Origin of the sequence: Methanothermobacter sp., from assembly GCF_030055425.1 — an archaeon.
Lineage (GTDB): Archaea > Methanobacteriota > Methanobacteria > Methanobacteriales > Methanothermobacteraceae > Methanothermobacter.
On sequence record NZ_JASFYE010000009.1, the window covers coordinates 1 to 54,185 of the forward strand.

77 protein-coding genes, 2 tRNA genes and 1 rRNA gene (1 of these 80 running past the window's edge) are annotated in these 54,185 nt (G+C 48.3%); 69 read left to right on the forward strand and 11 right to left on the reverse strand.

What is annotated here, in order from left to right:
• Both rrf and QFX39_RS09020 read left to right on the forward strand, forming a co-directional pair.
• Positions 1-111: ribosomal RNA gene (rrf, locus tag QFX39_RS08005) — 5S ribosomal RNA — on the forward strand; the annotation flags it as partial.
• Between the two features lie 201 nt (positions 112-312).
• On the forward strand, positions 313-417 hold the full coding sequence (locus QFX39_RS09020) for a hypothetical protein (RefSeq protein ID WP_367185388.1): 105 nt from the start codon (positions 313-315) through the stop codon (positions 415-417).
• A gap of 298 nt (positions 418-715) precedes the next feature.
• Here the strand turns inward: QFX39_RS09020 and QFX39_RS08010 are convergent, their stop codons facing one another.
• The 3 genes from QFX39_RS08010 to QFX39_RS08020 are packed head-to-tail and all read right to left on the reverse strand — an operon-like array spanning position 716 to position 4,294.
• A complete protein-coding gene (locus tag QFX39_RS08010) occupies positions 716-1,609 on the reverse strand; it encodes a cation diffusion facilitator family transporter (RefSeq protein ID WP_300479260.1) in 894 nt (297 codons plus the stop codon).
• Position 1,610: 1 nt separating this feature from the next.
• Positions 1,611-2,729 carry a guanitoxin biosynthesis PLP-dependent (S)-gamma-hydroxy-L-arginine cyclodehydratase GntC gene (gntC, locus tag QFX39_RS08015; protein WP_300479496.1) on the reverse strand — a complete coding sequence of 373 codons (1,119 nt, stop codon included), beginning with the start codon at positions 2,727-2,729 and terminating at the stop codon, positions 1,611-1,613.
• The gene (locus QFX39_RS08020) at positions 2,726-4,294 is read right to left on the reverse strand and encodes a radical SAM protein (protein WP_300479262.1); all 1,569 of its coding nucleotides are present in this window, start codon (positions 4,292-4,294) and stop codon (positions 2,726-2,728) included. Before QFX39_RS08020 ends, gntC begins: the two co-directional genes overlap by 4 nt.
• Before the next feature lie 114 nt (positions 4,295-4,408).
• Between QFX39_RS08020 and QFX39_RS08025 the strand changes: the two genes are divergently transcribed.
• From QFX39_RS08025 to QFX39_RS08040, 4 genes are read left to right on the forward strand one after another with little or no spacing between them, the layout of a single operon-like run.
• The gene (locus QFX39_RS08025) at positions 4,409-4,909 is read left to right on the forward strand and encodes a phosphopantetheine adenylyltransferase (protein WP_300479264.1); all 501 of its coding nucleotides are present in this window, start codon (positions 4,409-4,411) and stop codon (positions 4,907-4,909) included.
• A 16-nt stretch (positions 4,910-4,925) separates the two neighbouring features.
• Positions 4,926-5,453, forward strand: coding sequence for an inosine/xanthosine triphosphatase (yjjX, locus tag QFX39_RS08030; protein WP_300479266.1), 528 nt, complete (start codon positions 4,926-4,928; stop codon positions 5,451-5,453).
• A gap of 3 nt (positions 5,454-5,456) precedes the next feature.
• Entirely contained in the window at positions 5,457-7,568 is a 2,112-nt protein-coding gene (locus tag QFX39_RS08035; protein ID WP_300479269.1) for an STT3 domain-containing protein, read from the forward strand.
• On the forward strand, positions 7,568-9,589 hold the full coding sequence (locus tag QFX39_RS08040) for an STT3 domain-containing protein (RefSeq protein ID WP_300479272.1): 2,022 nt from the start codon (positions 7,568-7,570) through the stop codon (positions 9,587-9,589). Before QFX39_RS08035 ends, QFX39_RS08040 begins: the two co-directional genes overlap by 1 nt.
• A gap of 220 nt (positions 9,590-9,809) precedes the next feature.
• Here QFX39_RS08040 and QFX39_RS08045 read toward each other — a convergent pair whose 3' ends face one another.
• The 3 genes from QFX39_RS08045 to QFX39_RS08055 form a co-directional block, all read right to left on the reverse strand.
• Positions 9,810-9,995, reverse strand: a complete 186-nt coding sequence (locus QFX39_RS08045) for a class III signal peptide-containing protein (RefSeq protein WP_300479274.1) — start codon at positions 9,993-9,995, stop codon at positions 9,810-9,812.
• A gap of 267 nt (positions 9,996-10,262) precedes the next feature.
• Positions 10,263-10,433: a class III signal peptide-containing protein gene (locus tag QFX39_RS08050; protein ID WP_237780044.1), complete on the reverse strand. Its 171-nt coding sequence runs from the start codon at positions 10,431-10,433 to the stop codon at positions 10,263-10,265.
• A gap of 16 nt (positions 10,434-10,449) precedes the next feature.
• Positions 10,450-10,635: a class III signal peptide-containing protein gene (locus tag QFX39_RS08055; protein WP_300479274.1), complete on the reverse strand. Its 186-nt coding sequence runs from the start codon at positions 10,633-10,635 to the stop codon at positions 10,450-10,452.
• A gap of 160 nt (positions 10,636-10,795) precedes the next feature.
• On the opposite strand from QFX39_RS08055, the gene QFX39_RS08060 reads away from it, so the two are divergent.
• Positions 10,796-11,344: a hypothetical protein gene (locus tag QFX39_RS08060; RefSeq protein WP_300479277.1), complete on the forward strand. Its 549-nt coding sequence runs from the start codon at positions 10,796-10,798 to the stop codon at positions 11,342-11,344.
• Here QFX39_RS08060 and QFX39_RS08065 read toward each other — a convergent pair whose 3' ends face one another.
• On the reverse strand, positions 11,345-11,524 hold the full coding sequence (locus QFX39_RS08065) for a class III signal peptide-containing protein (protein WP_300479279.1): 180 nt from the start codon (positions 11,522-11,524) through the stop codon (positions 11,345-11,347).
• A gap of 145 nt (positions 11,525-11,669) precedes the next feature.
• Here QFX39_RS08065 and QFX39_RS08070 point away from each other — a divergent pair, with 145 nt between their 5' ends.
• The 5 genes from QFX39_RS08070 to QFX39_RS08090 are packed head-to-tail and all read left to right on the forward strand — an operon-like array spanning position 11,670 to position 15,021.
• Positions 11,670-13,040: a hypothetical protein gene (locus QFX39_RS08070; RefSeq protein WP_300479281.1), complete on the forward strand. Its 1,371-nt coding sequence runs from the start codon at positions 11,670-11,672 to the stop codon at positions 13,038-13,040.
• Entirely contained in the window at positions 13,040-13,732 is a 693-nt protein-coding gene (locus QFX39_RS08075) for a metal-dependent hydrolase (protein ID WP_300479284.1), read from the forward strand. The genes QFX39_RS08070 and QFX39_RS08075 overlap by 1 nt, the downstream gene beginning before the upstream one ends.
• Before the next feature lie 19 nt (positions 13,733-13,751).
• Positions 13,752-14,372, forward strand: a complete 621-nt coding sequence (locus QFX39_RS08080; protein ID WP_048176708.1) for an Era-like GTP-binding protein — start codon at positions 13,752-13,754, stop codon at positions 14,370-14,372.
• Positions 14,373-14,381: 9 nt separating this feature from the next.
• Positions 14,382-14,750, forward strand: a complete 369-nt coding sequence (locus tag QFX39_RS08085; RefSeq protein ID WP_160323323.1) for a DUF2073 domain-containing protein — start codon at positions 14,382-14,384, stop codon at positions 14,748-14,750.
• On the forward strand, positions 14,734-15,021 hold the full coding sequence (locus tag QFX39_RS08090) for a Zn-ribbon domain-containing protein (RefSeq protein ID WP_048176442.1): 288 nt from the start codon (positions 14,734-14,736) through the stop codon (positions 15,019-15,021). The genes QFX39_RS08085 and QFX39_RS08090 overlap by 17 nt, the downstream gene beginning before the upstream one ends.
• A gap of 7 nt (positions 15,022-15,028) precedes the next feature.
• Here the strand turns inward: QFX39_RS08090 and rqcH are convergent, their stop codons facing one another.
• A complete protein-coding gene (gene rqcH / locus QFX39_RS08095; protein WP_300479294.1) occupies positions 15,029-16,984 on the reverse strand; it encodes a ribosome rescue protein RqcH in 1,956 nt (651 codons plus the stop codon).
• Positions 16,985-17,116: 132 nt separating this feature from the next.
• Here rqcH and QFX39_RS08100 point away from each other — a divergent pair, with 132 nt between their 5' ends.
• Positions 17,117-17,410, forward strand: coding sequence for a DUF5379 family protein (locus tag QFX39_RS08100; protein WP_048176445.1), 294 nt, complete (start codon positions 17,117-17,119; stop codon positions 17,408-17,410).
• Positions 17,411-17,454: 44 nt separating this feature from the next.
• Here QFX39_RS08100 and QFX39_RS08105 read toward each other — a convergent pair whose 3' ends face one another.
• Positions 17,455-19,272: a DUF2070 family protein gene (locus QFX39_RS08105; RefSeq protein WP_300479299.1), complete on the reverse strand. Its 1,818-nt coding sequence runs from the start codon at positions 19,270-19,272 to the stop codon at positions 17,455-17,457.
• A 167-nt stretch (positions 19,273-19,439) separates the two neighbouring features.
• Here QFX39_RS08105 and QFX39_RS08110 point away from each other — a divergent pair, with 167 nt between their 5' ends.
• The 6 genes from QFX39_RS08110 (at position 19,440) to rtcA (ending at position 24,205) form a co-directional block, all read left to right on the forward strand.
• Positions 19,440-20,036 carry a FumA C-terminus/TtdB family hydratase beta subunit gene (locus QFX39_RS08110; RefSeq protein WP_300479302.1) on the forward strand — a complete coding sequence of 199 codons (597 nt, stop codon included), beginning with the start codon at positions 19,440-19,442 and terminating at the stop codon, positions 20,034-20,036.
• Positions 20,011-20,832 (forward strand): DUF6282 family protein, encoded by an 822-nt coding sequence (locus tag QFX39_RS08115; protein WP_300479304.1) that lies wholly within the window; start codon positions 20,011-20,013, stop codon positions 20,830-20,832. Before QFX39_RS08110 ends, QFX39_RS08115 begins: the two co-directional genes overlap by 26 nt.
• A 170-nt stretch (positions 20,833-21,002) precedes the next feature.
• Complete coding sequence (locus tag QFX39_RS08120; RefSeq protein WP_300479307.1) at positions 21,003-21,269, forward strand: hypothetical protein; 267 nt, start codon at positions 21,003-21,005, stop codon at positions 21,267-21,269.
• 108 nt (positions 21,270-21,377) lie between these two features.
• Complete coding sequence (locus QFX39_RS08125) at positions 21,378-21,896, forward strand: TIGR00288 family NYN domain-containing protein (RefSeq protein WP_300479310.1); 519 nt, start codon at positions 21,378-21,380, stop codon at positions 21,894-21,896.
• A 16-nt stretch (positions 21,897-21,912) separates the two neighbouring features.
• Positions 21,913-23,049, forward strand: a complete 1,137-nt coding sequence (locus tag QFX39_RS08130; RefSeq protein ID WP_300479313.1) for a TIGR03576 family pyridoxal phosphate-dependent enzyme — start codon at positions 21,913-21,915, stop codon at positions 23,047-23,049.
• A gap of 151 nt (positions 23,050-23,200) precedes the next feature.
• Positions 23,201-24,205, forward strand: coding sequence for an RNA 3'-terminal phosphate cyclase (rtcA, locus tag QFX39_RS08135; protein WP_367185389.1), 1,005 nt, complete (start codon positions 23,201-23,203; stop codon positions 24,203-24,205).
• A 51-nt stretch (positions 24,206-24,256) separates the two neighbouring features.
• On the opposite strand, the gene QFX39_RS08140 is transcribed toward rtcA, so the two are convergent.
• Positions 24,257-25,042, reverse strand: a complete 786-nt coding sequence (locus tag QFX39_RS08140; RefSeq protein ID WP_300479316.1) for a biotin--[acetyl-CoA-carboxylase] ligase — start codon at positions 25,040-25,042, stop codon at positions 24,257-24,259.
• A gap of 4 nt (positions 25,043-25,046) precedes the next feature.
• Positions 25,047-26,522: an acetyl-CoA carboxylase biotin carboxylase subunit gene (locus QFX39_RS08145; RefSeq protein WP_300479320.1), complete on the reverse strand. Its 1,476-nt coding sequence runs from the start codon at positions 26,520-26,522 to the stop codon at positions 25,047-25,049.
• An 83-nt stretch (positions 26,523-26,605) separates the two neighbouring features.
• Between QFX39_RS08145 and QFX39_RS08150 the strand changes: the two genes are divergently transcribed.
• The 50 genes from QFX39_RS08150 to fni all read left to right on the forward strand — a co-directional run.
• Entirely contained in the window at positions 26,606-27,238 is a 633-nt protein-coding gene (locus QFX39_RS08150) for an METTL5 family protein (RefSeq protein ID WP_300479322.1), read from the forward strand.
• 320 nt (positions 27,239-27,558) lie between these two features.
• Positions 27,559-28,359, forward strand: coding sequence for a putative RNA uridine N3 methyltransferase (locus QFX39_RS08155; protein ID WP_300479325.1), 801 nt, complete (start codon positions 27,559-27,561; stop codon positions 28,357-28,359).
• Positions 28,360-28,388: 29 nt separating this feature from the next.
• A complete protein-coding gene (gene rpl3p / locus QFX39_RS08160) occupies positions 28,389-29,402 on the forward strand; it encodes a 50S ribosomal protein L3 (protein ID WP_300479327.1) in 1,014 nt (337 codons plus the stop codon).
• A gap of 12 nt (positions 29,403-29,414) precedes the next feature.
• Positions 29,415-30,179, forward strand: coding sequence for a 50S ribosomal protein L4 (gene rpl4p, locus QFX39_RS08165; RefSeq protein WP_300479330.1), 765 nt, complete (start codon positions 29,415-29,417; stop codon positions 30,177-30,179).
• 21 nt (positions 30,180-30,200) lie between these two features.
• Positions 30,201-30,461, forward strand: a complete 261-nt coding sequence (locus QFX39_RS08170; protein WP_300479333.1) for a 50S ribosomal protein L23 — start codon at positions 30,201-30,203, stop codon at positions 30,459-30,461.
• Positions 30,462-30,482: 21 nt separating this feature from the next.
• Positions 30,483-31,208, forward strand: a complete 726-nt coding sequence (locus QFX39_RS08175) for a 50S ribosomal protein L2 (RefSeq protein ID WP_013295316.1) — start codon at positions 30,483-30,485, stop codon at positions 31,206-31,208.
• A gap of 17 nt (positions 31,209-31,225) precedes the next feature.
• Positions 31,226-31,636 carry a 30S ribosomal protein S19 gene (gene rpsS / locus QFX39_RS08180; protein ID WP_074358568.1) on the forward strand — a complete coding sequence of 137 codons (411 nt, stop codon included), beginning with the start codon at positions 31,226-31,228 and terminating at the stop codon, positions 31,634-31,636.
• Positions 31,637-31,648: 12 nt separating this feature from the next.
• Positions 31,649-32,110 (forward strand): 50S ribosomal protein L22, encoded by a 462-nt coding sequence (rplV, locus tag QFX39_RS08185; RefSeq protein ID WP_300479343.1) that lies wholly within the window; start codon positions 31,649-31,651, stop codon positions 32,108-32,110.
• Between the two features lie 3 nt (positions 32,111-32,113).
• A complete protein-coding gene (locus QFX39_RS08190; protein WP_300479345.1) occupies positions 32,114-32,932 on the forward strand; it encodes a 30S ribosomal protein S3 in 819 nt (272 codons plus the stop codon).
• Positions 32,933-32,978: 46 nt separating this feature from the next.
• A complete protein-coding gene (rpmC, locus tag QFX39_RS08195; protein WP_013295320.1) occupies positions 32,979-33,173 on the forward strand; it encodes a 50S ribosomal protein L29 in 195 nt (64 codons plus the stop codon).
• A gap of 12 nt (positions 33,174-33,185) precedes the next feature.
• Positions 33,186-33,491 (forward strand): stress response translation initiation inhibitor YciH, encoded by a 306-nt coding sequence (gene yciH, locus QFX39_RS08200; protein ID WP_010875652.1) that lies wholly within the window; start codon positions 33,186-33,188, stop codon positions 33,489-33,491.
• 9 nt (positions 33,492-33,500) lie between these two features.
• The gene (rnp1, locus tag QFX39_RS08205) at positions 33,501-33,782 is read left to right on the forward strand and encodes a ribonuclease P protein component 1 (RefSeq protein WP_013295321.1); all 282 of its coding nucleotides are present in this window, start codon (positions 33,501-33,503) and stop codon (positions 33,780-33,782) included.
• A gap of 10 nt (positions 33,783-33,792) precedes the next feature.
• Positions 33,793-34,113 carry a 30S ribosomal protein S17 gene (locus tag QFX39_RS08210; RefSeq protein WP_010875654.1) on the forward strand — a complete coding sequence of 107 codons (321 nt, stop codon included), beginning with the start codon at positions 33,793-33,795 and terminating at the stop codon, positions 34,111-34,113.
• Position 34,114: 1 nt separating this feature from the next.
• Entirely contained in the window at positions 34,115-34,513 is a 399-nt protein-coding gene (locus tag QFX39_RS08215; protein WP_013295322.1) for a 50S ribosomal protein L14, read from the forward strand.
• A 9-nt stretch (positions 34,514-34,522) separates the two neighbouring features.
• Positions 34,523-34,876: a 50S ribosomal protein L24 gene (rplX, locus tag QFX39_RS08220; protein ID WP_013295323.1), complete on the forward strand. Its 354-nt coding sequence runs from the start codon at positions 34,523-34,525 to the stop codon at positions 34,874-34,876.
• Positions 34,877-34,878: 2 nt separating this feature from the next.
• The gene (locus tag QFX39_RS08225; RefSeq protein ID WP_300479360.1) at positions 34,879-35,607 is read left to right on the forward strand and encodes a 30S ribosomal protein S4e; all 729 of its coding nucleotides are present in this window, start codon (positions 34,879-34,881) and stop codon (positions 35,605-35,607) included.
• Positions 35,608-36,114 carry a 50S ribosomal protein L5 gene (locus QFX39_RS08230; protein WP_013295325.1) on the forward strand — a complete coding sequence of 169 codons (507 nt, stop codon included), beginning with the start codon at positions 35,608-35,610 and terminating at the stop codon, positions 36,112-36,114. It abuts the gene before it with no gap.
• 2 nt (positions 36,115-36,116) lie between these two features.
• Positions 36,117-36,269, forward strand: coding sequence for a 30S ribosomal protein S14 (locus QFX39_RS08235; protein WP_010875659.1), 153 nt, complete (start codon positions 36,117-36,119; stop codon positions 36,267-36,269).
• A 14-nt stretch (positions 36,270-36,283) separates the two neighbouring features.
• The gene (locus QFX39_RS08240) at positions 36,284-36,676 is read left to right on the forward strand and encodes a 30S ribosomal protein S8 (RefSeq protein ID WP_013295327.1); all 393 of its coding nucleotides are present in this window, start codon (positions 36,284-36,286) and stop codon (positions 36,674-36,676) included.
• Positions 36,677-36,684: 8 nt separating this feature from the next.
• Positions 36,685-37,218, forward strand: coding sequence for a 50S ribosomal protein L6 (locus QFX39_RS08245; RefSeq protein ID WP_300479365.1), 534 nt, complete (start codon positions 36,685-36,687; stop codon positions 37,216-37,218).
• A gap of 13 nt (positions 37,219-37,231) precedes the next feature.
• The gene (locus QFX39_RS08250) at positions 37,232-37,558 is read left to right on the forward strand and encodes a 50S ribosomal protein L32e (protein ID WP_300479367.1); all 327 of its coding nucleotides are present in this window, start codon (positions 37,232-37,234) and stop codon (positions 37,556-37,558) included.
• A gap of 108 nt (positions 37,559-37,666) precedes the next feature.
• Positions 37,667-38,113 carry a 50S ribosomal protein L19e gene (locus tag QFX39_RS08255; protein WP_013295330.1) on the forward strand — a complete coding sequence of 149 codons (447 nt, stop codon included), beginning with the start codon at positions 37,667-37,669 and terminating at the stop codon, positions 38,111-38,113.
• An 11-nt stretch (positions 38,114-38,124) separates the two neighbouring features.
• Positions 38,125-38,703, forward strand: a complete 579-nt coding sequence (locus QFX39_RS08260) for a 50S ribosomal protein L18 (protein ID WP_013295331.1) — start codon at positions 38,125-38,127, stop codon at positions 38,701-38,703.
• Positions 38,704-38,705: 2 nt separating this feature from the next.
• Positions 38,706-39,350: a 30S ribosomal protein S5 gene (gene rpsE / locus QFX39_RS08265; protein WP_191216392.1), complete on the forward strand. Its 645-nt coding sequence runs from the start codon at positions 38,706-38,708 to the stop codon at positions 39,348-39,350.
• Positions 39,351-39,362: 12 nt separating this feature from the next.
• Positions 39,363-39,821 (forward strand): 50S ribosomal protein L30, encoded by a 459-nt coding sequence (gene rpmD, locus QFX39_RS08270; RefSeq protein ID WP_300479374.1) that lies wholly within the window; start codon positions 39,363-39,365, stop codon positions 39,819-39,821.
• Between the two features lie 15 nt (positions 39,822-39,836).
• Positions 39,837-40,277, forward strand: coding sequence for an uL15 family ribosomal protein (locus QFX39_RS08275; RefSeq protein WP_300479376.1), 441 nt, complete (start codon positions 39,837-39,839; stop codon positions 40,275-40,277).
• Positions 40,278-40,294: 17 nt separating this feature from the next.
• The gene (gene secY, locus QFX39_RS08280; RefSeq protein ID WP_300479378.1) at positions 40,295-41,665 is read left to right on the forward strand and encodes a preprotein translocase subunit SecY; all 1,371 of its coding nucleotides are present in this window, start codon (positions 40,295-40,297) and stop codon (positions 41,663-41,665) included.
• Positions 41,666-41,695: 30 nt separating this feature from the next.
• A complete protein-coding gene (locus tag QFX39_RS08285) occupies positions 41,696-42,253 on the forward strand; it encodes an adenylate kinase (protein ID WP_013295336.1) in 558 nt (185 codons plus the stop codon).
• A gap of 18 nt (positions 42,254-42,271) precedes the next feature.
• Positions 42,272-42,838, forward strand: coding sequence for an EMC3/TMCO1 family protein (locus tag QFX39_RS08290; protein WP_048174825.1), 567 nt, complete (start codon positions 42,272-42,274; stop codon positions 42,836-42,838).
• An 18-nt stretch (positions 42,839-42,856) separates the two neighbouring features.
• Entirely contained in the window at positions 42,857-43,123 is a 267-nt protein-coding gene (locus tag QFX39_RS08295) for a 50S ribosomal protein L34e (RefSeq protein ID WP_013295338.1), read from the forward strand.
• Positions 43,123-43,641, forward strand: a complete 519-nt coding sequence (gene cmk / locus QFX39_RS08300) for a (d)CMP kinase (RefSeq protein WP_013295339.1) — start codon at positions 43,123-43,125, stop codon at positions 43,639-43,641. The genes QFX39_RS08295 and cmk overlap by 1 nt, the downstream gene beginning before the upstream one ends.
• Complete coding sequence (locus QFX39_RS08305; RefSeq protein ID WP_048174831.1) at positions 43,641-43,868, forward strand: 50S ribosomal protein L14e; 228 nt, start codon at positions 43,641-43,643, stop codon at positions 43,866-43,868. Before cmk ends, QFX39_RS08305 begins: the two co-directional genes overlap by 1 nt.
• A gap of 30 nt (positions 43,869-43,898) precedes the next feature.
• Positions 43,899-44,867: an RNA-guided pseudouridylation complex pseudouridine synthase subunit Cbf5 gene (locus QFX39_RS08310; protein ID WP_300479387.1), complete on the forward strand. Its 969-nt coding sequence runs from the start codon at positions 43,899-43,901 to the stop codon at positions 44,865-44,867.
• A gap of 115 nt (positions 44,868-44,982) precedes the next feature.
• Positions 44,983-45,067, forward strand: a tRNA-Ser gene (locus QFX39_RS08315).
• Between the two features lie 89 nt (positions 45,068-45,156).
• On the forward strand, positions 45,157-45,606 hold the full coding sequence (locus QFX39_RS08320; protein WP_013295342.1) for a 30S ribosomal protein S13: 450 nt from the start codon (positions 45,157-45,159) through the stop codon (positions 45,604-45,606).
• 16 nt (positions 45,607-45,622) lie between these two features.
• Positions 45,623-46,138, forward strand: a complete 516-nt coding sequence (gene rpsD / locus QFX39_RS08325) for a 30S ribosomal protein S4 (RefSeq protein ID WP_013295343.1) — start codon at positions 45,623-45,625, stop codon at positions 46,136-46,138.
• 17 nt (positions 46,139-46,155) lie between these two features.
• Entirely contained in the window at positions 46,156-46,548 is a 393-nt protein-coding gene (locus QFX39_RS08330) for a 30S ribosomal protein S11 (RefSeq protein WP_013295344.1), read from the forward strand.
• A gap of 1 nt (position 46,549) precedes the next feature.
• Positions 46,550-47,344 carry a DNA-directed RNA polymerase subunit D gene (locus tag QFX39_RS08335; RefSeq protein ID WP_300479394.1) on the forward strand — a complete coding sequence of 265 codons (795 nt, stop codon included), beginning with the start codon at positions 46,550-46,552 and terminating at the stop codon, positions 47,342-47,344.
• A gap of 3 nt (positions 47,345-47,347) precedes the next feature.
• The gene (locus QFX39_RS08340; RefSeq protein ID WP_300479397.1) at positions 47,348-47,713 is read left to right on the forward strand and encodes a 50S ribosomal protein L18e; all 366 of its coding nucleotides are present in this window, start codon (positions 47,348-47,350) and stop codon (positions 47,711-47,713) included.
• An 11-nt stretch (positions 47,714-47,724) separates the two neighbouring features.
• Positions 47,725-48,147 carry a 50S ribosomal protein L13 gene (locus QFX39_RS08345; RefSeq protein ID WP_013295347.1) on the forward strand — a complete coding sequence of 141 codons (423 nt, stop codon included), beginning with the start codon at positions 47,725-47,727 and terminating at the stop codon, positions 48,145-48,147.
• Between the two features lie 16 nt (positions 48,148-48,163).
• Positions 48,164-48,565 carry a 30S ribosomal protein S9 gene (locus QFX39_RS08350; RefSeq protein WP_300479401.1) on the forward strand — a complete coding sequence of 134 codons (402 nt, stop codon included), beginning with the start codon at positions 48,164-48,166 and terminating at the stop codon, positions 48,563-48,565.
• 59 nt (positions 48,566-48,624) lie between these two features.
• Entirely contained in the window at positions 48,625-48,792 is a 168-nt protein-coding gene (locus QFX39_RS08355; protein WP_013295349.1) for a DNA-directed RNA polymerase subunit N, read from the forward strand.
• A tRNA-Pro gene (locus tag QFX39_RS08360) sits at positions 48,793-48,915 on the forward strand. It begins immediately after the preceding gene.
• 50 nt (positions 48,916-48,965) lie between these two features.
• On the forward strand, positions 48,966-49,145 hold the full coding sequence (locus QFX39_RS08365; RefSeq protein ID WP_300479405.1) for a DNA-directed RNA polymerase subunit K: 180 nt from the start codon (positions 48,966-48,968) through the stop codon (positions 49,143-49,145).
• Between the two features lie 51 nt (positions 49,146-49,196).
• Complete coding sequence (eno, locus tag QFX39_RS08370; RefSeq protein ID WP_300479408.1) at positions 49,197-50,447, forward strand: phosphopyruvate hydratase; 1,251 nt, start codon at positions 49,197-49,199, stop codon at positions 50,445-50,447.
• 24 nt (positions 50,448-50,471) lie between these two features.
• Positions 50,472-51,068, forward strand: a complete 597-nt coding sequence (rpsB, locus tag QFX39_RS08375; RefSeq protein WP_013295352.1) for a 30S ribosomal protein S2 — start codon at positions 50,472-50,474, stop codon at positions 51,066-51,068.
• Positions 51,069-51,077: 9 nt separating this feature from the next.
• Positions 51,078-51,920 (forward strand): MEMO1 family protein, encoded by an 843-nt coding sequence (locus QFX39_RS08380; protein ID WP_300479413.1) that lies wholly within the window; start codon positions 51,078-51,080, stop codon positions 51,918-51,920.
• Between the two features lie 10 nt (positions 51,921-51,930).
• On the forward strand, positions 51,931-52,848 hold the full coding sequence (gene mvk / locus QFX39_RS08385; protein WP_300479416.1) for a mevalonate kinase: 918 nt from the start codon (positions 51,931-51,933) through the stop codon (positions 52,846-52,848).
• A gap of 27 nt (positions 52,849-52,875) precedes the next feature.
• On the forward strand, positions 52,876-53,670 hold the full coding sequence (locus QFX39_RS08390) for an isopentenyl phosphate kinase (RefSeq protein WP_300479420.1): 795 nt from the start codon (positions 52,876-52,878) through the stop codon (positions 53,668-53,670).
• A 163-nt stretch (positions 53,671-53,833) separates the two neighbouring features.
• On the forward strand, positions 53,834-54,185 hold the start of the coding sequence (gene fni, locus QFX39_RS08395; protein ID WP_300479423.1) for a type 2 isopentenyl-diphosphate Delta-isomerase. Its footprint extends 695 nt past the window's final position; only the first 352 of its 1,047 coding nucleotides appear in the window; it begins with the start codon at positions 53,834-53,836; the stop codon falls past the right edge of the window.

Here is a 54,185-nt window from a genome sequence, read left to right on the forward strand (position 1 = left end):
TGGCGCAGGGGTGATACCTGATCTCGTTTCGATCTCAGTAGTTAAGTCCTGCTGCGTTGTGGGTGTGTACTGCGGTGTTTTTGCTGTGGGAAGCCCACTTCACTGCCAGACCACACCTCATACTCACTGTTTTTAACAGGAAATTTTATCCATTCAACCTGCATACCTCTCTATTAACTGATGCAGGTGTGGAAAACGAAACTGTATTACATTTTTCGTCCTTGTAACAGGCCATCACTTGATCTGAAATTTGTTGAAGTCTCACTGTACAGGGGACTGGGTTCTATCTGGGCATTCGCTGGACACGTATTCATGCCAGATACTATCACCCGCTACATAGAATGGCCAACTGGAAACCCAATTCAGATGGTGGCATTTACAAAACTATCATTTGATGTCCTTGATCTCTTATCCTAGAAATTTCGCGGCGAATTCTGGACTGCAACCTAGTTTTAGCATATTCTACCTTGGGCTGCTTATGGGCACATCATGGATGCGCTTATGATAGGAAAATACTCTCCAGTAACTGGCGCACCACTTTACATTGATATCATCTACTCTGATACTGCTTCTGCTCCTGATTCACCGGAACTGTTTTAAAGAATTAATAAACTATTATCACTGATTTTTGATTATAGGAAGAACTGTTTAAAGAATTAAGGAATATTATACGGTTTTTTGATTTGCCGGGAAAGAGCTGTAAAGAATTAATATTTCACCAGTCGGTGCACCTTGTTTTCTCACCCACAGGACATACATGGACATTTACAATTTTTATCATATCAACGTCCGCTATGATTTTTCCCTCAACATCGTGTGCTATTCTGTGGGCCTCACGGAGTACCAGGTCCCCATCAACCTCTATGTGGATATCAGCTGCAGCATAGGGTCCAAAGTAATTTATACGGACATCATGTATGCCCTTAACCCCATCAACAGATAGGGCCGATGTTTCAATGTCCCTCATAAGCTCGGGGGATGGGACCGCCCCAAGTATATTGTTGACATTTTCACGCCCAACATCAAAGGCTGTTTTCAGAACAAGCACCGCTATTATCACGGCAACCAGAGGGTCGAGGAACCTGAAACCCAGGTTGGACCCTGCAACCCCCACCATTATGGCCATACATGAAAAGATGTCAACCTTCTGGTGCTGGGCATCCGCCACTATTGCGGGGCTGTTTATTCGCTCGCCAATTCTCCTTATATACAGGGTCATGGAAATGTTTGCAACTATACCCGCAGCAGCCATAAGGGCAGCAGTGTAATCTGGAGGGGCCAATTCAGTGAAAAGTTTACGGTATGCCTCAGAAACTATTTCATATGATATTATGCCAAGGAATAAGACAACCACAAGCCCAACCAGAGCCTCCGCACGCCCATGCCCGTAGGGATGCTCCCTGTCAGGTGGCCGCTGCCCTATTCTGAATCCTATGTATGTGATTATTGATGTCATGACGTCGGATAGCGTATGGGCGGCCTCAGCAACAAGGGCAACACTACCAGAGGACACCCCCACAATGAAATTAAGGGTCGTTAAAAGTATGTTACCACCTATACCCGCAAGGGCCGCACGCCTTCCAAGGCGCATCCTCTCGAGATCATCCACATCAGACACCACACATATTTTTCAGACGTCCCATGGCTTCCTCTATAAGCTCATATGATGTTGCATAGGATATTCTAACATAATCTGAACCCGCCTCTCCAAATGCAGATCCAGGGACAACTGCAACACCGGCATCCAGAGCCCTTTCTGTAAAACCCCTGGAGTCAACTACCTTGGGGAACATGTAGAATGCACCGCCTGGAAGCATGCAATCAAGGCCCATCTCAGTGAGGGACCTGAACATCAGGTCACGTCTTCTTTTGAACTCATCCACCATTTCCTTCACACAGTCCTGGGGACCCCTGAGGGCTGCAAGGGCAGCAACCTGCGACACAGATGGTGCGCAGGCGGTATTGTACTGGTGAACCTTGAGAAGCTCCTCAACTATATCCTCACGGCCAGCAACGTAACCTATCCTGAGCCCTGTCATGGCATAGGTCTTTGAGAAACCATTGATGACCAGGGCGTTATCTGTGAAACGGGCGGGGCTGTAATGTTTTCCATCATAGATGATCTTTTCATAGATTTCATCGGAGATTATAACCAGATCCCGGGCCTCTGCTATTTCAGCGACCCCCTTAATGTCATCCTTACCCATGACGCTACCTGTTGGGTTGGATGGTGAGTTCATTATTATGACCCTTGTATCGTCTGTGATCAGTGATTCAACCCTTTCAGGGGTCATGGAGAATCCGTCCTCCATACTGAGGGGTACAGGGACACTTATGGCCTCTGCAAGCTTCACACATGCGTCGTATGATAGGAAACCAGGGTCAGGTATCAGTGCCTGGTCCCCCCTATCAAGCAGGGCCTGTGTGCACATGAATATCGCTTCACTGGCACCAACGGTTACTATTATAGACTCAGGTTCCACGTGGACCCGATTTTCTCTTCTGAGTTTCTCTGAGATGGCCTCCCTGAGTTCATCCATACCCATGTTTGAGGTGTAGTGTGTCATTCCCTCGTCCACGGCTTCCTTGAGGGCTTCCCGCACATGTTCAGGTACATTGAAATCAGGTTCACCTATCCCGAGGTTTATTGTATCCTCACCTGCAACTTCAAACATTTTCCTTATCTCTGAGAGCCTTATGTTCCTTATTCTTGAAGCAAATTCTGTCATTGTAATCGCCCTTCCTCCTGCCATGAACAGTGATCCATGCATCCATGGCATCCTGACTCCTCACACCATGGTGTTAGTTTCTCCTCTTCCATCCTAATGTATTCTTTCATGAGGAAGTCCTCCCTCAGCCCAATGTTGATATTATGCCAGGGGAGATCATCGCCGGGGTTTCTCCTGCTGCAGTGGAGCTCCCATTCCCTGAGGGGTACCTTTGAGAATGAGGCCCTTTCAATGAGTTTTCCGGTTTCAGGTCCGCCTGTGGAGAGCACATACTGTATGAGTCCACTCCGGGGGCTTCCAAATTTAACAGGAATCCCCCCTGTGAGTTTCCTCAGAAGTTTGATCTTACTCTTCATTTTCCTCACGTCATATTCCATCCACTGGAGGGGTGTGTGTGGCTTGGGAATGAGGGGGTTGATGCTGAAGCTCACCATTCCCCTTCTTATTTCATGGAGTCCCCGCATGAGGCGCGCCAGGTCCTTTAAGTCTTCCTCTGACTCCCCGGGAACTCCTGTAAGGAAGTACATTTTAACACGAAGACCCCTTTTTATAGCCTCCCCTGTTTTTTTAAATACCATGCTGTCGCTTATGGGCTTGTTAAGCTTTCTTCGCAATTTAAGGGTTGATTCTGGTGCCACTGTAACTGTTTTAAGTCCCCCTTCAAGCAGTGTATCCATGAGGTGGGCTGAAAGTGATTCTATTCTGAGTGATGGCATTGAAACCATGAAATCCATATCCACGAGTCTGGAGGAGAGTTCATCTATACGTGAATAATCAGAGGCAGCAGCACCTATAAGTGAGACTTTTCTGTAACCTGTGGCATGACGGCCCCTCTCTGCAACATCAAGGAGCCTGGGGAGTGATGTCTCACGTTTGGGGCGGTATAGGTAGCCGGACATGCAGAAACGGCAGCCCCGTGAACAACCCCTTGAAACGCCCAGAAGGAATGACCTCCCCAGTGAGGGGATCATCGTTTTATCCTCGGTGACTGGAACTATCTGTCTTACAGGATGACATGCCCCGTCCATATCCTCAACAATCATCCTCTCTGCAGGGTTGTCGGGAATGTAAACACCCCTTATGTCCATGAATTCATCAATCTCACGGCGGGGATCATCCAGCTCAAGGTACCGATCGATTAACCTGTTGAGCACAGGTTCAGCCTCACCTATTATGAAGAGGTCAATGAAATCTGAGAGTGGAAGGGGATTGGATGTTATGCAGGGCCCACCTGCGATTACAAGGGGACCATCACGTTCATCCCTCCTCGGCGAAACACCACCATCCCTCAGCATCTGGGGAATCCTGAAATAGTCCTCCTCGTAGTGCACAGTGAAGCTGATTATATCAAAGTCCCTCAGCGGACTTCCAGATTCAAGGCTTCGTTTGTAGGGGTGTATCACCCGCTCACACCATGCATCATTCCTTGAATTTATAAGATGGTAGATTATATGGTAACCTAGTGAGGACATGGCGGTCCTGTAGGGCCCCGGGTAACAGGATGCAACCCTGACATCAACCATCCGGGGGTTCTTTATGATGACATTGTATTCCCGAAGCTGCATGGTCTATAATTTATAAAGTCATGGCACTTAAAGTGGCCATAACAGGGCAGGCTGTCCGCATAATATAAATTTAACTCCAACATAATTAGGGTATTGGCTTATGAAGATGGTAGGATGAAGGTAAAGAAGTACTCACTTGTTGCTGTTGGAGGCACCTTTGACAGATTTCATAAGGGCCACAGAAGGCTCCTTGATGAGGCATTCCGTGTAGGGAATACTGTGATGATTGGTGTAACATCAGATGAATTTGCATCTGCAAAGGGAGACGATATAGAACCCTGCAGTGTCAGAATGAAGAACCTTGAGGATTATCTTTCAGACAAGGATACCGAGTACCATATAATGAGACTGGAGGACCCCTACGGCACCACGGTTACTGATGAACGATTCGATGCCATAGTGGTGAGCAGGGAGACCGAGCCGGTTGCCCATGAGATAAATGAGATAAGAAAAAGAAAGGGGTTCAGGGAACTTGATATCATAACCATTGACATGGTACCTGCAGATGATGGTATCCCCATCTCATCCACAAGGATAAGGAGGGGGGAGATAGACAGGATGGGCCATTTACTTGAGAGGATACGACATGCCATAAAGAGGAAAAGAAATAGGTGAATCCCGGGGTGTTTCAATGAGGGTTAACGTGGGATCAACAAACCCTGTTAAGGTTAAGGCCACAGAGAACGTCCTTGGAAAGATATTCGATGAAATTGAGGTCAGGGGTGTTGAGGTTGACTCAGGAGTATCTGATCAGCCAGTGGGTCTCGAGGAGACTGTTGAGGGGGCCATCAACCGTGCAAGGGGGGCTTTCAGCAACTGTGAGCTGAGTGTTGGCATCGAGTCAGGTCTTCACAGGGTGCCGGGGTCAATCACGGGATTTGTGGATCTCCAGTGGTGCGCCATATATGATGGTGATCATGTAACACTGGGTGTGAGTGCAGGCTTTGAATACCCCCCTGTGGTGGTTGAGGAGGTCCTCTCAGGCAGGGAGGTGGGGGACGTTATGGATGAACTCACAGGTGTGGATGAACTGGGCAGGAAGAGGGGTGCTGTGAGTTTCCTCTCCCATGGGCTGCTTGACCGTGTTGGAAATACCGAGCAGTGCGTCCTCATGGCCATGATACCCCGCATGAACCCGTCACTCTATGGTCTTGAATAGGTGGTGTTTTTCCTGGAAGTCAATGAAAATGTGAAGATCTTCCTTCTGATGGTACTCATATTCTTCACAGGTTTCATCCTTAGAGCTGACACGGTTCATCTTGGAGACGTCAATGGGACTGAGAGGCCATATCTCACAGATGATCGGGGCCTTCCCTACATGTACGAACTGGACTCCTATTACAACTACCGCATCACAGAGAACTACCTGAAAAACGGTCATCCTGGGGATACACTGAGATCAGGGATTCCATGGGACTCTTATTCCTATTACCCTCCTGGAAGACCCGCTGTCTATCCACCAGTGATATCATGGGTTTCTATAATGCTCTACAGGCTTCTTGACCCCTTCACAGATATGAGCCTCTACGAGCTCTGCTTCTGGTTGCCGGCTGTTGTGGCACCCTTTGCAGGTACTGTGATGTTCTTCCTCATCAGAAAGTATGCTGGTGACGCCGCAGGGTTCGCCGGGGGCATACTGATGGTCACAGCACCCCTCTACTTTGCAAGGACAATCCCTGGCTTTTTTGATACAGACATGTTCAACTGTCTGATGCCAGCTTTAATTGTGCTTTTCTACACGGGTGTGGTGGAATCCAGGGATAAATATGGATACATCACTTCCGGGCTACTTTTTGTGGTTTCCATGCTGGTTTTCTCCCTTTCATGGACAGGGTGGCCGTTCATGTTCTATGTTACCCTTGCATCGGCCTTTATTTATTCAATCATATCATGGAGGATGGGGGAGCTTGATTTATCGTGCATCAAGAGGCTCTTCCTTCCAGTTTTACTGGCATTTCTTCTGATAGGATTATTCAATGGCCCCCAGCAGCTTTCAGGGGTTAACCCACTCGGCATCCTTGACTCAACATCATCGAGCGGGTCATGGCCAGATATCTATGAGTCGGTCTCAGAACTTGGCCACCCCTCAGTTGAGGTGTTCCTCTCTGCTGCAGGACCCCTCAACCTGGGGTTTGGTGTTTTCGGGGCTCTTGTGATTATCAGCATCTTCATAAGGGGAGATATGAGGAGGAAACATCTCCCATCATTCAACCCATTCATCCTCACCCTTTCACTGGTATGGATGCTTGCAGGGCTTACCGCATATTATATCAGTGTTCGCTTCGGTATTCTCGCAATAACCCCCCTCACATTCATATCCGGCATATTCCTTGGCGTTGTCTTCTCATATATGCGGGCCATCAGCGGTAGATGGGACTTCAGGGCGGATATTCCTGTGGTTCTCCTACTGGCCCTCATAATCTCAGTGGCCACCGTCGAGGCTGCTGAGATTGGCAGGGTTCCCTTTATAAATGATGATTTCTCGGATGCAGCGAATTTCCTGAAGGATGGAACAAAAGAGGGCACCGTTGTTGTGACTGAATGGAGCTATGGTCACTACATCACAGCCGCCGCAGAACGCCCAGTTCTTTTTGATGGGGGATCACAGAATACCCCGAGGGCCTACTGGATTTTCAGGGCATTCGAGACAGACAATGAGAGTTTATCTGTCGGAATATTAACGATGCTCACATCGTCGGGGGACTCAGCAGTCTCACTTCTAGAGAACAGGACAGAAAACACGTCAATAACGGTCCAGATACTCAACGATATCCTTGGCGTTAACAGAGGATCTGCGGAGGAGATCCTCACCACAAAGTATGGCCTTGACAGGGATTTTGTAAATAAACTCCTTGGATACACCCATCCAGAGAGGAGGAACTATGTTATTCTGACAACAGAGGGTATGCGGTACATAGGGTACTGGTACCTTTACTATGGATCATGGAACTTCACCTCAGTCACCCCCGGACCCCTCTATGAGGTTGCAGATACCGGGAGGTCTGAAATGCTGAAATCGATTGAGGGGGGCTCATGGAGGGGTAAGAGGCCCTACCGTTTCATAATAAAGGACGAAAACTCTGTGAAAAGCGTCGAAGTGAATGAATCCAGCAATTTTTCTGTTATATTCCTCCCAGATGAACGGGAGGCCATAATTATAGATAGAAGATTTGATGATTCCCTCTTCGTAAGACTGGTGCTCCTTGGGGAGGAAAGCGAACACTTCAGAAGGATATACAGAAATGGTCAGGTAACCATCTGGGGGTTGAGGTGATGTGTGGGAGGGATCTGAGGATTTCCATTATCCTCATTGCGGTTATATTCTTTCTGGGATTCTTTCTGAGGATGGAAAATGCTTTCTTTGATGATCCACTCTATACCGATGAAAACGGACTGCAGTATTTTCAGGAGAGTGACTCCTATTACAATTACCGCCTCACAGAGAACATCGTATCCGGGGGACACATGGGTGATGCTGTGATTGATGGGATGCAATGGGATCTCCACTCATATTATCCTCCAGGTGTTCCTCTGGACTACCCCCCACTACTCCCCATCATGGCCTCAACTTTATATGCACTGATCAGCGCAGTTGCACCGGTGAGCCTCCGTGGGACCTGCCTTCTCATGCCGGCCTTTACAGCTCCACTAGCGGGAATAGTATGTTTTCTCATTGTGAGAAAATTTTATGGGAACTTCCCTGGATTCGTGGCAGGTATTCTCATTGTTTCAGCCCCATTCTATCTTATCAAAACCGTTTATGGGTTCTATGATGCTGACATGCTCATTATCACAATCCCCCTAACCGCACTCCTCTTTCTTGTTGAGGCAGATTGCAGTGAAAAAAACAGGATTCTAGTATCATCATGTGCGGGATTATTCCTTTTTCTCTTCTCAATCACATGGAGCGGCTGGCAGATAATGTTTTACATACTTTTTGCATCATTTTTAGTTTGTATGGTAGTGTTTAGAAACAGTGAAAACATGAAGGATATGTTGGAGGTCTTCCTTCCAGCATTCGCTGTTCTTTTTGTTCTTCTGATAGTTCTGAATCGGCTTGAACTCATTAAGCTTTTCGTGGGACCTCTAAGATTACCTGACCTCATGAATCACTCATTATGGTACCCCTGGCCTGATTCCTATGCCACTGTTGCGGAGCTTCAGCCAGCATCTCCTGATAAAATCCTGAGGTACATATCCCCGGCGCTGATTATTATGGGCGGCTTGGGAATTCCACTTTACCTTATCCGTGGACGTGACAGTGCACCGGAAATTCTGATTATCATAATTTCTCTCTGGGTCCTCACAGGGGTGCTGATGCTCATCAAGGGCGTAAGGTTCATCATGTTCCTTATACCACCACTTTCGATATCCGCAGGGATACTAACGGGTATTGTGACAGAATATTCCTCCACTACTTTTAAAAAGATTAAAATGGTTGCCTCTTCTATCATCATAGCGCTGGTTCTGGTTCAGGTTTTCGTATCATGGGGTATGCTTGGAGATCTGAAACCCGGCTATGATGACTACTTTGAGGAATCGGCAAAGTGGATAGCTGAAAATACTTCCACTGATTCAGTTATAGTAACTGAATGGAGCTATGGCCACTTCTACACTTCTCAAGCAGATAGGCCTGTTCTCTATGACGGCAGACTGGCCTACATTGAGACCTTACCCGCCAGGACACTGTGGTATGGACCATCCATTGACCAGAGGATACCATCAACTGCCAGGGACTACTGGATCAGCAGGGCCCTCTCATCTAACGACACCACACTATCTGTAAATGTTCTGAGGATGCTCTCCAGTTCGGGTGATGAGTCATACCTTCTCCTTGAAAATTATACAGGTGACAGTGTTATGGCCCTCGAGATAATGGAGGAGATTCTTTCCCTCAAAAGGTCCCGGGCCAGAGAGGTGCTGGTGAAAAAATACGGTTTTCATGATGAAAATGCACTCAGGGTAATCAGCAGGACCCACCCCCTCAATTCACGCGAAGTAGTCATTGTGATTCCGGATCAGATGATCAACAGCATTGCCATGAGAGTGGATAGAAATTACACTGTTTCAGAGGATATATACTCCAGGATATGGGTTAGAGGAAACCACACTGAGGAGGAGGTCATCGATCCTTCAGGAAAGAGTTCACTGGTGGAGATGGATGGTGGAATGTACCTCATGAACAGAAAATACAGGAACTCACTGCTCTTAAGACTTTTGCTGGGAGTTCCTGATGACCGGTTTTCACTGGTTTATGGAAATCCAGAGATAAAGGTTTATATACTTCAGAATTAGGTTTCTGCGTTTTATGGAAATCCAGAGATAAAGGTTTATATACTTCAGAATTTTTGAACAAGTTAATCAGTTGATCGTGGTTTCACAGGCGGTGTTTATTGAATATCATTTCAGCCGGGGACCTTAGAAGTGTATAGTCACGAAAGTATTGTGGTATTTATTGAATATCATTTCAGCGCTTATCTGAGCCTCTTCCTCGATCAACAATTTAATCCTGCTCTTAGATTCCTGCGTCTGTCTGGACGTTTGTCCTTACGTCGTTTATGTCCTGTGCGGCGTTTAGGTTTGATCTGCTGAAGTATGCTCTGTAGATTAGTAGTGCGACGATTGCTATTACGATTACACCACCGAAGAGCAGTATGTATTCAGCTGCGCCCTGTCCGGCTTCATCTTTCAGGAACTTCATAATTTCACTCCTTTAGATTTTAAACACGTCGATGTATATTAATGCACTCATCTACTAATAATAGTTTTTGAGCCAAACTCTTCTAATTTATGAATTTAAAAGAGCTAATATTTTCTAAAAGTTCATCTAAAGAAGCATTCCAGACAAGAAAACTACTAGATCTGGTTTCTAGGTTTATCATGATAAGGAGCTTATTATCAGAAACCAGATAATTATAACTCGAAAATTAAATCACAATTTAATTTAAAAAAAATCTTAAGAATTTAATCAGAGTTTGTTGATCGTGGTGTCACGGGCGGTGTTGATTACTTCGCTGATGTTTCCGGCTATTGATCCAGAGATGTTGAAAATGTAGGAGCCTACGGCTATGACTATCACCAGCAGTGCTCCTACAATCAGTATCATTTCAGCGCTTATCTGAGCCTCTTCCTCGATCAACAATTTAATCCTGCTCTTAGATTCCTGCGTCTGTCTGGACGTTTGTCCTTACGTCGTTTATGTCCTGTGCGGCGTTTAGGTTTGATCTGCTGAAGTATGCTCTGTAGATTAGTAGTGCGACGATTGCTATTACGATTACACCACCGAAGAGCAGTATGTATTCAGCTGCGCCCTGTCCGGCTTCATCTTTCAGGAACTTCATAATTTCACACCTCCATTAATTCACCAGTTCTGGCTTGTTCTATCTTATGTTGTTAACCACTTATAAATTTAGTGGATAACCTTTCCATTTTAACCATCCATTTCACATCGATATAAATATATTTAAATGGTTTTGTTCATAATATCACAAAGGTGATGCAATGCCGCGGAAGTACAACATTGACAGGGTGATACTTGAAATCCTCCAGGACGGAGATCTTAGCAGGGCAGAGATTGTAGATAGGATAAGATCCAGAATCGAGTTCAGTGTCACCGATAAGACAATAAATGAGGCCATCTTCAAGCTTCTAAAGGCCAGCAGGATAACCGTCACAGGCTATGACCTTGGCATATACAATGGTGTTGATAGGGTGCAGTCCCTTAAACCTGATGGCATAATGTTTGGTCTTGTGCAGAGGGATCCCCTTGAGATGAACCTCTTAATAAGAAAACTTGAATCTGAAAACCTGCATGAATCAGAATCAGCGCTTAACAAACTCAGAAAGATATTCAGGGCTAAAACAGCCAAAATTGGAGTTGATGCCGAGGACATATTTGGAATGATAATAAATGAAATACTGTCCCTGGACCCTGACCAGAAGCGTATCATGACACAGAAACTTGCCTATGCCCTGAGTGACGAGGATGATGCCCATGAGCAGCTCAGGCACCTTATAACATACTTTGAGATCAGGGCAGGGAACATGTGATTATCCGCTGTTTACGCTTTCCCTGACATTGTTGAGGTCCGTGGCCACATTAAGAGGATTAGTTGTTTTTATGTACTCTGTATAGATCAGAAGGGTTGCTATCGCAATAACAATCACACCACCAAAGAGAAGTATATACTCAGCGGCTCCCTGACCGCATTCATCAAAAACTATGATCACTGAAATACACCCCAATTAATTTTATACATCATTTTATAAAAACCGGATCATATAAACTTTCACCCTAAAAAACCTTTTATAAATGAATGCAGATAATAAGATATTAATTTAAACCATAGTAATTCCTGGGAGCGGGAGGCATTCAATGATATATTTACTGGTTACATTTGCTGGAATCTTAATGATATTTGCTGGCCTTTACTTCATGTCCCTTGGCTTTGCGACACCACCGGATATTTTCATGTTCTTTCTGGGTCTCATTCTCTTTGTACCTGGTCTTATAATCACCCTTCTATTTGCAGGAAGAATAGACCTGGAATCTATTAAAGCTGCATCAGAGAAAAAACCCCCTAAAAAGAAGGTTAAACCTGCTAAAAGGGCTCCTGTTAAAAGACAGCCCACCTTTAAGGCTCCTGAGGCTGTTGAGGGGAGTCCTGAGAAGAAGGTTGTTGGTGTTGGGCGTTCAACTTTGAAGGCTCCTGAGGCTGTTGAGGGGGCTCCAAAAAGGAGAATCCCTTCGGTACTTAAAGAAAAACCAGAAAAGGAATATGAAGGTTCGGAAAAGAGTGTTCCTGAAACATCAGCTGGAGCCAAACCGGTCGCAGCCGAAACACCCACGAAGGAATCAGAGGATATAAAATCCTCTACTGAAGGGTCATCGGCATCAGAGTCCATATCTTCAGAGCCGTCAAAGATAGCCCCTATCAGGAAAATCACTCCTGAAAAGGCCATAAAACCCGTTCCCAAAAAGAAATCTCCTGACATGACTTCAGAGGAGGTTTCTAAAACCGAAGCCACTAAATCTCCCCGTAAAAGACTGTTCAGCCTTCCAAAACTGAGAAAGGGTAAGGAGGATGCATCTGAAAAGGGCAAGGGCCTACCACCTAAAAAGGAAGCACAGAAACCAGTAAAACCAGCCCCGGTCAGAAGAACACCCTCAAAGACAGACAACAGCTACGTGACAGAGAGGCTAAAAAAACTCAAGCAGGAATATATTGAAAATGTGGATGATGTTGAGGACCTCCTCGAGGACAGGCTGGATTCATTCAAGGGAGCCATAAACAGGATAAGGGCTGAAACAAGGGAGCCGAGCATAATATGGTCATTTGATGCATCAGATGTGCAGGATGCAATGAGGGAGACCATAACTGCTGCTGAAGAAAGTGTTGTCCTCATGTATCCCTGGATAAGGAACATAGATGTCTCGGTGCTCAAGAAATTCATGGATACAGAGAGCCGCCTGATAATACAGGAGGCCAGTCTTGATGATGAGGCCTCTGTGGAACTCATAAAGGTCTTAATGGACAATAACGTTGAGATAAGGACCATGCCCCATATACATACCGTTGCAGCGGTTGCAGATGATAAGAACGGACTTATAATATCAACTGACCCGATATATGAGAGTTTTGAGGTTGGTGTTATCTACAAGGACAAGAAATCCATATCTGAAATTAAAAAACTCTTTGAGGAGGCATGGAATCTTTCAGATGAAATCAACCTGGAGGGAGTTTAGTGAAAATTCAGTGGTTTGGACACTCGGCATTTGAAATAACATCAGATGACACAAAGATACTCATAGACCCGTTCATAAGCAACAACCCTGTCTGCAGCACTGCGGTGGAGGAACTTGACCCTGATATCATCTGTGTAACCCATGGCCACGCAGATCACCTGGGCGATGCCATGGAAATAGCCGACAGGTCAGGGGCCATCTTGATAGCTAACCACGAGCTTTCGGTTTTCTTTGGAAGGCAGGGGCTTGAAAGTAACGGTATGAACATCGGCGGAACTGTTTCTGTTGATGGAGTCACCATAAGGATGGTGGATGCCAAGCACTCCTCAGATATAGACTTCACAGAGGAGGTCACATCAGGTGGAAGCGCATGCGGTTACATCATTGAAACCCCTGAGGGGAAGGTGTACCATGCAGGTGATACAGGACTGTTCGCGGATATGAGGGATGTTATAGGTGCCATTTACCGGCCCGAAATTGCACTTCTACCCATAGGGGACCGCTACACAATGGGTCCAGAGGACGCATCCATCGCCGTGGAATGGATAAAACCAGAAAGGGTGTTTCCCATGCACTACAACACCTTCCCGGTAATTGAACAGGACCCGGAGATCTTTGTTGAGATGGTAGGGAGAACCTCCCCTGACACAGAGGTCGTTGTCCTTGAGGTTGGGGGAGTCTATGAAGATTAATCATAAAGAAGTGATAAGGATGGCAAATTTTTTCACCAATTTCCTTGATAAACTGCTCGGAAGAAACAAGAAACTGAAGATAGGACTCTACGGCCACCCAAATTCCGGTAAAACAACCCTTGCAAACAGGATGTGTGAGGACTGGCTTGGAAAACCCCTTGGGCTGACATCAGAGATACCACACGAGACAAGAACGGTGTACAAGCAGGAGAGAATCACCATAGAGAGGGATGGGGCGGAGCTTGACTTTGATATCATTGACACGCCGGGAATAGCAACAAAGGTTGACTACAAGAACTTCCTTGAATTTGGCCTGTCAGAGCAGGAGGCCAAGGAACGGGCTAAGGAGGCCACCAAGGGGATAATTGAGGCAATAAAATGGCTTGACGACGTTACCGGTGTACTCCTTGTCATGGATTCATCACAGGACCCTCTGACACAGGCGAATATAACAATAATAGGGAACCTTGAGGCGAGGAAGATACCCTTCCTCATAGTTGCAAACAAGATAGACCTCCCTGAGTCATCTCCGGAGAGGATCATATCTGTTTTCCCCCAGCATACGGTTGTCCCTATCTCGGCACTGCACGGTGAAAACACAGAGGACCTTTACATGCAGATGGTTAAAAAATTCAGGTGAGGGGTTAAAATGGATGGCTTGAAAATGGATTTTCTTTCATCAGAGGCTCTTGAGGATAAAAGCAGCATGGAAAAGATCTCAATGATCATAGACCGTGTAAAGGATGGGGACATACTGGTTCTGGAGGGAAGTCTTTCACCCTCAGAGGAGGCTGAACTCATAGAGACCACCATGAGAGAGATCGACGTTGAGAACTTTGTGGGAATAGACATATATACACTTGAAAAGGATGAGAAGGCATTTCTGGGACTCTCAAAGAGAAGGACAGTTGGACTCACCATAATAGGACCTGCCAATGTCATGCGAACAGTCAAGAGGAAGTCAAACTTCCTCTCAATGATTGCAGAGATCGGTGATTCAGGTGCATCAGTGCATTAAGTGCGGGGAGAAGTTCAGGTCTTCAGAGGAACTAAAGAATGGATGTCCAAAATGTGGAAGCAGGTACTTCAGGTATGTGGCCGACAGGAGGGACCCTGAACCTGTGGGGGACCCCATTGAGACCATAATGGTCAGGAAGAACGGTATATATGAGGTTAACCTGACATCCCTCCTTGAGGATGACTCAATAATCGTCTCTGATGAGGAGGGCAAATACTTCATTGACCTGAACTTCCTGCTCAAGAAGAACCTTAAGAGGAGGGTTAAATAACTTAATCTCATGTAACAATGTCGCCCTTTCCAGGTGGAAGGACCCTTACAAAGTCCTCAAGCTGGAATAGATTCTCAGGATCAATTTTTGATTTTATTGCCTTTGCAAGGGCCTCTTTTTTGGTGTAACCGGGTTTTACCACAACAAAATTATCTGTTCTTTTTTTCACCGCCGACGGGGGACCGCACATAACCCTTTCCCCATCGTGGTCCACCACACCAACAGCCACCTTGAGGGGAACGCCCCTTATGTAATTCCTGGTGCCCCTTATGATGAAGGCCCCCCTTGCGACGAATTCCCCGGACCTGGGAGTCTTTGAAACCTGCTCGGGGTGAACCCAGTAGACATCCAGGGACGTGAAACCCCTCGTCCATGCACTTGAAAATGACGCTGCAAAAACCGCGGCTTCCTGAATGGTTGTTTCTGGTACCTCACGGCCCTCACTTTTTATAACCACCGATGGGGCCCCATGGATATCCGAGTGGAGGTATATGTCCCTTGGCTCCATGTGCCTCTTCACCACCATCTCATTGGTCCCGGCGTCCCTTCCCCCAATTACAAGGAAGTCGTCTGATGAGACGAACCAGCGGAATTTTTCAAACCAGCGGAGTTTCCTTTTAACCCTTTTCTGGGGGACCATGATGTTTCTGAGGGCATCGTCCCTTCTCTTCTCAACCCTCTCAATTTCTTTCTCTGTTTTCTCGATTGCCTGGAGCACACCCTTTATTTTCCTTTTGGCTTTCTTGGCCTTTTCATAGTAAACCTCTGCATTCTCTGGAACCCCCAGTTTCGGGTCAATCCTTATCCTTTCACCGTCAATAAGGAGTGTCATGTTTCCCATCCCATCGATCTCCTGGATCATCTGGGCCTCCACCATTCCCTTACTGCGGGCATCAGCTATTATCTTCCGTATTTCCTTCCAGGAGTATTTTTCACGGGCGTCCCTTATTGTTCTTAGCACATCCTCAATGGCTGAGTAGTGTGCATAGAGGAGGTCACCCTTTCTTGTTGAGGTATCTATTGTGTCCTGGAATTTCTGGAGGGTCTCCCTCTGTATTCTGAGTCGCTTTCTGAATTTCTCAACTTCTTTCTCCCACTCAGCCTCATGGACCTTCCTGAGTTCCTCCCTGAATATTGAACTGAAGAACTCGTCTGCAGCCTCGTTGAAGGTTTCAAAGTACTCCCTCTCCCTATCACGGTACACCATGAGTTCAATGGGGAGCACGTCACCCTCACCATTCTTTATGATGTGGGGGTTGAATTTGAGGTCCCTCAGCGGCTTGAAGAGTTCATTTATTGCAGAGTCGATTTTTTCTATCTCATCTCTGCTCAGGGTGCTGGCTGCCCTTTTCTTGTCGAGACCGGACCTCAGGATGATCTCCTCTGCATAGAGACCCCCAAACCCGTTTCTTGCAAGGGTCCTTATGAGGTCGGTGTCTGAGTTTTTCAGCATCTCCTCAAGTTCACCTATCTCATATCTGAGGGGGTGGAGGCCCCTTGATGGGGGGTACTCATACCTTTCACGGGACGCTATTCGACGGTCACTCCAGGTTTTTCGTTTAAGGGGCAGTATTATCTCACCCTCCTGGTTAAGGAGTATTATGTTCCCCTTTGAGAACAGTTCCACCACGAGGGTGTATTTCTGCTCCTTCTCGATTTCTATCTCCACTATCCTGTCAAAACTGTGCTGCCGGACCTCCCTCACGATTCCACCCCTGAGGTGCTTTCGGAGGAGCATGGGGAATGATGGGGGGATCTTTGGATTTTCAGGGGGATACTCTGTTCTGTGTATCCTGACACCTGCCTGCATAACCACATCCACCCTTCCCTCTCCGGGTACATGGAATCTGATTATCACAGTGTCCCTGAGGGGCTGATAGGCCTTATCCACCCTGGCACCACTTAGAATATCATTGAGTTCCCTGGTAACTGCAAAAACATCAACGTTTGACATTGTCTTCATATTCAACACCTCGCAAGAAACAGAAGTCCGACGGCTTTAAGTATTTAATGATGGTATAATAATATCTTTCCATGGTTCGATGGAAAAGTTTTAAGACCATCAAGATAATAAAAACTCTCTGGAGGTTTTAATATGGATACTGATGCTAAAATGACTGCCCTTCATGTTCCTGCAGGTATAGTGGCTGCAGTGGTGTCATTTTACCTTTCAAATGGTTCAATAGCAGTTCTTGGAAAAAATCAGGCACTCGGCACCTTCGCGGGCCTTGTGATTCTGTTGATTGTTGGAAATATTGCAGAAAGGTTGTTCGGTAAGGAAGAGGTTGGGGGATTCAAGGGGTGGCTCTGGAGCGGTATAGTGCCATTTCTCTTCATCTGGTTCGTTGTATGGGCAATCCTGATAACCTCAACCACAATAACCCCATAAATTCCTCTTTTTCAACCACCATAACTCTATGGATTCCTCTTTTTTCAGGCCCAGTAGAATATCCAGGCAAAGACGAATATAAGTGCAAGTACGAATATGAGGGGGGCTATCACACGGCTCACAGCAACGATTGAACTTATGGTTGATACGAGTTCCGTTGAATTGGTGGGGCCGAGGGTATTCAGACCCCTTATTCTGACGACCCGGCACCCTGCCCTCACCTCCTCAAGGTCATCAACAGCCTCTGAAACCGCCTTTTTGATCTCCTCTATGATATCATCCCTTCTGTGTTTTCCGATGGGGTTGTGGCCTCCTGAAAGGGTGTTCACAAAGTGGGTGTCAGTTGTCATCACCTCGGCTTCATCTATGTCCAGCTTCAGGATTTCCTCCAGTATCTCATCCCTGAAGCCCATGACCATGTTATTGGCGTCAAGGAGCACGTAGGCGGTCCTCTGTTCTCCGGCCTCAACCACCATGACCATAACTCCGCTCTGGCCAATACCATCCTCCTTTGAGAGGCCATCCATTTTCCTCTGGGCACAGCCAACCCTCAACTTATGACGGCGTGGAGGGCACTCAATGGAGTCCACAGCATCAAGTAGGTCGAACATTTCAGGGTTACCTGCAAGTATCCGGCCTGTTTCGCCCTGGAATGAGTTGTGACAGTCCACAACAACCACATTTTTTGATCCGCAGCGGCCCCCTGCAAGGTTCATCATTGAAAGCCCCACACCAAATTCTATGTCATCAAATCCATTGGGAGCCATTGTTGCAAGGATCAGCATGCCATCACCGAGGAACTGGACCCCGATGGTGGCGCTGTTTCTGGTGTATCTCCTGAATTTACTGGCGCCCTCATGGTACTCCATACCATCAAGTGCCTCCCTGACAGCACCCTCAACCTTTTCCAGTTCCCTCACGGATACCGGGTTGAAGTCATGGGTTGAAGGTCCATGGGCCACCATGGTGAATGTATCAAATCTCTCAGAGAGTATGGTGGGCATGTTGGCACCGCCTATGGTACCTATTGGACCCGGGTGTACAGAGGGGCTTATGAAGAGGGCCTTTATATCGGAGCCCCTCTGAAATGCCACCACACCTGCAAGTGTATCCACGGGTTCACCGATCTCACTGAAGATGCTTTCAAGTTCCGGCGAATCCTCGGTTATATGTGAGAGAAAGAGGCTCAGGAACTCCAGTGAGCCGACCCCAAGGTTCTTTCTCATGGGTGACTCAACCACCATGACAAATGAGTAGATGGCAAGTATGAGCATTGCTGAGGCGACAAGTATCTTCAGCAAAAATCCTATCACACTGAAGTATCCAATGTTTGTGGCGAGGCTCAGGAATGCCACAACGATGTTCATGCTAACTATGAGAACTGGTTGTACAGAGGATATCAGAGTTGAATTTGTGAAGCTTATGTTTGAGGTTCCCCAGATCACCAGGAGGCGGAAGGCGAATATAACAGCAGAGGCGAGTATTATGGAGTTTAGTATAAGGTCTGTGTGCAGCAGGGATGATGCCAGGCACCCCCCAAGGTAGATGAGGGAGAAGATCATCATGGAGAAGAATGCCAGGAACATGGACTGCTTCATCTTCATCCTTCTACCACCCAGCGAGTTGACCCATGGCTGGGTGATGGCACCGGCCATTATTGATGAAAATCCAAGGACAAGCACCCCATTGGTGCCCCCATAGAGTATGTCATGGAGTACGCTTGTCCCGGGGACCATATCGATGATAAACCCCACAGCACCCACAACGAAGCTTATAAATATCATTGAGAGGAGTGATATTTCGGTTTTTGGGAGGGTCATGATGTACTTTGAAAGATCAGTCACATTCTTTGTGCTTGACATATTCTACCTCAACAAGTTCTGGGATCCACTGGAGAAAGATATTTAAAAATTTGATCCATATTAAATTTATTCAGCAGCACAACTCTTGGATGCTCTGGAGTTTAAATCTAACTGATAACCAGTGTCATTCTTCAGTACACATTTAACTCTATACAGGAAGGGAGAACATGGAAATAAAACTTAAAACACCACTTTCAGATGAGGTAACCCAACTTAAAGCTGGTGACATCGTTTACATCACAGGAAAAATATTCACGGCCCGTGACAGGGCCCATAAAAGGATAATTGAGAGGGGAGCCCCCTTTGATATTGAGGGCTCTGTGATCTTCCATGCGGGACCCATAATAAGGTTTGAGGGGGAACCTGATATCAGCGCTGAGTCGATAACTGAACCCCCTGCACAGCTTGTGGTTGTGGGGCCCACCACAAGCGGGAGAATGAACCCCTTCCAGCCAGAGGTTATAGAGATGGGTGTGAGGGCGGTTATAGGTAAGGGTGGAATGGATGATAGAACCAGGAATGCCCTGAGAAAAAAAGGCGCTGTTTACCTTGCAGCGGTGGGGGGCTGCGCGGCACTCTATGGCTCGGCAGTTAAGGGTATAGCCGCAGTGCACTGGCTGGACCTGGGTGTGCCTGAGGCGGTATGGGAGCTGGAGGTTGAGGACTTCGGGCCCCTCATAGTTGCCATGGACGCCGATGGCAGAAGCCTCTATGAAACCTCAGATGATGAATACGACCTTGAGGTCCAGAGGATACTCGATTGAGCTGTGTGTGAGCGGAATGTTTGACTTCAGCCTCTCGGAGCACATTAAACTTGAGGGACTTGTGGACACCCATATCCACACAGCCCCGGATGTGAGGGATAGATTCATGAATGACATTGAACTTGCTTCCGCCGCACTCAGGGAGGGTATGGAGGCTGTTGTGATAAAGAGTCACACCGAACCCACCTCAGGGAGGGCTGCACTGACCTCTGAGGTTACAGGGATGAGGGTCATTGGGGGCGTTACACTGAACACGTCGGTGGGGGGCCTCAACCCGGATGCGGTCCATGCCGCCGCCATGATGGGCGGAAGGTTCGTCTGGTTACCCACGGTCTCGGTGGGGAGGGCTGAGGGTGACCTTGATGGTGTTATTGCTGCTGTTGCTGAACATGACATGATCCTGGGAACTGGACACCTGAAGCCCCCTGAGATATTCCATGTGCTTGACCTTGCTGCAGATTATGGTGTCGGTAAAATTATCATCAACCATCCACTGACGGGTGTTGTGGGTGCCACCCTGGAGGAGCAGAGGGAGATGTCAAGGCGGGCTTACCTTGAGCACTGCCTTGTGGCCTGCATGCCCCGCCATGATGGGCTTGACTTTGAACGCATAGTTGAATCTGTGAGGTATGTTGGTGCGGAAAGGTGCATAATGGCTACTGACTTCGGGCAGGGTCACAATCCATCCCCCATTGTAGGCATGAAGCAGTTCATATACCTGATGAAGAAACATGGATTTTCTCACTCAGATATAACGATGATGTGCCGGGATAACCCCCTTGAACTGATATCCTGACGTTTTTAAGAAAATCAGCTTTATTAACGTTATCTTTCTGCTATCAAAAATTATATATGAGAAATTGGATTAAGGGTGAAATCAACCTTTATAACTGCGCGAGTGATATGATGTCCGATAAAAAGATTGAAAAGGAGCTTAAAAAGAGAATAAATCAATTTAAAAAACTTTTGAAGAATGATGATGAACGTGAGAACTTCTATAACAACATATGTGGTTCCGAAATCCTTGTGAGGATTGAGATATTTCTCCCATCAGGCAACCCTGAAAGGTACTATGACGGGCTTTTCCTTTACCTCAATGATGAGGGCAGAATAGTGAACGCAGACTACTACTACAATGAGGGCGGTGAGGGTGCCATCACACAGCTCAACGATAAATCCCTTGAGGTTGTAAGGGAACTCTTTGAGGATGAACTATCCCTTGAGATAGAATAATCCGGGGATTTTCGGGGTGACTCCCCCGCCTTTAAGAAACTTTAACTTTATTTATAATAACATCAATAATTATTATGATTAAATTTTTTTAGTGGAGGATTCAATACCATGCGAAGTTTTGAAAAACTGACTTCCCTTAAGGAATACATTCCCATCAAGAAAAAGGAGGGCGGTGAAAAAAACATTGGCCTTCTTGTGGATGGGCCGAACATGCTCAGAAAGGAATTCAGTCTGAACCTGGACCTTGTAAGAAAGATAATGTCTGAATACGGGAATATGCGTGTTGGAAAGGTTCTTCTGAACCAGTACGCCTCTGATAAACTGATAGAGGCCATTGTGAACCAGGGCTTTACCCCAATTGTCGTGGCTGGAGATACAGATGTCTACATGGCTGTTGAGGCCATGGAACTGATATACAACCCTAATATTGATATAATAGCCCTTATGACACGCGACGCTGATTTTCTACCCATAATAAACAAGGCAAAGGAAAATGGTAAGGATACAATTGTGATAGGTGCCGAGCCAGGTTTCAGTGCTGCACTTCAGAATTCTGCGGACCATGCCATAATCCTTAAACCGGAGAATGGCAGACCAAGGAAGGGACATGTTGCAGGGGAAAACTGATTGAATGGGTGATGTGATGTTCCATGATCACCTGAATGAGGTTAAGCGCAGGGAACACGCCCTCCAGATGATAGGGGAGCGTATTTCCAGCGAGGGCCGTGAGGGAATATATGACCTCACGGGTCTTTCAGGGGGCTTTCCCCTTGAGGTAGAGGATATTGGTCTCCTTGAGACGTACGTGGGGCCGGCGGTCTTCGAGGAGAGACTCCAGATAGCTGGCAGAGAGCACATGGGCGGCGAAATGGTGGCTGCCTTTAACAGGACAAGCAGCGCAATACTTGCATCCATACTGGAACTTGCAGAGCCTGATTCAATGGTTGTGCACTACCTCCCGGAACTCCCATCCCACCCATCCATCCCGGCAAGCACCAAACTGGCAGCAGCCAGGTACCATGAGACAGATGACTTCACCGAGGATATACCCGAAAACACATCTCTCGTGGTCGTAACAGGTTCGACAATGGACCACAGGGTTGTTGATGAGGCGGAGCTCCAGCAGGTAATTGAAAGGGCCCACTTGGAGGGGGTACCGGTACTTGTGGATGACGCATCAGGCGCCAGGCTGAGGACGGTTCTATTTAACCAGAAGAGGGCATGTGACCTGGGAGCAGACCTTGCAGTCACAAGCACAGATAAACTGATGCACGGGCCAAGGGGAGGTCTTCTCGCAGGAAGATCCGACCTTGTTGAGCGGGTTAAATCAAGGGCCTACCGGTTCGGACTTGAGGCCCAGCCACCACTCATCGCTGCAATGGTGAGGGCACTGGAGAGCTTCGACCCATCTGAAATTCTCAACGCCCTTGAAAGGAAGGGATACCTTCTTGAGGCTCTAAGGGACCTCAATGTGGAGGAGACACCCACAGGGATAATGATAAAACCTGATTCACTGGAGAAACTCTATGATTCCACATACAGCGGTGATGAAATCGGTGTGGCCCTTTCAATGCTGCTTCTTTCTGACCATGGAATAATAACCATACCCGCTGTGGGGATGCCCGGGGCATCAAAGACACTGAGGTTTGACCTGTCATCAAGGGACGCAGAGAGGCTTGAGCCTGAACTTCTGAGGGGGGCAATTGAGGACGCAGTGGATAAACTTTCCGGCATCATCAGGGACAGGGAAATGATGAAGAAACTTATCTTCGGTTCATGAGGTTTTTTGCGGGACTTCATGCGCTGAATGGTTTCTGAATGCCAGGAATAATTTTTTATTCAAATGGAATTCTTAAATTTTAGAACAAAAACTGAAAATGGGCACATCTGAACGATTCTGAGTTTATTATGGAGGTGTCAGGCTGATAGTTATTGATGGATCAGAGGGCGAGGGTGGGGGAGCCGTTGTAAGGGTATCCACAGCCCTCGCAGCCCTGGAATCACGCAGGATAAGGATATACAATATCAGGGCCCGCAGGCCAATGAAGGGACTCTCACACCAGCACCTCACTGCCGTGAGGGCAATTGCAGAGATAAGCAATGGCAAACTCAGGGGGGATGAACTCGGTTCAATGGAACTTGAATTTTCACCGGGACGTGTTAGTGGCGGGAAATTTGAATTTGACATAAAAACCGCTGGAAGCACGGGACTTGTCCTCCAGGCCATAATGATAGCCTCCACAGCCTCCACTGGTGAACTGGATGTAACCGTGAGGGGCGGCACAGATGTCCTCTGGGCACCCACAGCAGACTACCTCAGGGAGGTGACGCTCCCCATCCTTGGTATGATGGGTTACACCGCAAAACTTGAGTTAATTGAGAGGGGCTACTATCCCGAGGGTGGGGGTGTGGTCAATGTAACTATTGAGCCATCCGCCCTCAGACCTCTGGTACTTGAAAGTGCTGAAATTCACTGTATAAGGGGTGTTTCCCACTCCAGGAACCTTCCGATTCACGTTGCTGAGAGGCAGGCGGAATCAGCAAGGAGGATCCTTGAGAGAACAGGACTCGATGTGGACATAAGTGTTGAGGACGCCTCCGGTTCACTGGGGAGGGGCTCGGGCATCACACTCTGGGCTGAGGGCAACACAAGGCTCGGTGCCACTGCACTGGGAAAACCAGGAAAGAGGGCAGAACTGGTTGGGGCAGATGCCGCAGAGGAACTCCTGGGCTTCATAGAATCTGGAAGAGCCCTTGACAGGTACATGGGCGATCAGATCATCCCCTACATGGCCATTGCAGGAAATTCAAGAGTGGCCACCTCTGAACTTACACTGCACGCGGAGACCAATATAATGCTTGCAGAAAAGATAACCGGAAGGAAATTCCGGGTGGATGGTGAACACGGGGGGCCAGCCATGATCGAGGCCCTCTGATGGGTATTTCAAAAAATCAGGTTAATGGCGGCAACTGGAGGGCCGCCGCTATCAGAGGTGTATGCACTCGCCGGATATTATTTTGCGGAGCGTTCCATCGTCCAGTTCCAGTATGAGGGCACCCTCACTGTTGATGCCGATGGCCTCACCATGGACGATTTCACCAAGTTGCTTCCTTATTTCAACACGTCTGCCGATGGTCTTTGACATCTTCCTCCATTCTCTTAGAATTTCATCCATTCTACCCTCCTTGAAGGAATCATAGACCTCCTCAAACTTTTTAAGGAACCTTGATATCAGTTCACTGGATTTTATGTCCCTCTGGAGTTCATTCTTAATGGAGGTAGCCCCTTCCCTGAGTTCCTCCGGGAAGTGGCTGATATCCACGTTGGTGTCGATTCCAACACCTACAACCACGTATTCGAGTGTGTTGAACCTTGCATGGGCCTCTGTGAGTATTCCACATACCTTTTTATCTCCGATGAGTATATCATTGGGCCACTTTATTCCCACATCAAGGCCACATTCATCCTTCAGTGTCCTGGCAACTGCAACACCTGTGACCAGTGTTAGGAGGGGTGCCTTTGATGGGTGAACCTCCGGTCTGAGTATGATGGACATCCATATCCCGCCCTGGGGTGATATCCAGGGTTTGCCCCGCCTACCCCTTCCACGGGACTGGGTCCTTGCAATTACAACTGTACCCTCCGGGGCGCCATCCTCTGCCATCCTCTTGGCCACGTTGTTGGTGGAGTCCACCTCATCGAAGCATTTCAATTCATGCCCTATGTACCTGGTTTTTACCTCAACTTCGCATGGATCATAGTAATCTTCCATACCATCACCCCCCTCTTGAGTGCATGTATGCTCCTATGGCTGCAGATATTGCTGCAACCTTCTTTGATGGGAGAAATGTTGAATGGAGGCGTTCAACCATCTCCTGGTCCTCTTTGACGATCTTCTGCATCTCAGCGTCTATACCCCGCCTGTATTCATCCACGAAGTGTGTGTGAAGTTCTCCCCTCTGGAATGCATCATTTTTCATTATTGCCTTGTGGAAGGGGATTGTGGTTCTGACGCCCAGTATGATGTACTCACTGAGGGCACGCCGCATCCTGTTTATTGCCTCCTCACGGTCCATTCCCCACACTATGAGTTTGGATATCATGGAGTCATAGAATGGTGGTATCTCATAGTTCATGTAAACCCCGCTGTCAACCCTGACCCCTATTCCACCGGGGGACCTGTAACCTGTGATCTTACCGGGGTTCGGGGCGAAATCTGATAGGGGGTCCTCTGCATTTATCCTGCACTCAATTGCATGGCCCCTTATTGTTATGTCCTCCTGTCTGCAGGAGAGCTCCTCACCTGAGGCGACCCTTATCTGTTCCTTAACAAGGTCCACGCCGGTGATCACCTCGGTTATTGGGTGCTCAACCTGTATCCTGGTGTTCATCTCAAGGAAGTAGAAGTCCCCGTTTGAATACAGGAACTCAACAGTACCTGCGTTCTCATAACCTATATATTCGGCGGCCTTAACTGCGGCTGAACCCATCCTTTCCCTCAGTTCAGGGGTCATGATGGGTGATGGTGCCTCCTCCACCAGTTTCTGGTGCCGCCTCTGTATTGAGCATTCCCTGTCTGCAAGGTGGATAACGTTTCCATGTTCATCTGCCATCACCTGGAATTCAATGTGACGGGGCTTCTCAAGGTACTTCTCTATATAAACCGTTGGATCCCCGAATGCTGATGCCGCCACAGACTGGGTGGATTCCATGGCCCTTATGAGTTCGTCCTCCTCGTAGACGGTCCTCATGCCTATTCCACCCCCACCTGCTGACGCCTTTATGATGACCGGGTAGCCGATTGAATCAGCTATCTCAGCGGCCTCGTCCGGGTCACTCACACCCTTATCGGTTCCCGGGATGACAGGGACCCCTGCCTTCTTCATGAGTTTCTTTGATGTTATCTTGTCCCCCATGGCCTCGATGACGGAACCTTTGGGACCTATAAGTTTGATTCCGTGTTTCTCACACTCCTCCCCAAGCTTAGGGTTCTCTGCCAGGAAACCGTAACCTGGATGGATGGCCTCGGCACCGCTTTCCTCGGCCACATCGATTATCCTGTCTATTCTCAGGTAGCTCTGGGATGGGGATGGTTTACCTATTTCGTATGCCTCATCGGCGTACCTTGTAAAGAGCGCATTCTTATCGGCTTCGGAGTAAACAGCCACGCTTTTTATCCCGAGCTCCCTGCATGCGCGCATAACTCTTATTGCTATTTCACCACGGTTTGCAACGAGGATTTTGCTGAACATCTGACTGCACCCTGAAATTTATAACACATATATATTATATTGGGGCAACTCTTTTTAAGTCTACCACCTTCAGTTATGGTACCATGAGGAGAAAGAGACACCTTGAGATGCTTCTTGAACGCATCCCTCCCCACCCCAACCCCGACCCGGGTCTTGAACAGTACCTCACCCCGGCACATGTGGCCGCGGAGGTCCTCTGGGCAGCCAGGGCCATGGGGGATATTGAGGGAAGAACCGTCGCGGACCTTGGATGCGGTACTGGCATCCTGGGCATTGGGGCGGCACTTCTTGGCGCAGAGAGGGTTTACTGTGTGGATGTAGATGCAGCTGCACTTGAAGTTGCAGAGGATGTGGCTGAGGATCTGGACCTGGGAAACATCCAGTTCATAGAGGCAGATATCCGTGATCATGGGGATCTGGTTAGGGTCACAGGGAGGGTTGATACCGTAATCCAGAATCCCCCCTTTGGTTCACAGGAAAGGGCTGATAGGGGCGCCGACAGGGTTTTCATGGAGGCGGCATCAGCCATGGGGAGGGTTGTGTACTCATTCCACATGGCAGGCTCTGAGGACTTTGTGAGGCGCTACTATGAGGGTCTGGGGGGGAGGGTGACCCACAGACTCCCTGTTAAATTCCCGATACGCCACACCTACAGTTTCCACAGAATGGAGGTCTCCAATGTGGATGTTGTGGTGGTGAGGGTTGTTTTTGGGTGATCCGTCGGTTTGGGGGTTTTTGCTGGTTGATGGTGTGGGTGTTGTGATGGTGAGGGTTGTTTTCGGGTGATCTGTCGGTTCATGTGGCTGCTGGTTGAGGATCTGCCTCTGGAGTTTAAGCATGGGATTAATTTCAGCGCCATGTGTGGAACCTACAGCGGAAACTTTAAATATGGTTACTGTACAATTTTTAGTACCTATTGCAATCTGCGGTGGATCCGCTCACATTGTATAACGGGATATACGATGTGGTCTGTGGTTTTACTTGCCCAGTCTGCATTGTGGAAATATTTATAAAAGATTAGGACAAAGATTAATAAATGAATAGAGTAGATTTGTCCATATTTATCCCGGATTCGCTGACGGCAGAGACAGGGGATCTCAAAATAAAGACCTACAAGGTGGGTCTTATTGGAAGGGCTGCAGCGATATTCGGGGTTAACCGCATAGTGATCTATCACGATGATGCAGACGGAGAGGCAGGATTTATCAGGGATATCCTGAACTATATGGATACCCCCCAGTACCTTCGCAGGAAGGTTTTCCCGATAATGAAGGAGTTGAAACATGTGGGTATACTCCCACCTCTGAGAACTCCTCATCACCCAACTGGAAAACCCGTGGCTGGAGAATACAGACAGGGATTAACAGTCAAAAGGGTAAAAAAAGGAACTCTTGTGGATATTGGCGCAGATAAACTTGCACTGTGCAGGGAAAAACTCACCGTAAATAGGGTAATGAGTTTCAGGGTTATCCGGCTGGGTAAGGAAATACTGATAGAGCCAGATGAACCAGAGGATATATACTGGGGATATGAGGTTCTGAGCACCGAACAGGGCCTCTCAAAGAGCCTGAAAACATTGGATGCCGATGTTGTGGTGGCAACATCAAGGTATGCTTCGCCCATTACTTCTATTCTGGATGAAGTAAAGTCAAAGGTGGAGGGCGCCCCCAGGGTGGCCATCCTGTTTGGCGGTCCTTACAAGGGATTACCAGAGATCGATGCGGATGTGTGGGTTAACACCATTCCAGGACAGTGTACAGAAACTGTAAGGACTGAAGAGGCTGTTTTAGCTACTCTCTCAGTATTCAATATGCTAACTCAGATTGATGAAAAATGAATATGAATGATGTAAGGAGGTAAACTTAAATGGCTAGACATCATCAACCAAGAAAAGGATCAGTTGCATTCAGTCCAAGAAAAAGGGCGGCAAGGGAAACCCCCAGGGTCAAGTCATGGCCCCAGGTGGATGAACCTGGACTTCTTGCCCTGGCAGGCTACAAGGCAGGGATGACCCACGTAATGATGGTTGATAACCAGAAAAATTCCCCTACAGAGGGGATGGAGGTTTCAACTCCAGTCACAATACTTGAGGTCCCACCCCTAACCGTGATGGCCGTTAGGGCCTATGAAAAGACAAGCAGGGGCCTTAAGACCCTTGGAGAGGTCCTGGCCACCGAGACAAAGGACGACCTCAGAAGGAAGCTCACCCCACCTGCAGAGGACTACGACCAGGAGGCCGCAATCGAAAGGATAAGGTCAAACATGGAATACGTTGCAGACGTCAGGGTTATTGTACACACAAACCCCAGACTTGCAAGCGTGCCCAAAAAGAAACCTGAGGTCTTTGAGTGCGGCCTTGGAGGTAAGACCCCTGAGGAGAAATTCGAATACGCACTGGGGGTCCTCGGCAAGGATGTGAGGGCATCAGAGATATTCTCCGAGGGAGCCTTCGTTGATGCCATAGCCGTGACTAAGGGTAAGGGATTCCAGGGTCCCGTTAAGAGATGGGGTATAAGGATACAGTACGGTAAGGCTGCAAGAAGCAGTAAGGGGAGACACATAGGGTCACTGGGTCCATGGACACCATCAAGGACCATGTGGACAGTTCCACAGGCAGGGCAGATGGGCTACCACAGGAGGACCGAGTACAACAAACAGATACTCAAGATCGGTGACGCCAGCGAGGCAGACCAGGTAAACCCCAGCGGCGGATTCGTAAGGTACGGTCTTGTCAGGAACGATTATGTAATGGTTAAGGGGTCAGTTCCAGGCCCAACAAAGAGGCTTGTGGTGCTCAGGAAGGCCATAAGGGCTGCAGGTAAGCAGGAAGAGGCACCCCAGATAAACTACATCAGCACAGCATCAAAACAAGGAGTATAAGAGTGGTTCAAAATGAAGATCAAGGTTTATTCCCTAGAAGGTGAAGCCATAGATGAAATGGAACTTCCTGAAATTTTCAATGAGGAGTTCAGGCCCGACGTGATAAAGAGGGCTGTTCTATCAGCACAGACCGCGAGGGTACAGCCATGGGGTCCAGACCCAATGGCGGGTAAAAGGACCTCTGCCAAGTCCTATGGTGCCGGGCGCGGTGTTGCAATGGTTCCACGTATAAAGAATGGTTCAAGGGCAGCCTTCGTTCCCCAGGCGGTTGGAGGTAGAAGGGCCCACCCACCGAGGCCACAGAAGAACTACCATGAGAGGATAAACAGAAAGGAAAGGAGACTGGCAATAAGGTCAGCTGTTGCAGCAACAGCCAGGAGGGACCTTGTGGAGGCAAGGGGTCACCGGATAGAGAATGTGCCCCAGGTGCCCCTGGTGGTTGACGATGAACTCTCCACAATCAAAAGGACAGCGGATACAAGGGAAGTCTTCAGGAAACTCGGAATCATGGACGACATCGTGAGGGCAAAGGAAGGTAAAAAGATAAGAGCTGGAAAGGGAAAGATGAGGGGAAGGAAGTACAGGACACCCAGAGGTCCACTCATAGTTGTGAGCGAGGATAAAGGTATTGCGCTGGGCGCAAGAAACCACCCTGGTGTGGACGTTGTTACAGTGGAAAACCTCAACGCAGAACTCCTCGCACCTGGAACCCACCCTGGAAGACTGACCGTCTTTACAAGATCAGCAATAGAAAAACTTGAGGGACTCTTTCAGTAAAAATTAGGTGACGGTGTAATTATGGATCCATATGCTGTTATCATGAAGCCACATGTCACAGAAAAGAGCATGAACCTTATAGACCAGAACAACGAGCTGGCATTTGTGGTTATGAGAAAAAGCACAAAAAAGGATGTTAGAAGGGCATTCGAGGAACTCTTTGCAGTTAAGGTTGAGAGGGTTAACACCCAGATAACCCCAAGGGGCCAGAAGATTGCCTACATAAAACTGGCAAAGGAACACAGTGCAGAGGATATAGCTGTTAAACTGGGAGTATTCTAGAATAATCAGGAGGATATTCAGATGGGAAAAAGGTTAATATCACAGAGGAGAGGAAGGGGAACTCCCACTTACAGAAGTGCATCCCACCGCTTCAAGGGCAAAATAAAATACCGTGCATACGACTCCCTTGAAAGTGACGGATGTCTCAGGGGAAAGGTCGTTGACATAATGCACGACCCTGGAAGGACAGCCCCTGTGGCCCTTGTGAAATTTGAAAACGGTGAGAAGAACCTCATACTCGCACCTGAGGCTTTAATGCTTGATGAAGAGATTGAGTGCGGGGCAAAGGCAAAGGTCAAACCTGGAAACTCACTTCCACTCAGTGAAATTCCAGAGGGGACACCCATATACAATATTGAAAACAGACCAGGAGACGGAGGCAAACTGGTGAGGTCCTCCGGTACCTACGCTTCTCTAATCACCCATGATGCTGACAAGGCGGTTATTGAACTCCCATCAGGTGAACTCAAGGCACTCAACCCACAGTGCCGGGCAACCGTCGGTGTCGTTGCTGGAGGAGGAAGAAGGGAGAAACCATTCCTCAAGGCAGGTAAGAAGTACCATGCCCTCAGGGCCAAGGGTAAGAAGTCAGTTACAGTCAGGGGTGTTGCCATGAACGCAGTGGACCACCCACACGGTGGTGGAAACAGACAGCACCCAGGTAGGCCAACAACTGTCTCAAGGCATGCTCCTCCAGGAAGGAAGGTTGGTTCAATAGCTGCCAGAAGAACAGGGAAAAGGAGATAAAAAAAGGAGGTGACCTATTGGCACGTAAAGAATTTAGGTATCGCGGCTACACCTTGGAAGAACTGCAGGAGATGCCACTTGACGATGTAATCAAGTTGTTCCCATCAAGGCAGAGGAGATCCCTCAAGAGGGGATTCCTACCAAGGCAGAAGAAGGTACTTGAGAAGATAAGGAAGATAAAAAAAGAGGGAAAGACTGAGGGAAGACCACCGGTCATCAGGACACACTGCAGGGACATGATAGTGCTGCCTGAGATGGTTGGGATGACCTTCGGCATCCACAACGGAAACGAATTTGTGGAGGTCACAATCCAGCCAGAAATGATCGGCTGCTACTTCGGTGAATTTGCACCTACAAGGAAGAAGGTTGAGCACGGAGATCCCGGTATGGGAGCTACAAGATCCTCAATGTTCGTGCCTCTTAAATAAGGAGACTAGACAATGGCTAAGGTTAAATACGCTTATAAAGAGGAAGACAGGTCAAAAACAGCCAGGGCTTCAGCGACTCACCTCAAGATTTCACCAAAGCACGCTGTGGAGATATGCAGGGAGATCCGGGGAATGGAACTCGAGAAGGCCAAAAGATACCTTGAAGAGGTTATCAGGATGGAGAGGCCGGTGGCATTCAAGAGATACAACCGGAAGGTCGGCCACAGGAGGGGCCTCAATGGATGGGCCAGCGGCCGTTTCCCTGTTAAGGCAGCAGGTCAGATACTGAAGGTCCTTGAAAATGCCGAGGCCAATGCAGAGTACAAGGGACTCGACACCGAGAAACTCAGGATAGTCCACATATCCAGTCACCGCGGGCCAGTTATAAGGGGCTGGATTCCAAGGGCCTTTGGAAGGGCTACACCATTCAACACACCAACAACACACGTTCAGATAGTTCTGGGGGAGGCATAGATTTTGATAGAGAAAGATTTTGTCGTTGAAGGGCTCAGAAGGACGAGGATAGACGAATACCTTGAAAAGGAACTTGAAAGGGCAGGCTACGGTGGCATGGATGTTCAGGTCACCCCTATGGGTACAATGGTTGTCGTCTACGCTGAAAGGCCAGGTATGGTAATTGGACGTGGCGGTAAGACGGTGAGGGCAATTACCCAGAAACTCAAAACCAAGTTCAACCTTGAAAACCCCCAGGTTGAGGTCAAGGAGGTTGATGTGCCTGAACTCAACCCCCGCATAATGGCCCACAAGATAGCTGCCATGCTCCAGAGGGGCATGCACTTCAGGAGGGTTGCATACACCACAATGAGGAGGATCATGGCTGCAGGTGCCCAGGGTGTTGAGGTTACCATCTCAGGTAAGATAAGGGGTGCCCGTTCAGCCACAGCCAAATTCACAGACGGCTACATAAAGAAGTGCGGCGAACCCTCAACCAAACACGTCAAGGAAGGATTCGCAACAGTGCAGCTCAAACCAGGTGTTCTGGGAGTATACGTCCGCATAATGCCTCCTGAGGTTGTACTTCCAGACAAGGTTGAAATAGAGGCTCCTAAAGTAACTGAAACTCCCTCAGAAGAACCTGCAGAACAGGTTGAAGCCGTTGAGGAGATCGAGGATCTTGAAGAGGTCGAGGATCTCGAGGAGATAGAGGAGATCGAGGATCTCGAGGAGATAGAGGAGATCGAGGATCTTGAAGAGGTCGAGGATCTCGAGGAAGACCTTGAATCAGCTGAAGAAACAGAGAAAGAGGACACAGATGGTGAAGAATCTGAAAAGTAATATATATGGACAGATTCATATCAGTGAATAATAGAAAGGGATTGAAATGGCGATACTTAGGAGCGAAGAGATAAGGGAAATGGATAGGGAGGAACTCCAGAAGAAGCTGGATGAACTCAAGGCAGAATACGCCAGATACATTTCCAAGAGCGCTGCTGCCGGGATCCATGAAAACCCCGGCAAGATGAGGGAAATCCGAAGAACAATAGCCCGTGTTCTCACCATCATGAATGAAAAATAGAAGGAGAAATAAATGAAAATCTGCGATGTTTGCGGTCTTCCGGAGGAACTTTGCGTCTGTGAGGAAATAGCACGCGAAGTTCAGACATTAAAGGTATACACAGTGAGGCGAAGATTCGGTAAAGTGATGACCATCATAGAGGGCATCGATGAACACGATATAGACATAAAGGAGCTCACAAAGATACTGAAGGCAAGATGTGCCTGTGGAGGTACTGCCAAGAAAGGCCAGATAGAACTTCAGGGGGACCATAAGAAGAAGGTCAAGGAAGTTCTAGCGGATATGGGCTTTTCATCAGACACGATAGAGATAAGGTAGGGGTTTACATTGATAACCCCCCGTAACATTTTCAGACATGAGCTTATTGGCCTTTCTGTGAGAATAGCCAGGAGTGTTCACAGGGACATTCAGGGAATATCGGGAAGAGTCGTGGATGAAACCAGGAACACCCTTAAAATTGAACTGGAGGATGGCAGGGAGATAACGGTTCCAAAGGGAATAGCCGTCTTCCATTTCAGAACACCAGAGGGTGAAGTGGTTGAGATTGATGGTGGAGCTCTGGTAGCTCGTCCTGAGGAGAGAATAAAGAAGAAATTTAGAAAACCATAGTGGTGATAGAATGGTCGGCATTGATGTTCCAGAACCTAAATCTAAATGTAGTGATCCTAACTGTCCTTTCCACGGGGACCTCCCATTGAGGGGTCAGATACTGGAAGGAACTGTCGTCAGTGACAAGGCAGAAAGGACAGTAACCGTTGAAAGGAGTTTCTACAAATTTATACGCAAATATGAGAGATACGAAAAGAGAAAATCCAAGATAAAGGCTCACAAACCTGACTGCATAGATGTCAGGGTAGGGGACACAGTGAAAATTGCTGAATGCAGACCCCTCAGCAAGACTAAGAACTTTGTAGTGGTCGAGGTGAAGGGGGAAGAGTAAGATGAAGGCAATAGCATCCAAGGTTACAAGGGCTTTACCTGTAGGGGCCAGACTCCAGTGTGTTGACAACACAGGCGCAAGGGAAGTTGAGATAATCTCTGTCAGAGGATACAAGGGTGTTCGCAGGAGGCTCGCAGCAGCCGGTGTTGGCGACATGGTCGTGGTCTCTGTGAAGAAGGGAACAGTGGACATGAGGAGGGAAGTCCTCAACGCTGTTGTTGTGAGACAGAAAAAGGAATACAGAAGACCTGACGGATTGAGGGTGAAATTCGAGGATAACGCTGCAGTTATAGTGAGCCCGGAGGGAGTCCTCAAGGGTTCAGAGATAAGGGGTCCCGTTGCAAAGGAAGCAGCAGACAGGTGGCCCAGTGTGGGAAGTGCAGCCAGCATAATAGTATAGGGTGATAGAATGTCAAAACAACCCAGAAAGCAGAGGAAATACATTTATGAAGCACCATTACACGCTCGTCGCAAGATGATGAGCGCAGCCCTAAGCAGGGAACTCAGGGAGGAATACGGTAGAAGGTCCCTGCCAGTGAGGAAGGGAGATAAGGTTGAGGTTCTCCGCGGTGACTTCAAGGGACACGAGGGTAAGGTGGAGAAGGTGGACCTCAAAAGGTACAGGGTCTACGTTGAGGGCGCCACAATACAGAAGGTGGACGGAACCTCAGTTTACTTCCCGATACACCCCTCAAACATCAGAATAATTGACCTCAACCTTGACGATGAGAAGAGAATGAAAATATTAGAACGGAAGGGATAAACATGGCGATAATGGCATCAAGAAAGCACCTTAAACGTTTCAGATCACCAAGTCACTGGCCCATTCATCCCAAGGAATACAAGTGGACCGTAAAGCCATCCCCGGGTCCCCATGCAATTGAGGCATCATTACCTCTGATGATCATTGTAAGGGACATCCTTGGGGTTGCAGACAATGCAAGGGAAGCCAGGAAGATCATAAACAGCGGCGAGGTCCTGGTTGACGGAAGGCCAAGGAAGAACTACAAATTCCCTGTTGGTTTCATGGACGTTGTGAGCATACCCCGCACAGGTGAGGTCTACAGGGTTCTCCCTGATGAAAGGGGAAGGCTGGTCTTACACCCCATTGGTGAGGAGAACGCGGGCTTCAAGCTCTGCAAGATAGTTAACAAGACAACCATCAGGGGTGGAAAAACCCAGCTCAACCTCCACGACGGCCGCAACTACCTCTCAGAGGACGAGTTCCGCGTGGGGGATGTTGTGAAGCTGGCGGTGCCTGAACAGGAAATCCTTGAGAGGATACCCTTTGAGAAGGGCAGCCTTGGCCTTGTAACAGGGGGCCGCCACACAGGTGAAATTGGAAGAATCAAGAAGATAAACATAACCAGATCATCAATGCCAAACACAGCGGTCATTGAGACCGAAGCAGGGAAGACATTCCTCACACTCAAGGATTACGTGTTTGTCATTGGAAAGGACGATTCAGTGATCTCACTTCCAGGAGGTAAATAGATGAACCCCATGGAGGAAGTAAGGATATTCAAGGTCACCCTTAACATAGGTGTCGGTGAAGGGGGTGAAAGGCTTGCAAGGGCTGAAAGGCTTCTTGAGGAGATGACAGGCCAGAAGCCTGTGAGGACCCACTCAAAGGTCACAAACCCCGAGTTTGGTATAAGGAAAAAGCAGCCCATAGCATGCAAGGTCACCCTCCGAGGTGAAAGGGCCGAAAAGGTACTCAGAATGTTCCTTGAGGGAATAGGGAACAGATTGAAGGCCAGCCAGTTTGATGAATACGGTAACGTTTCAATGGGTATCGAGGAACACATCGACATACCTGGAATGAAGTACGACCCTGAGATAGGGATATTCGGTATGAACCTTTCTGTAACCTTTGAGAAGCCAGGTCACAGGATAAGCAGACGAAGGATACAGCGCAAAAAGGTTCCTGAAAAGCACAGGGTCAGCCGTGAAGAGGCAATCGACTTCATGAAGGAAAAATTCCAGGTTAAAATAGTCTGAAGGTGATTGTTTTGCCAAGGAAATATGGAAAGGCATCAAGGAAATGCTCAAGATGCGGGGATCACTCTGCCCTGGTCAGAAGATATGGATTAATGCTCTGCAGGCAGTGCTTCAGGGAACTCGCACCTAAAATCGGGTTTAAAAAGTACAACTGAAAGAGGTGTTTACTGTGACTCTTATGGATCCTCTCGCAAACGCCCTGACCAACATAAGGAACAATGAGATACGGGGTAATGTCAAGTGCAGGATAACCCCCGCATCAAAGCTCATAGGGCGTGTGCTGAGAACAATGCAGAAGGAAGGCTACATCGGGGAATTCGAATACGTTGACGACGGCAGGGCCGGAAAATTCATCGTTGAACTTGAGGGAAACATAAACCAGTGTGGGGTTATAAAACCCAGACACGCTGTTAAGAAGGACGAATTCGAGAAATTTGAGAAAAGATATCTGCCAGCTAAAAACTTCGGGATAATAATCGTATCAACCCCTGAGGGAATAATGACCCATAAAGAGGCCAAGGACAGGGGTATCGGCGGTAGACTGCTGGCTTACGTCTACTAGGTGATAACATGGTTCTAGCAGCTATGATCCGGGAAGAAATACCCATCCCTGAGGATGTTAACATCACCATTGATGGTGAAGTTAAGGTTAAGGGCCCAAAGGGTGAACTCTCCCGAAAATTTAACCACTCAGAGATATCAATGGCCGTTGAGGACGATAAGGTGGTCCTTGAGGTTAAATTCCCAAAGAAAAAGGACAAGGCAATGATAGGGACAGTTAAAGCCCATATAAACAACATGATAAGGGGCGTCACCGAGGGCTTCACCTACCGCATGAAGATAGTATATGCCCACTTTCCAATGAGTGTGAAGGTGGCAGGGGATAAGGTTTTAATAGAGAACTTCCTCGGGGAACGCCACCCAAGGACTGCAAGGATAGTGGGAGATACAAAGGTCCAGGTCAAGGGCGACGAGGTTGAAGTAACAGGCATCAACAAGGAACACGTGGGACAGACAATGGCGAACCTTGAACAGGCCACCAAGATTAAGGGAAGGGACCCAAGGGTTTTCCAGGACGGCATATACCTTGTGAGCAAGGAGTAGGGATGGTGATTCGATGAGGAAAAAATTTAAACGACAGGAATACGCCCGATACAAAAAACTGGGGGAAAAATGGAGGAGGCCCAGGGGTAAAACAAGTAAAATGAGAAGATATGAAAAGGGCAAACCTGCAATGCCTGCGATTGGCTACAGGAAGCCAAGGGACCAGAGGGGTCTCCACCCATCAGGATATGAGGACATCCTTGTTTCCAGCATGAGGGAACTTGAGGAACTGGACCCTGAAAAACAGGCTGCAAGGATAGCATCAACTGTGGGTGCCAGAAAGAAGACACTCATGCTTGAAAAGGCAAGGGAACTTGGCATAAAAGTTCTGAATCCATAAAATGGGGCTGGAAGGGGTCTTATTTTCCAGTCCAGGGAAAACACTTTAAGGGGATGCCCGATTTTTCGGGTCTATCAGCAAATTGCTGAACACAAGGAGGTTTCTTGAATGAATCTTACTACTCAGAAAAGATTAGCTGCAGACATACTGAAAGTAGGGGTTAACAGGATATGGATTGACCCTGAGAGGATCGACGAGGTCTCAAGGGCAATAACCAGGGACGGTGTAAAGCAGCTAATAAAGGACGGCGCAATAAAGGCTAAACCAAAAAAGGGCATAAGCAGTTACAGGTCAAAAAAGATAGCCCAGCAGAAAAAGAAGGGAAGAAGAAGAGGACCTGGAAGCATAAAAGGTGCTAAGGGCGCCAGAAAACCAAGGAAAGAGGAATGGATGACCACGATAAGGGCTCTGAGGAAGGACCTCAGGGAGATGAGGGACAACCGCGAAATAAACAAGAGCACCTATCGTAAACTCTACAAGATGGCAAAGGGCGGAGCCTTCAAGAGCAAATCTTACATGAAAACCTATGCCCGGGACCACGACATGCTCAGGTAGGAGGGATCTGATTGGCACATGGACCGAGATACAAGATGGCATTTAGAAGACGAAGGGAAGGTAAAACTGATTACCGGGCCCGCTATAAGATGGTGGAAACAGGCAAATCCAGGCTTGTTGTCAGAATAACCACATATCATGTTATTGCACAGATAATCAACGTGGGAATGGATGGGGACGAAACACTGGTCTCAGCCCACTCAAAGCAGCTCCAGAAAATGGGATGGCTTGGAGGCACAAGCAATACAGCAGCAGCATACCTGACAGGATACCTCTGCGGTAAAAGGGCTCTGAAGGCAGGTATAGAGGAAGCCGTCCTTGACATAGGACTCAGACCTGCCATAAGGGGTTCAAAGGTATTCGCAGCACTTAAAGGGGCTGTTGACGCAGGGCTCAAAGTACCGCACGGTGAATCAGTACTTCCCGACGAATCAAGGATAAGGGGCGAACACATAAAGGAATATGCAGAATCCCTTGACGAGGAAGAACGCAAAAAGAGGTTTTCAAGGTACCTTGAAAGGGGTCTTTCCCCTGAGGACCTGCCTGAACACTTTGAAGAAATAAAAAACAGGATAGATGAAGAGGTATGATTATGAACTTCAACATGGAGGAATGGGAGCCAAGGACCAACCTTGGACGCCTTGTGAAGGAGGGTGTCATAACAAGTATTGACGAGATCTTTGAAGAGGGACACCCAATAATGGAACTTGAGATAATCGATGCACTGCTTCCCGACCTCGAGGAGGAGGTCATCGACGTTAACCTTGTCCAGAGGATGCACAAATCAGGAAGGAAGGTCAACTTCAGGGTCATAGTTGCAGTGGGCAACAAGGACGGATACGTTGGACTCGGACAGGGCAAGGCCAGAGAGGTTGGACCTGCAATCAGGAAGGCAGTTGACGATGCAAAATTCAACATTATAAAGGTCAGGAGAGGCTGCGGTGACTGGGGATGTGTCTGTGGAAGGGAACACACGGTACCCTTCAAGGTCTCAGGTAAGAGTGGAAGTGTCCGCGTCACCCTCATACCAGCACCGGGTGGTGTTGGACTTGCAATAGGTGACGTTGGCAAGACCATAATGAGGCTTGCAGGTATAGATGATGTCTGGTCACATACCCGTGGACAGACACAGACCACAGTCAACTTTGCCAGGGCAACCTTCGATGCCCTAAAACAGCTGAGCAAGGTAAAGGCAAGCGAAAAGGACCTTAAAAACCTGGGTGTTTGCAGTACCTGAAGGTGATTCCAGATGTTCGCAGTAGTAAGGGTAAGGGGATCAGCGGGTGTCCGAAGGGACATAGCTGACACCATGGAGATGTTAAGACTCAACAGGATAAACCACGCAGTACTGGTTGAGGACACACCCAGCTACCTTGGCATGCTCCAGAAGGCCAAGGATTACATAACATGGGGTGAAATTGACCAGGAAACCCTGACAGCCATGATAGCCAAGAGGGCGAGAATCATCGGAGGGGAAAGGTTAACCGATGAATACATAAAGGAAAACACAGAGTATGATTCAGTGGAAGAATTTGCAGGGGCTGTCTTCAGGGGTGAGGTTAAACTTGAGGACGCAGGAATAAAACCTGTGTTCAGGTTACACCCCCCGAGAAAGGGATATGAGGCCATAAAAAAGGCCTTCAATGAGGGCGGAAGCCTCGGATACCGTGGCGATAAGATAAATGACCTCTTGAAGAGGATGATATAAGCGGAGGAATTACTCATGATCCGGAAAAGACGAAAGATCACAAGGATGAGGGGCTCACGCACCGTGGGTGGAGGATGCTCCAAGAAGAGAAGGGGAGCAGGTCACCGCGGAGGCAGAGGACAGGCAGGTGGACACAAACACCACTGGACATGGATCGTCAAGTACGACCCAAAACACTTTGGAAAGTACGGTTTCAAAAGGCCCCAGAAACTCATAAAGAGGCTGGAAACAGTTAACCTTGCCTATATCGATGAAAGGATTCCTGACCTCCTTGAGAAGGGAATTGCATCTGAAGAGGACGGAATGGTGGTGCTGGATGTAAGGGACCTTGGCTTCGAAAAGGTCCTTGGAAGCGGAAGGATCACACGACCCGTCCACATCAAGGCCCTTGAGTTCTCTGAGAGTGCCGTTGAGAAGATCACAGAGGCCGGGGGAAAGGCTGAAGTGATAGAGTAAATCAGCATTGACAAGGAGTGGAGCAGTTGAAGGAAAAATTTGAGCCCATATTCTCATTCCTGCCACAGGTAAAATCACCTGGCTACAGGGTACCCTTCAGGGAGAAACTCAAATGGACAGGTATAATCCTTGTCCTCTATTTCTTCCTGGCCCAGATACCACTCTACGGTTTAAGCCCCAGGGCTGTGGACCAGTTTGCCCAGCTGAGGGCTGTTCTTGCAGGAAACTTCGGTTCAATACTCACACTGGGTATAGGACCCATTGTGTCAGCATCAATCATACTCCAGCTTCTGGTTGGAGGTAAGATACTGAAGCTGGACCTCTCGAAGCATGAGGATAAGGCCTTTTTCCAGGGACTGCAGAAGCTCCTTGCCATCGTATTCACCTTCTTTGAGGCACTGATCTTTGTACTGACAGGGTCACTGGCACCCTCAGCCCCCCAGTTTGTCTGGATACTCATACTGCAGCTCACCATTGGAGGAATACTCATAATATTCCTCGACGAGGTTGTATCCAAATGGGGCTTTGGTAGCGGTGTTGGACTTTTCATTGCAGCAGGCGTATCCCAGGAGATAATTGTGGGTGCCTTCAACCCCCTCTCTGCACCCACACAGCCAGGGGTACCCGCCGGGAGAATAACAGGTTTCCTATACCTCCTGTTCACAGGGCAGAGTCCTGACTTCCAGTACTACGTTCTCCCTGTACTGGCCCTCATAGCGGTTTTCCTCGTCGTCGTCTATGCCGAGAGTATGAGGGTGGAGATACCCATATCCATGGGAGGGGGTAAGAGGCTCTCAAGGGGTGCTGTTGGAAAGTACCCCCTGCGTTTCATATACGCCAGTAACATGCCGGTTATACTGACAAGCGCACTCCTCCTGAATGTTCAGCTAATGGCAAACGTGTTCCAGAAACTTGGATACCCCATACTCGGTACTGTAAGCAATGGGCAGCCGGTTGATGGGCTCGCATACCTTCTCACAGCTCCACGCTCAATCGACGCCCTCATACTGGACCCATTCAAGGTACTGTTCTATGCGGTTGTATTCATAGGGCTCTGTGTCCTCTTTGCCTGGCTCTGGGTTGAGATAAGTAACATAGGTCCCAAGCATGTTGCAAAACAGCTTTACCAGATGGGTATGCAGATCCCTGGTTTCAGGAGCAGCAGGGGGCAGTTCGAGAAGATACTGAAACGCTACATACCCACGATAACGATCCTGGGAGGGGCATTTGTGGGGCTCCTTGCATTCGTGGCTGACCTGACAGGTTCTCTCGGTGGAGGTACAGGTGTCCTTCTAACGGTGGGTATAGTTTACAGGCTCTATGAGGAGATTGCCCAGGAGCAGCTGATGGATATGCACCCAATACTCAGAAGCTTCCTGGGAGATTAGGATAATCTTTTAATCCATGGGAGTGGTACAATGAAGGTTGTTGTAGTTGCAGGTATACCTGGTTCAGGAAGCACGACGGTCCTTGAGAACACCCTCAGGGAGCTTGACTACCTCAATGTGAATTACGGGGATGTCATGCTTGAAATAGCCCGTGAAAAGGGACTTGTTGAAAACAGGGACCAGATGAGAACCCTTGAACCTGGAGTCCAGAAGGAGATACAGAGGGCGGCTGCGAAAAGTATAAGAGAAAGGTCACTGGAAAATAATATAATCGTCGACACACACTGCACCATAAAGACGCCTGCTGGTTTTCTGCCAGGTCTTCCAGTATGGGTTCTTGAGGAACTGGAACCTGACATGTTTGTGCTTGTGGAGGCTGATCCAGAGGAGATCTTCACAAGGAGGATTAGCGATACTTCCAGAAACAGGGATATGGAATCCCTGCAGGAGATCGACCTCCATCAGCAGATGAACAGGGCAGCTGCAATGGCCTACGCCACACTCACAGGCGCAACTGTTAAGATTGTTAAGAACCACAACAACCAGCTTGAGTCTGCAGTCAGTGAGATGAAGAACATTCTGGAGTAAGATAAAGAGGAAACAAAAATGGTGCTTGAAGTCGTATACGGGGCACTGAACGCTGTATTCGGTCCATTCATTGCAATGGACCCGAATCCACAGAACCCCATCCTCACGGTATTCCTGATATCAGCAATAGTGGCCTTTATCATAACACTGGCAAACAAATTGCTTGTGGACCAGGAAAGGCTCGAAGAACTTAAAGCTGAAATGCAGGAGTTCCAGCAGGAGATGATGGAGGCAAGAAAGAAGAATGACATGCAGGCGCTTGAGGAGATCCAGAAAAAACAGATGGAGTTCATGGACAAACAGCGCGAAATGATGACCATGTCATTCAAGCCAATGATAGTCACTTTCGTGCCCATAATCCTTGTCTTCTACTGGATGGGACAGGAACCACACATAGTCAAGACACTGGTGATATTGCCCCAGGTTGCATACTATGTCCTCCTTGTCCCCCTGTGGCACATGTTCTATGGCATGCCACCAAACGCCCCATCCTATGCCATAGGATGGCTTGGCTGGTACATCTTATGCTCCTTTGCAATGTCCCAGATATTCAGAAAGTTCATGGGACTTAAAGGTGGAATGTAACGTTATGGAGAGATTGAAATGCCAGAGTTAAGATACAGATCCAGATCATATAAGAGAATCTTCAAGAGAACTCCTGGAGGAAGGACGGTTATACATTACCGCAGAAAGAAACCATCAAAGCATGTATGTGCTGGCTGCGGAAAGCCACTCCATGGTGTTCCAAGAGGAAGACCATATGAGATAAGAAAACTCTCAAAGTCCAAGAAGAGACCCAACAGACCATACGGTGGTTACTACTGTTCAAGCTGCGCACGCAAAGTCTTTAAGAAAGAGGCAAGGTCATAATGATCATAACCATCGGTGGTCTGGCCGGCACTGGCACAACAACCGTTGCCAGAATTCTGTCTGAGAGGACAGGGATACCCTGTGTTTCCGCAGGTGATGTCTTCAGGCAGATGGCTGCTGAGAGGAAACTTGACATACTGGAGTTCAGCAAACTTGCAGAGGAGAATCCAGAGATAGACATAGAGATCGACAGGAGACAGGCCAGACTTGCAGATGAACATGAGGACCTCATACTTGAGGGAAGACTCTCTGCACACTTTGCAAGGGCGGATCTGAAGGTCCTGCTGATGGCACCCTTTGATGTGAGGGCACAGCGAATAAGTATCCGGGAATCCAAGGACCTGGAGACGGTCAAGAATGAGATCCGGATACGTGAGGCCAGTGAAGCCCAGAGGTACAGGGAGATTCACGGTATAGATGTGGATGACCTTGAGGTATACGACATTGTGATAAACACCAGCCATTTTGACGCTGAAGGCGTGGCTGAAATCATACTAAAAGTTACCGAGGTGATTTAATGGCAGCAATAGAAGTTGGAAGAGTATGTGTGAAAACCGCAGGTAGAGAAGCCGGTGAAAAATGCGTGATACTTGATATCATCGACAAAAACTTCGTTGAAGTTGTGGGTGTCAATGTTAAGAACAGGAGGTGTAACATAGGACACCTTGAACCAACAGAGAAAAAGATAGAGATCAAATCCGATGATATCGAGGAAATAAAGAAGGAACTTGAAGCCCTTGAATAAACCCACCTCTTATTTTTGCAGGTATCCCTCATGGCAGAATTCATAGAGTTAAAGGAGTCACGCACGGACCCTGCATATGGGTGCCCGCCCCACGAGAGGGACATTGAGACCCACATATCACATGGCGTTGTTAACCTTGATAAACCATCTGGTCCCACCTCCCACCAGGTGGATGCATGGGTTCGGGACATGCTCCACGCAGAGAAGGTGGGGCATGGGGGCACACTGGACCCCAAGGTTACAGGTGTCCTGCCCCTGGGCATAAACAGGGCCACAAGGGTCATGCAGCTCCTCCTTGAGGCCCCCAAGGAATACGTATGCCTTATGAGGGTTCACAGGGAGGTGGATGAGGACAGGATAAGGGAGGTACTAGGGGAGTTTCAGGGAAAGATCTTCCAGATACCCCCCCTCAAGTCAGCTGTTAAAAGGGAGCTCCGCGTAAGGACCATCTACGATGTTAATATACTTGAGATTGATGGGCAGGATGTTCTCTTCAGGATAGCCTGTGAGGCAGGGACCTACGTGAGGAAGTACTGCCATGATGTGGGCGAGGCCCTTGGTACAGGGGCCCACATGGCTGAACTCAGACGGACACGTGTGGGTCCCTTCACGGAGGAGGGGCTGGTAACCCTCCATGACCTCAAGGACGCCTACCAGTTCTGGGTTGAGGATGGGGATGAAGGATTCCTGAGGGAATGCATCCTTCCAATGGAGTTTGCAGTATCCCATCTCCCCCGTGCCGTTATCCTTGACTCTGCGGTTGATGCAGTATGCCATGGCGCTGACCTTGCACGTGGGGGCATAGCGGGCCTGGATGATAACATAAAAAAGGGCGACACAGTTGCGGTGATGACCCTCAAGGGGGAACTTGTGGCTGTTGGTGAGGCACTGATGCCGTCCCTTGATATTGTGGCCGCAGACAGTGGCCTTGTGATTGAGACAGATAAGGTCTTCATGAAGCCTGGAACCTACCCCAGGATGTGGCGCCAGTCTATGTAGCGGTACTCTGGATTTGCTGTCATTCCACACATGGCAGTACTTCGGATGTGGTTCCAGTCGCCATAGCAATACTTAAATAGGCTTCAATCCATACACTTAAAATGATACATCATATGCCGGGATAGCCTAGCCAGGTAAGGCGCAAGACTGGAAATCTTGTGGAGCTTTGCTCCTCCTGGGTTCAAATCCCAGTCCCGGCGTCGGTTAAAGCAACAATGTTGCACCTACGACTGTTATCTGGAATTCGCAACCCCCGTCCCGCGAATTCACTCTTACTGGAGGTTAATGAATGGAAGAAGAATTCAAACATATGGTTCGTATTGCCAGAAAGGACATTGATGGTAATAAGACCATGGAAAATGCCCTCACAAGTATAAAGGGCGTTGGAAAGGCTCTTTCAAGGGCAATAATCATGTCAGCAGGATACGATCTTAACCAGAGGATAGGCTACCTTTCAGATGAGGAAATAGAGAGGCTTGAAGAGGCCATAAAGAACCCTGCAAAGTACAACATCCCATCATGGATGATCAACAGGCGTAACGATTACGAGACAGGCGAGGACAAGCACCTCATAGAGTCAGACCTTGACATGTGCCTCAGAGAGGACCTGAACCGCATGAGGAAAACAAGAAGCTACAAGGGAAGAAGACACGAACTTGGACTACCTGTCAGGGGACAGAGGACAAAGTCCACATTCAGGAAGGGCTCCTCAGTTGGTGTGAGAAGGAAGAAAAGGTAGATAAGGAGAGGTTAAAATGGGACACCCACGTAAGGCAAGAAAAAAGTATGACACTCCACCTCACCCATGGAACGCTGAAAGAATAAAGGAAGAAAACAGGCTTGTGGCAAAGTACGGCCTCAAGAACAAGAAGGAAGTCTGGAAAGCAGAAACAATGGTGAGGAGGTACAGGAGGGATGCAAGGTACCTCCTGGGTATATCAGGTGAACACACAAAGAAGGAGAGGGAACAGCTCCTGGGACACCTTGTGAGGGCAGGAATACTCAACGAGGGCGCAAACCTTGAGGACGTCCTTGACCTCACAGTGGAGGACGTGCTCAGGAGGAGACTCCAGACACTGGTTCACAAGAGGGGACTTGCAAGGACAGTGAACGAGGCCAGACAGATGGTGGTTCACGGCCACATAGCCCTCGACGGCAGGAAAATCGACGCCCCGGGATACATAGTTAAAAGGGGAGAAGAGGACAAAATAGGATTCTACCCATCATCCCCAATGAAAAAACAGATTGAAGCAGCCCAGGACGCTGAATAAATTCAGGGAGAGATAAAATGGCTGAAAAGGAAAAATGGGGAATCGCAAATATTTACTCATCATTCAACAACACAATAATCACCATTACAGACATAACCGGTGCAGAGACCATCACACAGTGGTCCGGTGGTAAGGTTGTGAGGGCTGACCGTCAGGAGTCATCACCCTTCGCTGCCATGGAGGCTGCAACAAGGGCTGCTGATGATGCAAAGGAGAAGGGTATCGTCGGCCTGCACATCAAGGTGAGGGCCCCAGGTGGAAACGGCCCAAGAACACCAGGACCAGGTGCACAGGCAGCCATAAGGGCCCTTGCAAGGGCAGGAATGAAGATAGGCAAAATTGAGGATGTAACTCCCATACCTCATGATGGCACAGGAAGACCTGGAGGTAAGAGGGGAAGAAGGGTCTAAAATGGATATTGCTCTTAAGGAAAAAACTGATACCGAAATGGTCTTTGTGGTCACTGGCGTAACCGTTCCATTCATAAACGCCATAAGGAGGATCTGCATGATGGAGGTCCCAAAACTGGCAATCGAGTACGTTAACATGTACAGGAACGACGCCAGGATGTTTGATGAGGTACTTGCCCACAGGCTTGGACTGGTACCCCTCAAAGCTGACCCTGAATTCATTGAGGGCCTGAAAATGCCTGATGAGTGTGACTGTGAGGAATACTGCTCTGAATGCAGTGTATCATTCACACTCAAAAAGAAGGGCCCCGGTGTCGTCTACTCCAGGGATCTTCTATCAGAGACACCTGCAGTCGAACCTGTATATCCAGATATCCCCCTGGTGAAGCTGGGGGATGAGGATGAGGTTGAACTGGAGGCTGTTGCACAGCTCGGCGTGGGAAGGGATCATGCCAAGTGGGAGCCCACAACAGCATGCGCATACAAGTACTACCCCATGATAACATTCACAGAGGAATGCGATGAGTGCCTGGAATGTGTGGATGCATGTCCAAGGGGAGTCCTTGGGGAGGAATCAGGGAAACCTGAGGTACTTGACGTTGAAAACTGTTCAATGTGCAAGAGCTGTGTGAGGGCATGTGATAAAGGGGCCATAATTGTGGGATATGAGGAAGGCAAGTTCATATTCAGGATAGAGACCGACGGATCAGTTGACCCTAAGGATGTCCTTCTTAAGGCATGTGACATCCTCAGAGACAAGGCAGAAAGGGTAATAACATTTTGTGAAGGAGGCTAAGCCATGGCTAGGAAGATTACCAAGACAAATCCCAATCTCATAAAACTCATACGCAACCTCAGAAAGAAATCATCCCAGGAGGGCGCGGCGATCTGGAAGGACGTTGCAAGGAGGCTCGAAAGACCCACAAGGAACAGGGCCGAGGTTAACATTTCCAAGATAAACAGGTACACAGATGAAAATGAAACTGTCGTTGTACCTGGAAAGGTCCTTGGAAGCGGGAGCCTTGACCATAAGGTTCAGGTTGTCGCCCTATCGTTTTCACAGACAGCCAGGGATAAGATAGAGGGTGCTGGTGGAGAGTGCCTGACACTCGGAAAGATCGTTGAAGAGAATCCAGCCATAAAGAACATCAGGATAATAGAATAAAGGTGTTGCTCATGATCATCAATGGAGAAGGACATATCCTTGGAAGACTGGCAAGCGTGGTCAGCCAGAAACTCCTGGAAGGGGAGGAAGTGGTTGTCCTCAATGCTGAGAAAATCATAATCACAGGCTCAAAGCAGTGGGCATACAGCAAGTACAAGCAGAGGATTGACAGGGCCAGCATATCAAACCCCCGCAGAATGGGTCCCAAGTACCCGAGAAGACCCGACGACATATTCAGAAGAACCGTGAGGGGAATGCTCCCCTACAGGAAATCAAGGGGCAGAGAGGCCTTCAAGGGACTGAAGGCATATGTTGGCGTTCCAAGGGAATTCAAGGATGAAGAAATGGTTGAAATACCTGAGGCCAGGGCAGGTAACATAAAGAAGGGAATGGAGCTTGGAGAAATCTCAGAACTTCTGGGCGCTAAATTCTAACTTAGGGAGTGTAATCATGAGGAAGGTTATTCACACAAGCGGCAAAAGGAAAACCGCCATTGCAAGGGGAACCATAAGCGAAGGTAAGGGTAGAGTGAGGATCAATAAGGTGCCTGTGGAACTCTACACCCCTGAACTTGCAAGGCTCAAGATCATGGAACCACTGCAGCTGGCCGGTGACATCGTTAATGATGTGGACATAAACATCAAGGTCGTCGGAGGCGGAATCGTGGGCCAGGCAGAGGCTGCAAGAATGGTCATAGCCAGGGGCCTCGTGGAATGGACAGGGGACATGGACCTCAAGGAGAAGTTTGTCAGGTACGACAGGACAATGCTTGTAGGGGACCCCAGGCGTTCAGAACCCAAGAAGTACGGTGGACGCGGCGCCCGTGCAAGGAGACAGAAGAGTTACAGGTAGATCAAGCGATAACTTTATATATTTTTATTTTATAAAATTAAAGAGTAGAATGATTCAGTATGATTCCAGTAAGATGTTTAAGCTGCGGAAAACCGGTATCAGCCTATTTCAATGAGTATCAGAAAAGAGTGGCTGATGGAGAGGACCCAAAGGATGTCCTTGATGACCTGGGTCTTAAGAGGTACTGCTGCAGACGAATGTTAATTTCACATGTTGAGACATGGTAGGGGACCGTAGGGTAGCTTGGTCCATCCTCCCAGCCATTGAAGAAGTTTCAGTGCTTTTCAACTGGAACGGGGATGGTCAGCACCGGAACGCTGGAGACCCGAGTTCAAATCTCGGCGGTCCCATCAAAACAATCCAAGAACCTCTATTTTAAGTTTTTCTTGGAGGCAATGAAATGGCGTCAAAAAAACTCACACGTTTTGAAAGGGCTAGGTTAATAGGTGCCAGGGCACTCCAGATATCAATGGGTGCAAGGCCCCAGGTTGAGATCGAGGAGTCACTGGACCCTGTTGATATAGCCAGGAAGGAACTTGAAAAGAAGGTAATGCCACTGGATGTTAGAAGAGACAGATAAACTCTAATAAACCACTATTTTTCAATGTAGAGTTTATTGTGAGGTGTTTTTGTGGAAAGTATAATTGAAGATGTTAGAGTAAGAAAAATTCTTGATAGCAGGGGAAACCCAACGGTTGAGGTTGATGTTATAACCTGGAACGGCTTTGGAAGGGCAGCGGCCCCCAGCGGTGCAAGCACAGGTTCCAGGGAGGTTACCGCCTTCCCATCAGGTGGGGTTGATGAGATCATAACAGAGGTTGAGGATATAATCTCATCAGAACTCATAGGAATGGATGCCGTTGACCTGCAGGACATAGACCTCGTTTTAAAGGAGATTGATGGAACCGAGAATCTCTCATCACTTGGAGGGAACACTGTGGTTGCCGTCTCAATGGCAACCGCCAGGGCAGCCGCGTCATCATACAACATGCCCCTCTACAGGTTCCTGGGCGGCAACCTTGCAACCGCCATACCATACCCCCTGGGCAACATGATAAACGGGGGAGCCCATGCTGGAGAGAACGCACCTGACATACAGGAATTCCTTGTGGTGCCTGTGGGTGCAGAGGACATAACAGAAGCGGTATTTGCAAATGCAGCAGTCCACAAGAAGATAAGGGAACTCATACAGAAAAAGGATCCCTCCTTCACGGGAGGTAAGGGTGATGAGGGCGGATGGGTGCCAAGCCTGTCAAACCATGATGCACTGGATATACAGGTAACAGCCTGTGAGGAGGTCACAGACGAACTCGGCGTTGAGGTCAGGCCATCACTGGACCTTGCAGCAAGTGAATTCTGGGACCCTGAACTTGAAAAGTACGTCTACAAACAGGAGAAGGTCCAGAAGGACACCGGTGAACAGATAGAGTTTGTCAGGGAGATCATCGAAACCTATGACATGTACTATGTTGAGGACCCATTCCATGAGGGCGACTTTGAGGGCTTCGCGGAACTCACATCACTTGTGGGGGACCGCTGCATAATCTGCGGTGACGACATCTTCGTGACCAACAGGGAGATACTCAGAGAGGGCATAGAGATGGGTGCCGCCAATGGTATAATCATCAAACCAAACCAGATAGGTACACTCACAGACACCTACCTGACAGTCAAACTTGCCCGTGAGAACCGTTACACCCCTGTGGTCTCCCACAGGTCAGGTGAGACAACAGATGATACAATAGCCCACCTTGCAGTGGCATTCGGCGCACCACTTATCAAGACAGGCGCTATAGGCGGTGAGAGGATAGCCAAACTTAATGAACTCATACGCATACAGGAAGAGATTCCATATTCCACCATGGCTGAACTGCCATTTTAACATCAAACTTACTGAGGTGATATATTGTCAGAACTACTGATACCACTAGACAAATACCTTGCAGCAGGACTGCACATTGGAACACAGCAGAAGACAGCTGATATGGAGAAATACATCTACCGTGTAAGATCAGATGGACTCTATGTCCTTGATATAAGGAAAACAAATGACAGGATAATAGCGGCCTCAAAGTTCCTTGCAAAGTATGAACCAGACGATATACTGGCCGTATCAACAAGGCAGTATGGACAGGAACCTGTCAGGAAATTCGGTGAGGTGACAGGTGCAAGGACAATACCAGGCAGGTTCATCCCGGGGACACTGACAAACCCCAACTATGCAAAGTTCATTGAACCACAGGTGCTGGTTGCCACTGATCCAAGATCAGATTCACAGGCAATAGTCGAGGCCAAACAGATAGGCCTGCCTGTTGTGGCACTCTGCGACACAGAGAACCTCCTTGGAAATGTTGACATTGCAATACCCGTCAACAACAAGGGCCGTAAGGCCATAGCCCTTGTTTACTGGCTCCTGGCAAGGCAGCTTCTCAGGGAGAAGGGTGTGCTAAAGGAGGATGAGGACCTGGATGTGCCTCCCACTGAATTTGAACTGAAAATTTAGAGTGGTTCTATGATAAGAAGACCTGCAGTGGCGGGAGCTTTCTATGAGCGGGACCCTGCAGCGCTCAGAAGGCGAATTGAGTGGTGCTTCAACCATGAACTGGGGCCAGGTGGTCTGCCAGTCAGGGGTTCCGCCAGGAAAATAAAGGGGGTGATCACCCCCCACGCAGGTTACATGTACTCGGGACCTGTGGCAGCCCACGCCTACCATGAGCTGGTATCAGATGGTATACCTGAAACATTCGTGATAATCTGCCCCAACCACACAGGCATGGGGTCAGGCGTCTCACTGATGCAGAGGGGAGCATGGGAAACACCCCTCGGTGTCGTGGATATTGACAGTGAACTCGCAGAGGCCATTGTAAGGGAATCAGGCATCATTGATATTGATGGGACCGCCCACCTCGGAGAGCACAGCTGTGAGGTCCATGTACCATTCATCCAGTACTTCACAGATAGATTCAGAATGGTCCCCATCACAATGTGGATGCAGGACCAGGAGACATCCACAGACGTTGGACATGCAGTGGCGAAAGCGATTGAGAGGACAGAAAGGGACGCGGTTGTCATTGCAAGCACAGACTTCACCCACTACAGCCCCGCAGATGTTGCCGGATCCATTGACAGCAGGATAATTGAGAGGATAACCGAAATGGATGATACAGGTATGTACGGTGTTATCATGGAACTCAATGCAACCATGTGTGGTTACGGGCCAGTGGCCGCCAGCATCACAGCATCCAGGATGCTCGGAGCCAGTGAGTGCAGGCTGTTAAAGTATGCCACGAGTGGTGATATAACAGGGGATCAGAGTTCAGTTGTGGGCTATGCCTCCCTTGTCCTGAGAGGCTGAAGGTGAAACCTTGAAGTCACGGGCATCAGCACCTGCCAAGGCCATTCTTTTTGGTGAACATGCCGTTGTATATGGGAAACCGGCGATTGCAGCTGCAATAGATAGAAGGGTGACCGTAACCCTGGGGGATTTCTCTGAAAACCGGGTTACCATACCATCCCTGGGAGTTGATTTCAGGTCCGAATCCAGCCCCAGGGGGGGTATTCTTGACTATGTTGGGAGAACCCTCCAGCTATACCATGACGGCTCACCACTCAGTATCCAGATCGAAATGGAGATACCGGTGGGGTCGGGCCTTGGCTCATCAGCGGCACTCACAGTTGCACTCATAGGGGCCCTTGATGGATACCATGAAAGGGAATCAGAACCAGGGGATACCGCTGCGAGGGCCCACAGGGTTGAACTGGAAGTCCAGGGAGCCGCAAGTCCCCTTGACACCACAGTGAGCACATATGGCGGTCTGGTGTACCTTGACAGTCAGAGGAATGTGGAAAAGGTTAATGCGCGGCTTCATGATCTTGTAATAGCGCACCTGGACCACTCAGGTGACACTGCAGAGATGGTTGCAGGAGTCGCAGAGCTCCGAAGCAGGTTCCCGGATGTCATGGATGGAATCATGGATGCGGTTGAGATGATAACCATGAGGGCATACAGGGCACTCCTGAGCAACAACCCGGAACCCATAGGGGACCTCATGAACATAAACCAGGGGCTCCTTGACGCCATGGGCGTGTCCACAGGGGAACTTTCAATGATGGTCTATGAGGCCAGGAGTGCAGGTGCAGCCGGCTCCAAGATCACAGGTGCTGGGGGAGGCGGAAGCATAATAGCATATTGCCCTGGATGCGCAGAAGATGTTGCTGAGGCCCTTAACAGGAACTGGAATGCAATGAAGGCCAGGTTTTCAGAGGAGGGCCTGATCCGGTAAAACTCTTATCACTTAAAGGGGCATCTTATGATCATTCTCAAAGTAGGTGGAAGTGTAATTACCAGAAAGGACTCTGAGGAACCTGAAATAGATTCAGAAAACCTTCAGAGGATAGCCTCAGAGATTGCAGAAGCTTCACCATCATCACTCATGATAATACATGGGGCCGGATCATTTGGCCACCCATTCGCAGGAAAATACAGGATAGGATCTGAAATAAAGGATGAGGAGGAATTCAGAAAGCGGAGATTTGGATCCGCACTCACACAGAACTGGGTCAGAAAACTCAACACACACATCTGTGACGCACTCCTTGATGAGGGAATACCGGCGGTCTCCATACCCCCATCAGCGTTCATGAGGGCAGAAAATGGCCGTATCAGGGATGCTGATCTATCAATGATAGAATCCTACCTGCAGGAGGGGATGGTCCCTGTAAGTTACGGTGACGTGGTCCTTGACTTAAACATCAGCGTTAGGTTCTCTGTGATATCAGGGGACCAGCTCATAAACCACTTCTCCATCAGGTTAAGGCCAGAGAGGGTCATACTTGGAACAGATGTGGACGGGGTTTACACCAGAAACCCAAAGAAATACCCTGATGCAAGGCTTCTCGATATTATAGGATCCCTTGATGACCTCGAATCCCTTGATGGGACATTTAACACCGACGTTACAGGTGGAATGGTTGGTAAGGTGAGGGAACTCCTGGTCCTTGCAGAGAGGGGTATAGAGTCAGAGATAATAAATGCAGGCGTACCTGGAAATATCCTGAGGGCCCTACGTGGAGAGTCTGTGAGGGGCACCAGGATCAGAAAATAAATCATTCATATCACGATCATAACCTGATAGTTCAGGGTTACAGTTAAGGGAAAAATCTGAAGCCAGATCATAAGGATTCAGGTCATCAATTAAGGGAATTAAGACACGATCATAACCTCATAGTTCAGGATTATCAATTAAGGGAAATTTGAAGGGCGTTAAAATGATTTCGGATAGAAAACTGGAGCATTTAATCCTGTGCACAAGCTGTGACGTGGAGTACAGGAAGAGCACAGGCTTCGAGGAAATTGAAATAGTTCACAGGGCCATACCTGAGATAAACAGGGAAAAGATAGATATAGGCCTGGATTTTCTGGGTAAAGAGCTTTCATCACCCATAATGATAAGTGCAATTACAGGCGGGCACCCTGCAGCCCTCAAAATAAACAGGGAACTTGCAAGGGCCGCAGAGGAACTTGGAATTGCACTTGGACTTGGAAGCCAGAGGGCAGGTGTTGAACACCCTGAGGTTGAGGAGACCTACGCCATAGCAAGGAAAGAGGCCCCATCAGCGA

Coding starts and splice junctions, on each gene's coding strand:
- QFX39_RS08390 (WP_300479420.1), top strand. CDS start 52,876: ATGATCATTCTCAAAGTAGGTGGAAGTGTAATTACCAGAAAGGACTCT.
- QFX39_RS08330 (WP_013295344.1), top strand. CDS start 46,156: ATGGCTGAAAAGGAAAAATGGGGAATCGCAAATATTTACTCATCATTC.
- QFX39_RS08175 (WP_013295316.1), top strand. CDS start 30,483: ATGGGAAAAAGGTTAATATCACAGAGGAGAGGAAGGGGAACTCCCACT.
- QFX39_RS08355 (WP_013295349.1), top strand. CDS start 48,625: ATGATTCCAGTAAGATGTTTAAGCTGCGGAAAACCGGTATCAGCCTAT.
- QFX39_RS08145 (WP_300479320.1), bottom strand. CDS start 26,522: ATGTTCAGCAAAATCCTCGTTGCAAACCGTGGTGAAATAGCAATAAGA.
- QFX39_RS08340 (WP_300479397.1), top strand. CDS start 47,348: ATGGCTAGGAAGATTACCAAGACAAATCCCAATCTCATAAAACTCATA.
- rqcH (WP_300479294.1), bottom strand. CDS start 16,984: ATGAAGACAATGTCAAACGTTGATGTTTTTGCAGTTACCAGGGAACTC.
- QFX39_RS08250 (WP_300479367.1), top strand. CDS start 37,232: ATGAGGAAAAAATTTAAACGACAGGAATACGCCCGATACAAAAAACTG.
- gntC (WP_300479496.1), bottom strand. CDS start 2,729: ATGACAGAATTTGCTTCAAGAATAAGGAACATAAGGCTCTCAGAGATA.
- rpl4p (WP_300479330.1), top strand. CDS start 29,415: ATGAAGATCAAGGTTTATTCCCTAGAAGGTGAAGCCATAGATGAAATG.
- QFX39_RS08150 (WP_300479322.1), top strand. CDS start 26,606: ATGAGGAGAAAGAGACACCTTGAGATGCTTCTTGAACGCATCCCTCCC.
- QFX39_RS08080 (WP_048176708.1), top strand. CDS start 13,752: ATGGCAAATTTTTTCACCAATTTCCTTGATAAACTGCTCGGAAGAAAC.
- QFX39_RS08130 (WP_300479313.1), top strand. CDS start 21,913: ATGTTCCATGATCACCTGAATGAGGTTAAGCGCAGGGAACACGCCCTC.
- QFX39_RS08155 (WP_300479325.1), top strand. CDS start 27,559: ATGAATAGAGTAGATTTGTCCATATTTATCCCGGATTCGCTGACGGCA.
- QFX39_RS08335 (WP_300479394.1), top strand. CDS start 46,550: ATGGATATTGCTCTTAAGGAAAAAACTGATACCGAAATGGTCTTTGTG.
- QFX39_RS08295 (WP_013295338.1), top strand. CDS start 42,857: ATGCCAGAGTTAAGATACAGATCCAGATCATATAAGAGAATCTTCAAG.
- QFX39_RS08290 (WP_048174825.1), top strand. CDS start 42,272: ATGGTGCTTGAAGTCGTATACGGGGCACTGAACGCTGTATTCGGTCCA.
- QFX39_RS08140 (WP_300479316.1), bottom strand. CDS start 25,042: ATGGAAGATTACTATGATCCATGCGAAGTTGAGGTAAAAACCAGGTAC.
- QFX39_RS08100 (WP_048176445.1), top strand. CDS start 17,117: ATGGATACTGATGCTAAAATGACTGCCCTTCATGTTCCTGCAGGTATA.
- QFX39_RS08320 (WP_013295342.1), top strand. CDS start 45,157: ATGGAAGAAGAATTCAAACATATGGTTCGTATTGCCAGAAAGGACATT.
- QFX39_RS08225 (WP_300479360.1), top strand. CDS start 34,879: ATGGCGATAATGGCATCAAGAAAGCACCTTAAACGTTTCAGATCACCA.
- rplX (WP_013295323.1), top strand. CDS start 34,523: ATGTCAAAACAACCCAGAAAGCAGAGGAAATACATTTATGAAGCACCA.
- QFX39_RS08380 (WP_300479413.1), top strand. CDS start 51,078: ATGATAAGAAGACCTGCAGTGGCGGGAGCTTTCTATGAGCGGGACCCT.
- QFX39_RS08125 (WP_300479310.1), top strand. CDS start 21,378: ATGCGAAGTTTTGAAAAACTGACTTCCCTTAAGGAATACATTCCCATC.
- QFX39_RS08275 (WP_300479376.1), top strand. CDS start 39,837: ATGATCCGGAAAAGACGAAAGATCACAAGGATGAGGGGCTCACGCACC.
- QFX39_RS08055 (WP_300479274.1), bottom strand. CDS start 10,635: ATGAAGTTCCTGAAAGATGAAGCCGGACAGGGCGCAGCTGAATACATA.
- QFX39_RS08210 (WP_010875654.1), top strand. CDS start 33,793: ATGGTCGGCATTGATGTTCCAGAACCTAAATCTAAATGTAGTGATCCT.
- QFX39_RS08345 (WP_013295347.1), top strand. CDS start 47,725: ATGATCATCAATGGAGAAGGACATATCCTTGGAAGACTGGCAAGCGTG.
- QFX39_RS08040 (WP_300479272.1), top strand. CDS start 7,568: ATGTGTGGGAGGGATCTGAGGATTTCCATTATCCTCATTGCGGTTATA.
- QFX39_RS08215 (WP_013295322.1), top strand. CDS start 34,115: ATGAAGGCAATAGCATCCAAGGTTACAAGGGCTTTACCTGTAGGGGCC.
- QFX39_RS08255 (WP_013295330.1), top strand. CDS start 37,667: ATGAATCTTACTACTCAGAAAAGATTAGCTGCAGACATACTGAAAGTA.
- QFX39_RS08310 (WP_300479387.1), top strand. CDS start 43,899: ATGGCAGAATTCATAGAGTTAAAGGAGTCACGCACGGACCCTGCATAT.
- yciH (WP_010875652.1), top strand. CDS start 33,186: ATGAAAATCTGCGATGTTTGCGGTCTTCCGGAGGAACTTTGCGTCTGT.
- cmk (WP_013295339.1), top strand. CDS start 43,123: ATGATCATAACCATCGGTGGTCTGGCCGGCACTGGCACAACAACCGTT.
- QFX39_RS08025 (WP_300479264.1), top strand. CDS start 4,409: ATGAAGGTAAAGAAGTACTCACTTGTTGCTGTTGGAGGCACCTTTGAC.
- rpmD (WP_300479374.1), top strand. CDS start 39,363: ATGTTCGCAGTAGTAAGGGTAAGGGGATCAGCGGGTGTCCGAAGGGAC.
- rpl3p (WP_300479327.1), top strand. CDS start 28,389: ATGGCTAGACATCATCAACCAAGAAAAGGATCAGTTGCATTCAGTCCA.
- QFX39_RS08085 (WP_160323323.1), top strand. CDS start 14,382: ATGGATGGCTTGAAAATGGATTTTCTTTCATCAGAGGCTCTTGAGGAT.
- QFX39_RS08060 (WP_300479277.1), top strand. CDS start 10,796: ATGCCGCGGAAGTACAACATTGACAGGGTGATACTTGAAATCCTCCAG.
- rpsE (WP_191216392.1), top strand. CDS start 38,706: ATGAACTTCAACATGGAGGAATGGGAGCCAAGGACCAACCTTGGACGC.
- QFX39_RS08285 (WP_013295336.1), top strand. CDS start 41,696: ATGAAGGTTGTTGTAGTTGCAGGTATACCTGGTTCAGGAAGCACGACG.
- yjjX (WP_300479266.1), top strand. CDS start 4,926: ATGAGGGTTAACGTGGGATCAACAAACCCTGTTAAGGTTAAGGCCACA.
- rplV (WP_300479343.1), top strand. CDS start 31,649: ATGGCTAAGGTTAAATACGCTTATAAAGAGGAAGACAGGTCAAAAACA.
- QFX39_RS08045 (WP_300479274.1), bottom strand. CDS start 9,995: ATGAAGTTCCTGAAAGATGAAGCCGGACAGGGCGCAGCTGAATACATA.
- QFX39_RS08350 (WP_300479401.1), top strand. CDS start 48,164: ATGAGGAAGGTTATTCACACAAGCGGCAAAAGGAAAACCGCCATTGCA.
- QFX39_RS09020 (WP_367185388.1), top strand. CDS start 313: ATGCCAGATACTATCACCCGCTACATAGAATGGCCAACTGGAAACCCA.
- rpsD (WP_013295343.1), top strand. CDS start 45,623: ATGGGACACCCACGTAAGGCAAGAAAAAAGTATGACACTCCACCTCAC.
- QFX39_RS08305 (WP_048174831.1), top strand. CDS start 43,641: ATGGCAGCAATAGAAGTTGGAAGAGTATGTGTGAAAACCGCAGGTAGA.
- rpmC (WP_013295320.1), top strand. CDS start 32,979: ATGGCGATACTTAGGAGCGAAGAGATAAGGGAAATGGATAGGGAGGAA.
- QFX39_RS08020 (WP_300479262.1), bottom strand. CDS start 4,294: ATGCAGCTTCGGGAATACAATGTCATCATAAAGAACCCCCGGATGGTT.
- QFX39_RS08245 (WP_300479365.1), top strand. CDS start 36,685: ATGGTTCTAGCAGCTATGATCCGGGAAGAAATACCCATCCCTGAGGAT.
- QFX39_RS08170 (WP_300479333.1), top strand. CDS start 30,201: ATGGATCCATATGCTGTTATCATGAAGCCACATGTCACAGAAAAGAGC.
- QFX39_RS08110 (WP_300479302.1), top strand. CDS start 19,440: ATGGAAATAAAACTTAAAACACCACTTTCAGATGAGGTAACCCAACTT.
- QFX39_RS08070 (WP_300479281.1), top strand. CDS start 11,670: ATGATATATTTACTGGTTACATTTGCTGGAATCTTAATGATATTTGCT.
- QFX39_RS08365 (WP_300479405.1), top strand. CDS start 48,966: ATGGCGTCAAAAAAACTCACACGTTTTGAAAGGGCTAGGTTAATAGGT.
- QFX39_RS08105 (WP_300479299.1), bottom strand. CDS start 19,272: ATGTCAAGCACAAAGAATGTGACTGATCTTTCAAAGTACATCATGACC.
- QFX39_RS08230 (WP_013295325.1), top strand. CDS start 35,608: ATGAACCCCATGGAGGAAGTAAGGATATTCAAGGTCACCCTTAACATA.